Annotated in this window: 53 protein-coding genes and 1 pseudogene (2 of these 54 cut by a window edge); 21 read left to right on the forward strand and 33 right to left on the reverse strand. The window is 66.9% G+C overall.

The features are described from left to right. From GYM46_RS02225 to GYM46_RS02245, 5 genes are all read left to right on the forward strand, one after another. Window positions 1-296: the 3' portion of an MAPEG family protein gene (locus GYM46_RS02225; protein ID WP_153923203.1), read on the forward strand. It extends 52 nt beyond the left edge of the window; 296 of the gene's 348 nt are visible here — the last part of the coding sequence; the start codon falls outside the window, past its left edge; it ends in the stop codon at window positions 294-296. 48 nt (window positions 297-344) lie between these two features. Beyond that, a complete protein-coding gene (locus GYM46_RS02230) occupies window positions 345-779 on the forward strand; it encodes a MerR family transcriptional regulator (RefSeq protein WP_040349346.1) in 435 nt (144 codons plus the stop codon). A gap of 112 nt (window positions 780-891) precedes the next feature. Next, entirely contained in the window at window positions 892-2151 is a 1260-nt protein-coding gene (locus tag GYM46_RS02235) for a cytochrome P450 (RefSeq protein ID WP_008261169.1), read from the forward strand. Window positions 2152-2214: 63 nt separating this feature from the next. After that, the gene (lpdA, locus tag GYM46_RS02240) at window positions 2215-3627 is read left to right on the forward strand and encodes a dihydrolipoyl dehydrogenase (protein ID WP_008259848.1); all 1413 of its coding nucleotides are present in this window, start codon (window positions 2215-2217) and stop codon (window positions 3625-3627) included. 137 nt (window positions 3628-3764) lie between these two features. Further along, window positions 3765-5702 carry a cytochrome c/FTR1 family iron permease gene (locus GYM46_RS02245; RefSeq protein WP_040349345.1) on the forward strand — a complete coding sequence of 646 codons (1938 nt, stop codon included), beginning with the start codon at window positions 3765-3767 and terminating at the stop codon, window positions 5700-5702. A 114-nt stretch (window positions 5703-5816) separates the two neighbouring features. Here the strand turns inward: GYM46_RS02245 and GYM46_RS02250 are convergent, their stop codons facing one another. The 9 genes from GYM46_RS02250 to GYM46_RS02290 form a co-directional block, all read right to left on the reverse strand. Next, a complete protein-coding gene (locus tag GYM46_RS02250; RefSeq protein WP_040349344.1) occupies window positions 5817-7946 on the reverse strand; it encodes an NAD(+) synthase in 2130 nt (709 codons plus the stop codon). 242 nt (window positions 7947-8188) lie between these two features. Then, a complete protein-coding gene (gene arsH / locus GYM46_RS02255; protein WP_008259815.1) occupies window positions 8189-8944 on the reverse strand; it encodes an arsenical resistance protein ArsH in 756 nt (251 codons plus the stop codon). Then, complete coding sequence (locus GYM46_RS02260; protein ID WP_008264023.1) at window positions 8944-9360, reverse strand: GNAT family N-acetyltransferase; 417 nt, start codon at window positions 9358-9360, stop codon at window positions 8944-8946. Before GYM46_RS02260 ends, arsH begins: the two co-directional genes overlap by 1 nt. Further along, window positions 9360-10445, reverse strand: coding sequence for an ACR3 family arsenite efflux transporter (arsB, locus tag GYM46_RS02265; protein WP_008264093.1), 1086 nt, complete (start codon window positions 10443-10445; stop codon window positions 9360-9362). The genes GYM46_RS02260 and arsB overlap by 1 nt, the downstream gene beginning before the upstream one ends. Further along, window positions 10442-10867: an arsenate reductase (glutaredoxin) gene (gene arsC, locus GYM46_RS02270; RefSeq protein ID WP_008260675.1), complete on the reverse strand. Its 426-nt coding sequence runs from the start codon at window positions 10865-10867 to the stop codon at window positions 10442-10444. The genes arsB and arsC overlap by 4 nt, the downstream gene beginning before the upstream one ends. 7 nt (window positions 10868-10874) lie before the next feature. Then, a complete protein-coding gene (locus tag GYM46_RS02275) occupies window positions 10875-11210 on the reverse strand; it encodes an ArsR/SmtB family transcription factor (RefSeq protein WP_008264065.1) in 336 nt (111 codons plus the stop codon). Window positions 11211-11262: 52 nt separating this feature from the next. After that, window positions 11263-12231 carry an arsenic resistance protein gene (locus GYM46_RS02280; RefSeq protein WP_008260487.1) on the reverse strand — a complete coding sequence of 323 codons (969 nt, stop codon included), beginning with the start codon at window positions 12229-12231 and terminating at the stop codon, window positions 11263-11265. Between the two features lie 316 nt (window positions 12232-12547). Continuing rightward, window positions 12548-12955, reverse strand: a complete 408-nt coding sequence (locus GYM46_RS02285; protein ID WP_232216215.1) for a nuclear transport factor 2 family protein — start codon at window positions 12953-12955, stop codon at window positions 12548-12550. 73 nt (window positions 12956-13028) lie between these two features. Then, window positions 13029-13268, reverse strand: a complete 240-nt coding sequence (locus GYM46_RS02290) for a helix-turn-helix domain-containing protein (RefSeq protein WP_083793413.1) — start codon at window positions 13266-13268, stop codon at window positions 13029-13031. Window positions 13269-13778: 510 nt separating this feature from the next. Between GYM46_RS02290 and GYM46_RS02295 the strand changes: the two genes are divergently transcribed. From GYM46_RS02295 to GYM46_RS16745, 3 genes and pseudogenes are all read left to right on the forward strand, one after another. Then, on the forward strand, window positions 13779-14270 hold the full coding sequence (locus GYM46_RS02295; protein WP_008261235.1) for an RNA polymerase sigma factor: 492 nt from the start codon (window positions 13779-13781) through the stop codon (window positions 14268-14270). Continuing rightward, window positions 14239-15276 carry a FecR family protein gene (locus tag GYM46_RS02300; RefSeq protein WP_232216214.1) on the forward strand — a complete coding sequence of 346 codons (1038 nt, stop codon included), beginning with the start codon at window positions 14239-14241 and terminating at the stop codon, window positions 15274-15276. Before GYM46_RS02295 ends, GYM46_RS02300 begins: the two co-directional genes overlap by 32 nt. A gap of 125 nt (window positions 15277-15401) precedes the next feature. Then, window positions 15402-16085: pseudogene (locus tag GYM46_RS16745) on the forward strand (TonB-dependent receptor plug domain-containing protein); the annotation flags it as partial. 132 nt (window positions 16086-16217) lie between these two features. On the opposite strand, the gene GYM46_RS16750 reads toward GYM46_RS16745, so the two are convergent. Next, window positions 16218-17198: a HEPN domain-containing protein gene (locus GYM46_RS16750; RefSeq protein ID WP_232216213.1), complete on the reverse strand. Its 981-nt coding sequence runs from the start codon at window positions 17196-17198 to the stop codon at window positions 16218-16220. 22 nt (window positions 17199-17220) lie between these two features. Then, window positions 17221-19224, reverse strand: coding sequence for a ParB/RepB/Spo0J family partition protein (locus tag GYM46_RS02315; protein WP_008263418.1), 2004 nt, complete (start codon window positions 19222-19224; stop codon window positions 17221-17223). 550 nt (window positions 19225-19774) lie between these two features. On the opposite strand from GYM46_RS02315, the gene GYM46_RS02320 reads away from it, so the two are divergent. Beyond that, complete coding sequence (locus GYM46_RS02320) at window positions 19775-20059, forward strand: helix-turn-helix transcriptional regulator (RefSeq protein WP_008260373.1); 285 nt, start codon at window positions 19775-19777, stop codon at window positions 20057-20059. A 259-nt stretch (window positions 20060-20318) separates the two neighbouring features. On the opposite strand, the gene GYM46_RS02325 is transcribed toward GYM46_RS02320, so the two are convergent. From GYM46_RS02325 to guaB, 7 genes are all read right to left on the reverse strand, one after another. Beyond that, a complete protein-coding gene (locus tag GYM46_RS02325; protein WP_008260164.1) occupies window positions 20319-20858 on the reverse strand; it encodes a hypothetical protein in 540 nt (179 codons plus the stop codon). Window positions 20859-20994: 136 nt separating this feature from the next. Continuing rightward, window positions 20995-22248: a tyrosine-type recombinase/integrase gene (locus GYM46_RS02330; RefSeq protein ID WP_040349340.1), complete on the reverse strand. Its 1254-nt coding sequence runs from the start codon at window positions 22246-22248 to the stop codon at window positions 20995-20997. Between the two features lie 290 nt (window positions 22249-22538). After that, window positions 22539-24101 carry a glutamine-hydrolyzing GMP synthase gene (gene guaA / locus GYM46_RS02335; protein WP_008263989.1) on the reverse strand — a complete coding sequence of 521 codons (1563 nt, stop codon included), beginning with the start codon at window positions 24099-24101 and terminating at the stop codon, window positions 22539-22541. Continuing rightward, on the reverse strand, window positions 24098-24799 hold the full coding sequence (locus tag GYM46_RS02340; RefSeq protein WP_008262514.1) for a 5'-methylthioadenosine/S-adenosylhomocysteine nucleosidase: 702 nt from the start codon (window positions 24797-24799) through the stop codon (window positions 24098-24100). The genes guaA and GYM46_RS02340 overlap by 4 nt, the downstream gene beginning before the upstream one ends. Then, window positions 24799-26100, reverse strand: coding sequence for an RsmB/NOP family class I SAM-dependent RNA methyltransferase (locus tag GYM46_RS02345; RefSeq protein WP_008264363.1), 1302 nt, complete (start codon window positions 26098-26100; stop codon window positions 24799-24801). The genes GYM46_RS02340 and GYM46_RS02345 overlap by 1 nt, the downstream gene beginning before the upstream one ends. A gap of 16 nt (window positions 26101-26116) precedes the next feature. After that, window positions 26117-26509 (reverse strand): MAPEG family protein, encoded by a 393-nt coding sequence (locus GYM46_RS02350; protein ID WP_008263600.1) that lies wholly within the window; start codon window positions 26507-26509, stop codon window positions 26117-26119. A gap of 4 nt (window positions 26510-26513) precedes the next feature. Further along, complete coding sequence (guaB, locus tag GYM46_RS02355; protein ID WP_008259075.1) at window positions 26514-27971, reverse strand: IMP dehydrogenase; 1458 nt, start codon at window positions 27969-27971, stop codon at window positions 26514-26516. Window positions 27972-28098: 127 nt separating this feature from the next. Here guaB and GYM46_RS02360 point away from each other — a divergent pair, with 127 nt between their 5' ends. Then, complete coding sequence (locus GYM46_RS02360) at window positions 28099-28641, forward strand: DUF2061 domain-containing protein (protein ID WP_008259786.1); 543 nt, start codon at window positions 28099-28101, stop codon at window positions 28639-28641. Window positions 28642-28666: 25 nt separating this feature from the next. Here GYM46_RS02360 and GYM46_RS02365 read toward each other — a convergent pair whose 3' ends face one another. After that, window positions 28667-29377, reverse strand: coding sequence for an RlmE family RNA methyltransferase (locus GYM46_RS02365; protein ID WP_035305198.1), 711 nt, complete (start codon window positions 29375-29377; stop codon window positions 28667-28669). Window positions 29378-29449: 72 nt separating this feature from the next. Here GYM46_RS02365 and GYM46_RS02370 point away from each other — a divergent pair, with 72 nt between their 5' ends. Continuing rightward, window positions 29450-29911 (forward strand): peptidylprolyl isomerase, encoded by a 462-nt coding sequence (locus tag GYM46_RS02370; RefSeq protein ID WP_008263882.1) that lies wholly within the window; start codon window positions 29450-29452, stop codon window positions 29909-29911. Between the two features lie 59 nt (window positions 29912-29970). Here GYM46_RS02370 and GYM46_RS02375 read toward each other — a convergent pair whose 3' ends face one another. The 6 genes from GYM46_RS02375 to GYM46_RS02400 form a co-directional block, all read right to left on the reverse strand. Further along, complete coding sequence (locus GYM46_RS02375; RefSeq protein WP_008260380.1) at window positions 29971-30447, reverse strand: hypothetical protein; 477 nt, start codon at window positions 30445-30447, stop codon at window positions 29971-29973. 15 nt (window positions 30448-30462) lie between these two features. Further along, the gene (locus tag GYM46_RS02380) at window positions 30463-31866 is read right to left on the reverse strand and encodes an MBOAT family O-acyltransferase (protein ID WP_008264303.1); all 1404 of its coding nucleotides are present in this window, start codon (window positions 31864-31866) and stop codon (window positions 30463-30465) included. Further along, the gene (locus GYM46_RS02385; RefSeq protein ID WP_008262813.1) at window positions 31866-33113 is read right to left on the reverse strand and encodes a GDSL-type esterase/lipase family protein; all 1248 of its coding nucleotides are present in this window, start codon (window positions 33111-33113) and stop codon (window positions 31866-31868) included. The genes GYM46_RS02380 and GYM46_RS02385 overlap by 1 nt, the downstream gene beginning before the upstream one ends. A 2-nt stretch (window positions 33114-33115) precedes the next feature. Next, the gene (locus GYM46_RS02390; protein WP_008264232.1) at window positions 33116-34000 is read right to left on the reverse strand and encodes an SGNH/GDSL hydrolase family protein; all 885 of its coding nucleotides are present in this window, start codon (window positions 33998-34000) and stop codon (window positions 33116-33118) included. A gap of 90 nt (window positions 34001-34090) precedes the next feature. Continuing rightward, window positions 34091-34504 carry a DUF2177 family protein gene (locus GYM46_RS02395; protein WP_008260687.1) on the reverse strand — a complete coding sequence of 138 codons (414 nt, stop codon included), beginning with the start codon at window positions 34502-34504 and terminating at the stop codon, window positions 34091-34093. A 10-nt stretch (window positions 34505-34514) separates the two neighbouring features. Beyond that, window positions 34515-35540, reverse strand: a complete 1026-nt coding sequence (locus GYM46_RS02400; RefSeq protein WP_008263852.1) for an SAM-dependent methyltransferase — start codon at window positions 35538-35540, stop codon at window positions 34515-34517. 151 nt (window positions 35541-35691) lie between these two features. Here GYM46_RS02400 and GYM46_RS02405 point away from each other — a divergent pair, with 151 nt between their 5' ends. The 3 genes from GYM46_RS02405 to GYM46_RS02415 all read left to right on the forward strand — a co-directional run bounded on the left by GYM46_RS02405 (window position 35692) and on the right by GYM46_RS02415 (window position 38204). Further along, on the forward strand, window positions 35692-36432 hold the full coding sequence (locus GYM46_RS02405) for a CoA transferase subunit A (RefSeq protein ID WP_008259499.1): 741 nt from the start codon (window positions 35692-35694) through the stop codon (window positions 36430-36432). After that, window positions 36432-37088, forward strand: a complete 657-nt coding sequence (locus GYM46_RS02410) for a 3-oxoacid CoA-transferase subunit B (RefSeq protein ID WP_008263071.1) — start codon at window positions 36432-36434, stop codon at window positions 37086-37088. Before GYM46_RS02405 ends, GYM46_RS02410 begins: the two co-directional genes overlap by 1 nt. Before the next feature lie 162 nt (window positions 37089-37250). Beyond that, window positions 37251-38204 (forward strand): hypothetical protein, encoded by a 954-nt coding sequence (locus GYM46_RS02415; protein ID WP_008262848.1) that lies wholly within the window; start codon window positions 37251-37253, stop codon window positions 38202-38204. Window positions 38205-38219: 15 nt separating this feature from the next. Here the strand turns inward: GYM46_RS02415 and GYM46_RS02420 are convergent, their stop codons facing one another. The 6 genes from GYM46_RS02420 to flgK all read right to left on the reverse strand — a co-directional run bounded on the left by GYM46_RS02420 (window position 38220) and on the right by flgK (window position 45251). Continuing rightward, window positions 38220-38870, reverse strand: coding sequence for an ABC-type transport auxiliary lipoprotein family protein (locus tag GYM46_RS02420; RefSeq protein ID WP_008262808.1), 651 nt, complete (start codon window positions 38868-38870; stop codon window positions 38220-38222). Continuing rightward, a complete protein-coding gene (locus GYM46_RS02425) occupies window positions 38867-39805 on the reverse strand; it encodes an MlaD family protein (protein WP_008262102.1) in 939 nt (312 codons plus the stop codon). Before GYM46_RS02425 ends, GYM46_RS02420 begins: the two co-directional genes overlap by 4 nt. Window positions 39806-39817: 12 nt before the next feature. After that, complete coding sequence (locus GYM46_RS02430) at window positions 39818-40627, reverse strand: ABC transporter ATP-binding protein (RefSeq protein WP_008261119.1); 810 nt, start codon at window positions 40625-40627, stop codon at window positions 39818-39820. Further along, window positions 40624-41742, reverse strand: coding sequence for an MlaE family ABC transporter permease (locus tag GYM46_RS02435; protein ID WP_008258921.1), 1119 nt, complete (start codon window positions 41740-41742; stop codon window positions 40624-40626). Before GYM46_RS02435 ends, GYM46_RS02430 begins: the two co-directional genes overlap by 4 nt. Window positions 41743-42189: 447 nt before the next feature. Beyond that, window positions 42190-43155: a flagellin gene (locus GYM46_RS02440; protein WP_008261892.1), complete on the reverse strand. Its 966-nt coding sequence runs from the start codon at window positions 43153-43155 to the stop codon at window positions 42190-42192. Further along, a complete protein-coding gene (flgK, locus tag GYM46_RS02445) occupies window positions 43152-45251 on the reverse strand; it encodes a flagellar hook-associated protein FlgK (RefSeq protein WP_232216212.1) in 2100 nt (699 codons plus the stop codon). Before flgK ends, GYM46_RS02440 begins: the two co-directional genes overlap by 4 nt. Before the next feature lie 424 nt (window positions 45252-45675). On the opposite strand from flgK, the gene GYM46_RS16755 reads away from it, so the two are divergent. The 5 genes from GYM46_RS16755 (at window position 45676) to mnmA (ending at window position 51968) form a co-directional block, all read left to right on the forward strand. Beyond that, the gene (locus GYM46_RS16755) at window positions 45676-47655 is read left to right on the forward strand and encodes a flagellar hook-length control protein FliK (protein ID WP_232216211.1); all 1980 of its coding nucleotides are present in this window, start codon (window positions 45676-45678) and stop codon (window positions 47653-47655) included. A 4-nt stretch (window positions 47656-47659) separates the two neighbouring features. After that, complete coding sequence (locus GYM46_RS02455) at window positions 47660-48376, forward strand: flagellar hook assembly protein FlgD (protein ID WP_008263783.1); 717 nt, start codon at window positions 47660-47662, stop codon at window positions 48374-48376. 46 nt (window positions 48377-48422) lie between these two features. After that, window positions 48423-50207 carry a flagellar hook protein FlgE gene (gene flgE / locus GYM46_RS02460; protein WP_040349335.1) on the forward strand — a complete coding sequence of 595 codons (1785 nt, stop codon included), beginning with the start codon at window positions 48423-48425 and terminating at the stop codon, window positions 50205-50207. A gap of 172 nt (window positions 50208-50379) precedes the next feature. Further along, window positions 50380-50664, forward strand: a complete 285-nt coding sequence (locus GYM46_RS02465) for a DUF1153 domain-containing protein (protein WP_026108337.1) — start codon at window positions 50380-50382, stop codon at window positions 50662-50664. Window positions 50665-50756: 92 nt separating this feature from the next. Further along, on the forward strand, window positions 50757-51968 hold the full coding sequence (gene mnmA / locus GYM46_RS02470) for a tRNA 2-thiouridine(34) synthase MnmA (RefSeq protein WP_040349329.1): 1212 nt from the start codon (window positions 50757-50759) through the stop codon (window positions 51966-51968). Window positions 51969-51971: 3 nt separating this feature from the next. On the opposite strand, the gene GYM46_RS02475 is transcribed toward mnmA, so the two are convergent. Further along, window positions 51972-52736, reverse strand: coding sequence for an energy transducer TonB (locus GYM46_RS02475; RefSeq protein WP_083793336.1), 765 nt, complete (start codon window positions 52734-52736; stop codon window positions 51972-51974). A gap of 107 nt (window positions 52737-52843) precedes the next feature. Here GYM46_RS02475 and GYM46_RS02480 point away from each other — a divergent pair, with 107 nt between their 5' ends. After that, window positions 52844-55345: a TonB-dependent receptor plug domain-containing protein gene (locus tag GYM46_RS02480; RefSeq protein WP_156796406.1), complete on the forward strand. Its 2502-nt coding sequence runs from the start codon at window positions 52844-52846 to the stop codon at window positions 55343-55345. Window positions 55346-55350: 5 nt separating this feature from the next. After that, window positions 55351-56451 carry a cytochrome-c peroxidase gene (locus tag GYM46_RS02485; protein WP_008261609.1) on the forward strand — a complete coding sequence of 367 codons (1101 nt, stop codon included), beginning with the start codon at window positions 55351-55353 and terminating at the stop codon, window positions 56449-56451. Window positions 56452-56453: 2 nt separating this feature from the next. On the opposite strand, the gene GYM46_RS02490 is transcribed toward GYM46_RS02485, so the two are convergent. Continuing rightward, window positions 56454-56506: the final stretch of a VOC family protein gene (locus GYM46_RS02490; RefSeq protein ID WP_008263304.1), read on the reverse strand. Its footprint extends 295 nt past the window's final position; only the last 53 of its 348 coding nucleotides appear in the window; its start codon lies beyond the right edge, outside the window — the gene reads right to left on this strand; the stop codon is at window positions 56454-56456.

Raw genomic sequence — 56506 nt, forward strand, 5'->3', positions numbered from 1 at the left:
GGTCCGCCGATGCGGCGCCCGGCGCCAGGCTCGCCCTACCCGCCGCCGTGCTACAGAACTCGCTTGAACAGACCGTTCTGGCGGTGAGCGCCCACCTGGTGCTCGCCACCGTGCTGCGCGGCGAGGAGATGATCCTGCTGCCGGTGTTGGTCCCTCTTTATCTGGTTGGTCGGGGTTTCTTCGCCCTGGGTTACGCGCAGGGCGCGGCGGCCCCGGCCTTCGGCATGGCGCTCACCGGCGCCTCCACGATTGCCGCCTTCGGCATCGCCGTCGTCCTGATGGGGCTGGGCCGATGATCCCTCCCCGCCCCAGATGCCTTTCACCCGCCGTTACGAGCTGACGCGATGCCCCTCCCCTCTCCCGCCTCGTCCGGGTTGCGCCCCATCGGCAAACTGGCCGCCGCCACGGGCGTCAAGGTTCCGACCATCCGCTTCTATGAAGAAATCGGCTTGCTTCCGCCGCCGCCGCGCACCGCCAGCGACCGGCGCATGTATGACGACGCGGCGGAGCGCCGCCTGTCATTCATCCGGCATGCCCGCCAGCTGGGCTTCGATCTGGATTCGATCCGCTCCTTGCTTGATCTGTCGGATCACCCCGATCGGCCCTGCGCCGAGGCCAGCACCCTGGCCGAACGTCATCTCGCCGATGTGAAACAGAAGATCGCCCGGCTCCGCGCCCTCCAGCGCGAACTGTCGCGGATGACGACGGAATGCGCCGGGGGCCGGGTCTCCGCCTGCAAGGTGATCGAGGCGTTGCACGATCCATCCGCGCCGCTTTGACCCTGTGGAAGATCCGGAAGGCGCAAAGACCCCGGAGCCATTAGCCCACCGCGACGTTTGGAGGCGATTGGCGGCTCCCGTCGCGGACCGCCCGTCCTTCTGGAGGATTTCGATGACGCATCGGCCGACCTCGCGACACGGCGACCAGACCCTGGCCCTGCTGACAGACCCTTATCGGCGCCTTTCCCACCTGTTCGAGCAGGCCGGCGCCGACGTCGTCGAGACCCGCCTGGCGCTGAAGGAGACGACCTGTCTGAGAGGCCGCGAGGCGGCGCGGATCTTCTATGACGAGACCCGCATCGTGCGGGCGGGCGCCATGCCGGCGCCGGTCCGCCGCACGCTGCTCGGCGAGGGCGGCGTCCAGGGGCTGGACGGCGAGGCCCACCGCGCCCGCAAGGGCGTGTTCATGTCCCTGATGTCGCCAGCCCGTGTCGCGCGACTGGGCGAACTGTTCGAAGCGGAGTGGCGGCGCGCGGCCGTCGAATGGGCCGGCGAGGACGACATCGTGCTGTATGACGCCTTGCAGCCGGTGCTAACGCGGGCCGTCTGCGCCTGGGCCGGCGTGCCGCTCGAGCCGCACGAAGAGGCGAAACGGGTCCGTCACCTGAGGGCGCTGTTCGACGCGGCGGGATCGCGGGGCCCCCGGCATCTGTGGTCGAGGCACGCGCGTCGCCGCGTCGACGCCTGGCTGGGCTCGATCATTGAAGACATTCGCGCCGGCCGTCTGTCGCCGGATCCGGACACGGCCGCCCACGCCTGGGCCTGGACCCGCGCCGCGGACGGCGAACCGTTGCCGATCCACACGGCGGCGGTCGAACTGGCCAATGTATTGCGGCCGACTGTCGCGACCTCGGTCTACATCGTGTTTGTGGCGCACGCGATGCAGGCTCACCCGGATGCGGCCCGTCTGGCCGACGCCGACGCCGGACGTCGCCGCGCCTTCGTCCAGGAAGTCCGACGCTTCTATCCGTTCTTCCCGGCAGTGATCGGGCGTGTGCGCGCGCCGTTTCGCTGGCGCGACCTGGTCTTCCCGGAGGGCCGTCAGGTGGTCCTCGACCTCTATGGCTCCAATCACGATCCCGCACACTGGACTGATCCCGAGGCGTTCCGGCCGGAGCGGTTCAGCGACGGCTCCGGAGATCCGTTCGGTCTCATCCCCCAGGGCGGTGGGGATGCGGCGACCGGTCACCGTTGCCCTGGCGAAGGGATCGTCGTGGAGCTGATGGAGCGCGCCGTCGGCCTGCTCGCCGACCTGAACTACCGGCTGCCGGATCAGGATCTGGAGATCGACTTCCGCCGCCTGCCGGCCCTCCCCGGAAGCGGGTTCCGAATGGAGACGCGCGACGCGGCCCTCAATGAGGGGGGCGCCTGATGCCGCTTCCTCGGGCTGGCCGGGGCCCTTCTCTCCCATCCACTCGCAGCAAAGGCTGACGCCATGAGCCGTTCGACGACCTCCTACGACCTGGTGATCATCGGCGGCGGGCCGGGCGGATACCCGTGTGCGATCCGGGCGAGCCAGCTCGGCCTGTCGGTGGCGGTCATCGACGACCGCGAACTGCTCGGGGGGACCTGCCTGAACATCGGGTGCATTCCGTCCAAGGCGCTGCTCCAGGCCACCGAGCGGCTGGAGATGGCGCGCAATCTCGAAGCGTTCGGCGTCATGGTAGACAATGTGCGGGCCGATCTTGACGGTGTCATGCGGCACAAGGGCAAGGTGGTGACCGAGCTTGGCGAAGGGGTCGCCTACCTCCTGCGCAAGCACAAGGTCGCCCGCTTCCAGGGCCGCGGGCGGCTGCTGGCGCGCGACCGGGTGGAGGTGCGCGCCGCGGACGGCGCTTTCGAGGTGCAGGCCAGCAAGGCGGTGGTCATCGCCAGCGGATCGGAAGCGGCGACCTTGCCCGACCTGCCCATCGACGAGCGGCGAATCGTCACCTCCGCCGGCGCCCTGAGCCTGACGGCGGCGCCGCGCCATCTGGCGGTGATCGGCGGCGGCTACGTCGGACTGGAGCTGGGGTCGGTCTGGCGTCGGCTCGGCAGCGAGGTCACGGTCATCGAGGTGCTCGACCGGATCGCCTCCGGCGTCGACTCGGAGATGTCGGCGGCGCTGCACAAGGTGCTCGAGGCCCAGGGCTTCCAGTTCTGCCTTGGGCATAAGGTGGTCGGATCGCGGATGGAGGGCGACGACGTCGTCCTCGACGTCGAGCCCATGGGCGATGGCGCGCGAGGAACCATCAAGGCCGATGTCGTGCTGGTCTCCATCGGCCGACGGCCCGCAACCGCCAGGCTCGATCTGGAAACGGTCGGCATTGCGCCCGACCGCAGGGGCTTTATTCCGGTGGACGAAGGGTTCCGGACCAGCGCCGACGGGGTCTACGCCATCGGCGACGTCATCGGCGGCGCCATGCTGGCCCACAAGGCGGAGGAGGAAGGGATCGCCCTGGCCGAACGCCTGGCGGGGGGCGCGGGCCATGTGGACTACGGAACGATTCCGGCGGTCGTCTATACCTGGCCGGAACTGGCTTCGGTCGGCCGCACCGAGGACGACCTCAAGGCGGCCGGCGTGGCCTACCGCGTGGGGCGCTTCCCCTTCTCCGCCAACGCCATGGCCAAGGCGCGTCTGGAGAAGAACGGTCTGGTCAAGGTTCTGGCCGACGCCGCGACGGACAAGATCCTCGGCGTGCACATCCTGGGCCCTGAGGCCGGCGGGTTGATCCATGAAGCGGTCGCCGCCATGCAGTTCGGCGCGGCGGCCGAGGATCTGGCGCGGACAAGCCACGCCCATCCGACCCTGCCGGAAGCCCTGCGCGAAGCCTGCCTGGCGGTAGCCGAGCGCACGATCCACCTCTGACGGCCGCGCGTTACGAAGTCTGACCCGACGGCAGCCGCGATCGCGGCCGCCTCTGCGGGCCCGGGCGCGTCCGCAGTTTAGACGCGACAGCGGCGTCGCTTGAATGCTATTGCGAGCCGCTCACAACTAGGTCTCCCATGCGTCCTCTGCTCCGTCTGCTCACCCTGCTGTTCGCCCTAGGGTTGGCCGCCCCGGCCCTCGCCCAGGCGCCGTCCGCCTCGGAGGCCCAGGTCGCCTGGCGGCTGCTGGATTATGTGGCGGTCGACTACGCCGGCGCAGTGGCCGACGGCGAGATCGTCAATCCGGCCGAATACGGCGAGATGATCGAGTTCAGCACCCAGATCCGGACGCGTCTGGACGCCCTGCCGGCCAACCCGGCCAAGGCCGCCCTGATGCGCGACGCAGAGGGCCTGCAGGCGGCCATCCGGGACAAGGCGGATCCGGCCGTCGTCGGCGCCCGGGCCAAGGCCCTGGCCGGCGCGGTGCTGACGGCCTATCCGAGCCCGCTGGCGCCCTCGTTCCCGCCCGACCTGGCCCGCGGCGCCGCCCTCTACGCCGAGCAGTGCGCGGTCTGCCACGGCGTGACCGGGCGCGCCGACGGCCCCGGCGCCGAAGGGCTCGATCCGCCGGCGATCGCCTTCGCCGACGTGGAGCGCGCGCGCCAGCGCAGCGTCTTCGGGCTGTATCAGGTGATCGACCAGGGGCTGGAGGGCACGGCGATGGCCAGCTTCTCGCACCTGCCGGCCGAGGACCGCTGGGCGCTGGCCTTCTATGTCGGCCGCTTCGCCTTCACCGACGCCGAAGCCGCCGAGGGCAAGCGCCTGTGGGACGGCGATCCGGCGGTCCGCGCGGCCTTTCCCGACCTGGCCGCCCTCACCCAGACCACGCCGGCCGAGCTGGCCACCCGCCTCGGCGAACCCCGGGCGCGGGCCCTGACCGCCTATCTGCGACGTCATCCCGAGGCCGCGGCGCGCCCGGCCGGATCGACGCTGACCCTGGCGCGGACGCGCCTGGCGGAGAGCGAGGCCGCCTATCGACGGGGCGATCGCAAGGCCGCCACCGACGCGGCGCTGTCCGCCTACCTCGACGGCGTCGAGCCGATCGAGCCGGCCCTCGGCGCCCGGGACAGCGCCCTGCTGCGCCGGGTCGAGACCGCCATGACCGAGCTGCGCGTCTCTATCAGCCGGGGTGCGCCCGCCCAGGAGGTCGCCGGTCGGGTCGCTCGTGCGAACGCCCTGCTGGACACGGCCGAGCGGGCCCTCGCGCCCCAGGAGGCGGACAATCTCGCCAGCTTCCTCGGCGCCTTCACCATCCTGCTGCGCGAAGGCCTAGAGGCCCTGCTCATCGTGGTGGCGATGATCGCCTTCCTCAGGAAGGCCGAACGGCCCGAGGTGCTGCGCTACGTCCACGGCGGCTGGGTCGCCGCGCTGGTCGCCGGCGGGGCTACCTGGGCGGCCGCGACCTTCTTCATCTCCATCAGCGGCGCCAGCCGGGAACTGACCGAAGGGTTCGGTTCGCTTCTGGCCGCCGTCGTGCTCGTCTCGGTGGGCATCTGGATGCACGGTAAGTCGCACGCCGACGCCTGGCAGACCTATATCCGCGACAAGCTCTCCCATGCGCTGTCGAAACGGTCGGCCTGGTTCCTATTCCTGCTGTCCTTCGTGGTGGTCTACCGGGAGGTGTTCGAGACCATCCTGTTCTATGCGGCGATCTGGAGCCAGGGCGGCCACCTCGGCATGCTGGCCGGCGCCCTGACGGCGGTGGTCATCCTGGCCGTGGTTGCCTGGGCCCTGCTGGCCTACAGCAAGCGCCTGCCGATCGGCCGGTTCTTCTCCCTGAGCTCGATCCTTATGGCCATCCTGTCGGTTGTCCTCGTCGGGAAGGGGGTGGCGGCGCTGCAGGAGGTGGGCTGGCTCGACGTCCATCCGCTGGCCTGGATCCCCCGTATCGAGATCCTCGGCCTCTACCCGACGGTCGAAGGCGTCGCCGTTCAGCTGCTGACGATCGCTATCCTCGTGGTCGGCTTCTCCCGGCATGCGGCACCGAAGGGCGCGCGGCCGGCGGACATCGGCTAGGGCCGCCAGCCCTTCAGCGAACTTCCGCCCCGCCGGGGGCCGCATGGGCAGGCGCCGGCTTCCGGTTCTGAAACCGCCCTCCGCCCCCGGAGTCCGCAGGCCGGGGAGACGGTCTTATCGGACGATGGGTTTGCCTCCGGCGGGCAGCACATCGGGCTCTTTCGTTGGAATGTCGTCGCTTGCGGGATCAAGAACCTCCGGCACGTTGCGATGCAGCTCGTCGATCCAGACCTGGCCATGAGCGTCCGAGGGCATGCGCCAGTCGCCCCGCGGCGACAGAGAACCGCCTGTCGTGACCTTGGGTCCGTTCGGCAGGGCCGAGCGCTTGAACTGATTGGCGAAAAAGCGCTGCAGGAACACCTCCAGCCAGCTGCGAATAGACCCGATGGGGTAGGCCCGCTTTTGCTCGTCCGGAAAGCCCGGCGGCCAATTCCCGGCGGCGGCGTCCTGCCAGGCGTGCAAGGCCAGGAAGGCGATCTTGGAGGGCCGCAGCCCGAACCGGGTGAGATAGTAGATCCAGAAGTCGTGGAGCTCGTAGGGGCCGATCTTGCCTTCGGTGCTCTGCGACTCGCCCTCGGCCGTCTGCGGGATGAGCTCCGGCGAAATCGTTGTCGCCAGGATGTCGAGCAGGACGTCGGACACCGCGGGGTCGAACAGGCGGTTCGCCGCTGTCCAACGGACCAGGTGTTGAATGAGGGTTTTCGGGAGGGAGCCGTTGACGTTGTAGTGGCTCATCTGGTCGCCGACGCCGTAGGTGCACCAGCCGAGCGCGAGCTCGGACATGTTGCCGGTGCCGAGCACCATGCCGTTCCGCTGATTGGCGGCCCTGAACAGGAGGTCTGTCCGGAGCCCGGCCTGCACATTCTCGAACGTCGTGTCGTACACAGGTTCGCCCCTCGCGAACGGATGGCGCAAGTCCTGCAGCATCTGCTGGGCGAGCGGCTTGATGTCGATTTCCTCGACGGTCACGCCGAGCCCGTTCATCAAGGCGTAGGCGTTAGACTTGGTCCTCGCGCTCGTGCCGAAGCCGGGCATTGTGAACCCGAGAATGTCCGTGCGTGGACGCCCAAGCAGATCGAAGACCTTGGCCGCGACGATCAAGGCGTGCGCTGAATCCAGGCCTCCGGACACGCCGATGCAGATCTTGGCTGTTCCGGTCGCCTCAAGCCTCTTGGCCAGCCCGCTCACCTGTATGTTGAACGCCTCGTAGCAATCCTGGTCGAGACGGGAGGGATCGTTGGGCACAAAGGGAAAACGGTCGATGCGTCGTTGCAGGCCGAGGTTGCGAACTGGCGGATCAAGATGGAAGGTCACCCGGCGAAAGCGCCGGTCGGGCATCCCGTTGGCGATCGCGGCCTCGTTAAAGGTGCCGGTCCGCATACGTTCCAGCTGCAGCCGTTCCACGTCTATGTCCGCGACGGCCATCTGGGACCCCAGGCTGAAGCGCTCCGTCTCCGCGAGCTGCGCCCCCAGCTCGTAGATGCAGGCCTGTCCGTCCCAGGCCAGGTCGGTCGTCGATTCTCCATAGCCGGCCGCGGAGTAGATGTAGGCCGCCCAACAGCGGCCGGACTGCAGCTCGCAGAGTCTTCGCCGCGTGTCCGCCTTTCCGACAACGATATTGCTTGCGGACAGGTTCGTCAGAATCAGCGCGCCGGCGAGCGCGGCGAAGTCGCTGGGCGGCGCGGGCGCCCAAACATCCTCGCAAATTTCGACATGAAAGATCAGGCCGTCGACATCGTCGGCCTGGAACAGCAGATCCATTCCGAATGGAGCGGTCTCGCCCCCGATCGTAATCTCGCCTTCCACATCCCGCCCGGAGGCGAACCATCGCTTTTCATAGAACTCGCGGTAGTTGGGCAGATGGCCCTTTGGCACCACGCCAAGGACCCGCCCCCGGTGGATAGCCACCGCACAATTATAGAGCCGTCCCTCACGACGGAGGGGCGCGCCGACCAGAACGACCGGATGGAGATCGCGGCTTTCGGCCACGAGGTTCACGAGTTGCCGCTCGACCTCGTCGAGCAACGCCCGCTGCAGCAACAGGTCGTCGATCGAATAGCCCGAGAGGCCCAGCTCCGGGAAAACCATCAGCGCGATCCCTGCCTCGTCTCCCTCACGGGCGAGCCTCAGGGTCTGCTCCAGGTTGAACGCCGGATCCGCGATCCTGCAGACGGGACGGCACGCAGCGACCCTCACGAAGCCTTGCTGGTAAATCGACAGGAAATCGGCTGCGTTGCGAGGCACGTCTGCTCCTATTCCGCTTCAGGCATTACTGTTTTCGGCCGGACGGCCCGCGCCTGGTCCCCCTTGCTTAGCGCGGCAAGGGCCTGGAGGTTCGTTAGGATGAGGACGTCAACCGGAGACTGCCTTTCGCCACTTCTGGCGAGTTACGACCATCGCGATGCTCGGCGGCCGCCGCGGCCATGGGGTCAAGGTCCGTATTAAGGGGGAGGAATGCGAGGCGTGTTCGCGTTGTCGAGGAGAGGTCACGCCTGGCGCGCGATGGCGATCCCCGACAGATCGGAAGCGGCGTCGAGGGGAATCCTGGCCGCCTTGCGCTCGGAATAGCGGTCCACCAGCTGGGCCGCGTGCGGCCGGGTGAGGATGGTGAAACGCACCAATTCCTCCATCACATCAACAATCCGCTCATAGTAGGCCGAGGGCTTCATCCGGCCGGCCTCGTCGAACTCCTGGAAGGCCTTGGCCACGCTGGACTGGTTGGGGATGGTGATCATCCGCATCCAGCGGCCCAGCAGGCGCAGAGTGTTGACGGCGTTGAAGCTCTGCGACCCGCCCGACACCTGCATCACCGCCAGGGTGCGGCCCTGGGTCGGGCGCAGGCCGCCCAGGCTGAGCGGCAGATGGTCGATCTGCAGCTTCATCAGGCCGGAGACCTGGCCATGCCGTTCCGGACTGCACCAGACCATGCCCTCCGACCAGAAGGCGTGCTCGCGCAACTCGCGCACCGCCGGGTGGTCGTCGTCGCCGGGCGCGCCCGGCAGGGGCAGGTCGGAGGGGTCGAAGATGCGGGTCTCGCATCCCATCCGCTGCAGCAGACGGGCCGCCTCCTCGACGCAGAGCCGCGAATACGACCGCTCGCGCAGCGAGCCGTACAAGAGAAGGATCCGCGGCGCCGGGTCGGTCGGGCCCAATCCACGGGCGGGGTCGGCGGACAGATAGGCCGCGTCCAGAGCCGGCAGGTGATCCGGATCCGGCAGCGAACGCAAGCGGGCGAGGGTCATCAGAGGTCCTTGATCAGATAGGCGGCCGACGCCGGGCAGACGTCCGCGAACTCGCGGGTTCGCCGGATCGCGGGCGGTGCAGACGCCCGATCGGCGACGACGAAGCCGTGCCGGGCGAAGAAAAGCTCGGCCGTCGTGGTGAGCAGGTGAAGCCGTTCGCTACGCAGATCGCTCGCCATGGCCTCGACGGCGGTCAGTATGCGGCTCCCGATCCCTTGGGCCTTCAGGTCGGCGAGCACGACCAGGGAGCGCAGCAGGAGATCCTGCCCTTCCCCTTCCAGGCCGACATAGCCGGCGATGCCGCCGTGTTCGTGGGCGGCGAAGTATCGACCAGCGCCAGGCTCGGGCAGACCCGCGCCGCGCAGGGCCGCGATCAGGCCGACGTCATCCGCGTCCAAGAGATGCAGGACGACCATCAGGCCGCGTCCGCCGGCGGAGCCGTATCCGGGAACCAGCGTCGGCCCATCCACAGCGCAACTGACACCAGCAGGATCAGCACTGGCACCTCGACCAACGGGCCGATGACGGCCGCGAAGGCGACCGGCGAGGTCAGGCCGAAGGCCGCGATGGCGACGGCAATGGCCAGTTCGAAATTGTTCGAGGCCGCGGTGAAGGCCAGGGCGGTGGTGCGCGGATAGTCGGTCTCGATCAGCTTGCCCATCAGGAAACTGACCACGAACATCACAAGGAAGTAGATCGTCAGCGGAATGGCGATGCGCAGGGCGTCCAGCGGCAGGGCCACCACCTCCCCGCCCTTGAGGCTGAACATGACCACGATGGTGAACAGCAGGGCGATCAGGGTGATCGGTCCGATGCGCGGCAGAAAGCGCCGCTCGTACCAATCGGCGCCCCGGCGGGCGATCAGGCTGCGACGGGTCAGGAAGCCGGTCAGGAAGGGAAGACCAAGGTAGACGAGCACCGCCCCGGCGATGGTCCAGACGCTGACGTCCACCACACTGCCCTGCAGGCCGAACAGGGGCGGCAGGACGGTGAGGAAGATCCAGGCGTAGAGGCTGAAGAAAAGGATCTGGAAGATCGAGTTAAAGGCGACGAGGCCAGCGACATACTGGTTGTCGCCCCGCGCCAGCTGGTTCCACACCAGCACCATGGCGATGCAGCGCGCCAGGCCGATCAGGATGACGCCGGTCATGTATTCCGGCTGATCGCGCAGGAAGATCACCGCCAGCGCGAACATCAGCACCGGGCCCAACACCCAATTCTGGAACAGCGACAGGGCCAGCACCCGCTTGTCGGCGAAGACACGCGGCAGTTCCTCGTACCGAACCTTGGCCAGCGGCGGGTACATCATCAAGATGAGACCGATGGCGATTGGGATGTTGGTCGTGCCGATCGAGAAGCTATTGACCCAGGCGGGCAGGTCCGGCGCCAGCGTCCCCAGAGCCACGCCGAGACCCATGGCCACGAAGATCCACAGTGTCAGCCAGCGGTCGAGGAAGGACAGGCGACGCGGCGAGGCGTCCGCCACCGGGGTATCGATCATCGCTTCACCCGCTGGCCGGCGGCGTCGATGACGACCTCGCCGTCCTCCTTGGTGAAGGGCTTGAGATCATCGGCGGGCAGAAGATCTAGCACGGCCTCCGATGGCCGGCAGAGTCGAACGCCCATGGGACTGACGACGATCGGGCGGTTGAGAAGAATCGGATGGGCCTCGATCGCGTCGAGCAGTTGATCGTCCGTCAGGCCCGGGTCCCCGAGGCCCAGCTCGGCGAAGGGCGTGCCCTTTTCGCGTAACAGGTCGCGCAGCGGCGCGCTGGTGCGTTCGGCCAGCCAGGCGATCATGGCCCGCGACGGCGGGGTCTTCAGATACTCGACGACGTGCGGCTCCATGCCGACATGGCGGATCAGCTCAAGCGCGTTGCGCGACGTCCCGCAGGCGGGGTTGTGATAGATGACGACGTCCATGGGATCCTCAGGGGCGGCAGGGTGCGAGTTCGGCCAGTAAGGGCTGACACAGGTCCGCCCTCCCCTCGCAGCAGTCCTTAAGCAGGAACAGGACCAGCTCGCGGAACCGGTCCAGGTCGGCCCGGTAAATGATCGAGCGGCTGCGCCGCTCCGACCTGATCAGCCCCGCGCGGGTCAGAACGCCGAGATGGGACGACAGTGTATTGGCCGGGATGGCCAGATGGTTCGAGATCTCACCGGCCGGCAAACCGCCGGGTTCGTGGCGCACGAGGAGACGAAACGCCTCCAGCCGCGTAGACTGCGCCAAGGCGGCGAGAGCGAGAATCGAGGCTTCCGTTTCCATAGTTCCGAATTAGTCGAACTATGGAAGCGATCAAGCTCTCGCTTTCTTTTGATCAGGCTGACCGACGTCCCAGCCTGTGGATGCCACGGATGTAAACCAACTCCGCCAAGAGCTCGATCAGAGTCTGGGTGACGATAATGGCCGGGACCAGGGGGATGGCGCCGGGCACGACCAGGGCCAGCGGCAGGACCACGAGCGAGTTGCGGGTCCCAGCGCTAAAGGCGACGGCGCGGCCGGCTTCCGGCGTCAGCCGTGCGAGCCTCGAGACGGCCCATCCGATGAGCGGCGCCAGCACGGAGAAGGCGACATAGACCGGCACGACACTCAGGGTCCGGTCGAGGGTCTGTCCGAGTTGCGGCATGACCGCGGCGACGACGATGAAGAGCACCAAGGCCGTGGCCGGCACCGGCGCCAGGCCGAGACCAGACGAGACTCGCTCGCCCATTTTGCTGCGGGCCGCCCAGGTCTGGACCAGCGCCGCCAGAACGAACGGGATGGCGATCAGCCAGACGAAGGCGTGGATGAACGGACCTGGCTGCACATAGGCCGCCGCCTCGGCGCCGAGGAACAGACGCAGATAGATGGGCAAGAGCACCATCTGGGCGATCAGCAGCATCGGTGTCGAGGCTAGGAGCAACCGGGCGTCCGCACGACCCAGATGAGCGAAGGTCACGACATAGTCGATGCAGGGACAGAGCAGCACCATCAGCACGCCGAGACGGATCAGGGGATCGGCCGGCAGGAACTGCATCAGGCCCAGGACGAACAGGGGCACAGCGATGAAGTTCACCGCCAGCAAGGCGCCCAGGAACCGCAACTCCTGAAGCGCCCGGCCGAGGGCGGCGACCGGCACCTGCAGGAAGGTGACGAACAGCATCAAGGCCAGCGCCGGATTGATCGCTGATTCCAGCACTTCCGTGCGCGGTATCAGGAACCCGATGGCCGTCGCGACGATCACGGCGGCGAAATAGATCCAGACCTGTCGGGCTTCGAGGCCGTCGCGAAGTTCAGACGTGTTCATCCCGGATCCTGACTTCGCACTGCACCCCTAACGGGCGCGACCGCCCCGGCTGTCAAGCCTCGTCCTGCGTTCCGCGGCAAGAGGGTGGACCGAACAACTGGCGGCGTTCGAGCGGCGTCGGCGCACGCCCGTAAGCTCTGGCGCGCGCACCGCACTTGAGGGTTTGGCTTGGTTCCTACTCCGGCTAAGATGGGCCCCGGCGGGCCTTGACCGGATAGCCTTTGATCTTGAGCCAGGGGACGTTCTGCGTCGGCGGCGATCACGGGTGAAGACGTCGAGCTTCACACAGAAGTTCCCGGCCCGCCCCCTCCCCTCCTCACCAACGGGCGACGCTGAGGCGGCGCCATCGATCCTTCTCCGCCAGAGGCACCTCGGCCAGATCGGCGTGATCGCGCCACCGAGTGATCACGCCCTTCTCAACCTCGAAAACATTGATGGCGCGGACGTTCATGACGAGGCCACGGTTCGCGGCCAGCAGATAGAGGCTTTCGGCGATGACCAGCTCGCCCTGGGTGACGGACTTGAGAATGTGAAGTTCGAACAGCGAATAGCTTTGGAAGAGCCGACGCCAGAAGCCGAGAAGCGCTGTACGTCCGACGAGTTCGCCCGCGATGTCGAACTGGGCCGCGACCTGCTCCGACAGATAGGATTCGAGGCGACGCACATCGCGTGATGCGATCTCCCCGGCGAAAGCTTGGACGACGTCTCCGGGCATAAGCGACATGATCACCGTTCAGGCGCGCAATCATGATCCGATTCTCAGCGAAAAACTCGCGTATCGCGTGTGACCAACGATGTCACTCCGGTTCGATAACCCCGGCCCCCACCGCGACCGCGACGGCCTCTATCCGGGTGCGCACGCGCAGCTTCGAGCACACCTTCTCAAGGTAGCTGTCGACCGTGCGCGGCGACAATCCGAGGATGGCGCCGATATCTCCCGAACTCTTGCCGCGACTGACCCACAACAGGCACTCCAGCTCTCGCGGGCTCAAGGCGAAAACTCGAGAGCCGACATTCGGTTGGAGGTTCGGAGCCATGATTTCACTCGCGATTGACCGGTGAAGGCTGAACGGACCAGCAGCCACGAGCAACACAGGGGAGTTGCGCATTCTCCGCAAGAAAGTTGCGGAGAATCGACGTCGGACCCGCCGCCCCTTAGGATCAAAGCCAACGCCAGAGACTGATTGCCCCTGCTTTGGCGACCGCTTACACAGTCCGGCGTCGGGCGCCGTCAGATACGGGCGCAACTTGAGCCGGGGTCCGTCAGTGGCGGAGGCGGCGTTTCGCCCTGAAGTAGCGGGCCTCTTCGCAGAGGATTCCTCGCCCGACCCCTCCGCCTTGCACCGGGACTCGCTTTGATTCATTGTCGGCCGTCGGCGCTTGCGTCGACAGGGGCCGGGAATCCCCTGTGCGAAGCTCAATCTTTACGACCGCGCCTCGACGCGCGGCGTCCGTCCGCTGGTGACCGCGGCGCACCCCTGTGTGCGCCCGGTCGTGGCGGGCGCGCTCTCGGATTCCTGCCTCCTGAAAACCGGCTGGAGGCCGCCGTGAGCGATGTGAAGGAGATGAACCCGGACGCTGCGGCGAGCCTGAACGGGCTTTACCGACGCTATTCGGGGTGGCTTGGAAAGCGCCTGCGCGGACGTGTGGGCGTCGATGAAGCCGCCGATGTGGTGCAGGAAACCTACCTTCGCCTAGCTCCCTATCTCATCGAAGACATCCGTCACCCCAAGGCTCTGCTCCTTCGCGTGGCCCTCAACCTCGTTCGCGATGAACGGCGTCGGATGGCCCTCCGGGACCGGGCGATGCAGGGGGCGATTCCAATATGGGTCACAGCGGTCGACGCGCCTGTCGACCGGCTGCACCTCAAGCAGGTTCTCCTGACCATGCCGCCGCTGTATCGGGACGTCTTCGTCTTGAGCCGGTTTGACGGTATGACATATCCGGAGATTGCTCTGGCCCACGGGATCAGCCTGGCTACGGTTGAACGGCGGATGGCCAAGGCTGTTGAGCACTGCATGGCCCAACTGGACGTCTAAGGCACGAACGATGACTGCCGATAATGACCTGGACGTAAGACGACGCGAGGCCGCGTCGTGGTTCGCCACCCTCAACCAGAAGCGGGTGGCGGCTTCGGACATCACTGCTTTCAGTCAATGGCGCCGCACCCCTGCGAACGCGGAAGCCTATGCCCGGATCGAAACGATGTGGGAGGCGGCCGGGAGCCTCAAGGGCGACGCCGATATCGCCGCCTTGACTGCAGGGGCCCGCGCACGCGCCGACGCCTCGCGCAAACTGCAGGGCCGCCTCGCCAAAGGCCTTATACCGATCGGCGCCGTGGCGGCCGTCGCCGCAGTGGTTGTCGGCGTGACAATGTGGTCTGCCCGTCCTCTGTCCTATGAAACCGGGCTGGGCGAACGGCGGATCGTCGTCCTGGCCGATGGGTCAAAGGTTACCCTGGACACCGAGTCTCGCATCACCGTCAGGCTCACCGGCCGTCGCCGTGCTGTAGAGCTGGCGAGCGGCCAGGCCTTCTTCGATGTGGAGGGCGATCCCGCCCGCCCCTTCGTTGTTCGCGCCGGCGCGACCGACGTCACCGCCGTAGGAACCCGGTTTGACGTCCGCCGCGCGGGCGGCGGCGCGCAGGTGACGCTCGTCGAAGGCAAGGTCGATGTCGTAGACCGGGGGCAAGCCACGCCGCGGTGGTCCCTCGCCCCGGGCCAGCAGATTGTCACCGCCTCGCCTCGTCCAGCCGTCCGGTCGGTGGATGCGGCGTCGGAGACCAGCTGGACATCCGGCCGCCTCATCTTCGCCGGCGACACCGTCGAAGCCGCTGTGGCCGAGGTCAATCGCTACACCGCGTCCAAGGTCGTCCTGGATGCGCCCGCCATCGCCGATATCGCTGTCAGCGGCGCTTTCAACACGGGCGATGTCGAGGGCTTCGTGTCCGCGCTGACCGAGCTCTATCCGGTCGTCGCCGACCGCACGGCTTCCGGTCAGATCGTCATTCGTGACGCCCCCGCGAAAATTATGAGCGCGCGCTGAGGGGTTTTGCCGCGCCCCTTCGTCTCTTCCCCGAACCGCGTCTGTGCGGATATCCATTTCGGGGGATTATTATGCGTATCGGTCTCTGTTCGTCTGCTTTCGGAGCACTCGCTGTCGCGGCGGCAATGCCTGTCGTCGCCCAGGCGCAATCCCCTGCCGTCCAGTTCCGCGTCCCGGCCGGCCCGCTAGAAACCACTCTTCCGCTGTTCGCGGCGCAGAGCGGCGAGCAAATCCTCTATTCCACCGACCTCGTAGCCGGCCGTCAGTCTCCGGGCGTCAGCGGCGCGCTGCGGACCGATCAGGCGCTGACCGCGCTACTGCAGGGCACGGGCCTGAGGGCGCGGCGCACGAGCCCGAACACTCTGGTCGTCTTTGATCCTTCCGTCCGGGCGGAGGCAGCAGATGAGGCGATTGAGATCGACGAGGTGATCGTCACTGGCAGTTTGATCCGCGGCGTCGCTGACGGCCCGTCGCCAGTCATCACCGTGACCCGGGGCGATATCGACCGACAGGGGCATGGAACAGTTGCCCAAGCGCTTGCCGCCCTGCCCCAGAATTTTGGCGGCACCGGTAACGATGCCGCAATGAGCAACGGCGGCGACCGGACGGGTACGAACAGCTTTTACGCCTCGGGCGTCAATCTGCGCGGCTTGGGCAGCGATGCGACTCTCGTTCTGGTCAACGGCCGACGAATGGCGGGCACAGGAAACAAGGGCGACTTCGCCGATGTCTCCACAATACCGACCAGCGCCGTGGCCCGCATCGACGTGCTGCTCGATGGTGCGTCAGCGCTGTACGGAGCGGATGCCGTGGGCGGCGTGGTCAACATCATCCTGCGTGAGGACTATGACGGTGCCGAGACGCGGGTCCGGTACGGCGTCACCTCGGATGGGGCGAGCGATGAGCTCCAGATTGCCCACACCGTAGGGAGCCGGTGGTCGTCAGGCTCGGTCCTGGGCACCTATGAATACAATGACCGCAGCCGCCTGGCGGCATCCGAGCGGGACCGGGCGAACGACGCGGACTTGCGGCGGTTCGGAGGATCCGACCGGCGTCGCATCTTCAGCAACCCCGGCAACATCGTCGTCTTCGACGCCGCAGCCGGCGGCTAGGTTGTGAGCCTTGCCGCTGTAGAGCGTCACGACCAGAAGCACCGCATGATAAAGATGTTCAGCTGTCTGGTGAAAATTGAAGGCGGCTAGGTTCGGCTCATCGTCCGACATGCAAAAGGCCGCCACTTTTCGAAAGCTGGCTGCGCTCGTCATCCATTTCTCATAGTGCCGCTCCGCCTCCTCCAGCGCCACGCGCGCCTTGAGGTCCGCCGGCTTGTGCAGCTTGGCGCCCGGCGTGTCGTAGAGCAGCACGCCTTCGCGCACGATGTCGGCGAAGAAATAGCGACCGCGATCCAGTTGCTCGTTCACGTCGTCGAGCGAATGGACGATGAGGCTGACGGGCGTGCGGATGTCAGGCCCGATGGGCATGGTCCGGTTTTCGGCCTCGTACCAGAATTCGCCGTCGGTCAGGTCTTCATGATCGACGACGATCAGCAGGTCGAAATCCGAGAAGTAGCGCCCGACGGGGTCATGGACCCAGTCGCCGCGCGCATAGCTGCCGTAGAGGATGACCTTGAGAATCCTGCCGTCCTTGAGCCGCGCGGCGCGACGGGTCGAGATCGCCTCCTCGAACGCCGCGCGCACAGTCTCGACCACCTGACGGAGTTCGGCCTGTTTGCGCAGCGGTAGATGATCGAGGCTCTTCTTCATGGCTGGAGTCTCCGCGATACGGCCGCACACGGCAAGGCTGAATACGCCGTCTTCGACCTGTCCGCCTCGCCGAGCGAGCGTCGTACCCAACGATGGTCTTCGCCGCCGCACGGCGGCGCCGATGAAAAAGCCGCGCGCCCCTAAAAGGGCGCGCGGCAAGTTTTCAGTCTCTCAGCGACGGCTATTCCGCCGCGAACGCATAGGCGTCGTCATCGCGCGGTTCGCTCGCGCTTTCGTCCTCCGGCTCCGCCGCATCGGACACCGTCCGCAGGACCGGGGGCAACCACCCCTTGCCCTCCACCAGCCGTTCCGCCGCCTCGGCCATGTCGCCCTTTTTGAACCCGGCGATCCGGCCCGCCTCCTCCGCGTTGACGGCCTCCGTCACCGCCTCCAGCACCCGCGTCTTTGGGACGCGCGTGAAGTAGCTGGCCGCCGTCGCCGACCACGTCCCGGCCATGTCGAGGCCGACCACCGTCGCCAGCGTCTCGGCCTGCGCCAAGGCGCCGGGTCGCCGGTCGTGGGGGTCACGCACGGCGTAGAGGCCGACCCCGGCGCAGCAGGCCATCAGGTCCAACTGGTCCGATGGAGCCAACCCGAACACCACGCCCCACAGGTCCTCGGCCCGCTCGGGCAGTCGCGCGCCCCAAGCCTCGCACCGGTCCCGAACCCGCCGACCGGCAGGACCGTCGTCCACCCCCGGCGCCAGCCGCTCCAGACCGCTGACAGACAGTCGAAGCTGCAGCGGCGTCCAGAGGCCATATCCCGGATAGAAGACCTGCAGCGCCAAGGCATGAACCACGGTCGCCAGCGCCGCGCCCACATCCGCCTGCACCGCGTCGCGCAGGCCCATGGTCTTGTGGGCCGTGAGGTCGATGACCAGCCGGTCGGACAGGGCGCTCCCGACCTCTTCCGGCTCCGGCGCGCGCCCGCCTCTCTCGGCGTCGGCGTCGCCACCGCAGTCCTCGACCGCCTCCTCTTCCGGCGGCGGCGCGACCGCGTCCTCGGCGCGGACCAGTCCGCGCTCGAAACGGGCCAGACCGTCATGGCCGAGCATCACCACGACCCCCGCCCGGGCCTTGGCCTCGGCGGCGTAGTCGAAGTCCGGACCGAAGGCCTGCAAGCTCTTGTCGATCTCCTCCAGCCGCGCATCCTCTTCGGGCGACAGCCCCTCCGCGCCCGCCTCGGAGACGATCCGGTCATATTCCTCCGACAGGGCCGTGATCTCGGCGGCGTCCGCCTCCGACCGTTCGACGGCCACCGGATAGACCCGCCCGAAGGCCGAGACGTCCGGATAGTCCAGGGCGGGCTCCGCCCACTTCCAGCCCTCCCGTTCGCGCGCCTCGTCGGCCAACCCGGACAGCTTCTCGCCGACCAGCCGGTCCAGCAGGACCACGTCCTCCAGCCAGCCGCCGCCGTCCTCGGTGAACAAATCCCGGAGGATTCCGCCGCCTTCGGCCTTATAGGTTTCGACGCCGACGAAGCGGACGCGCCGGTCGCCGACGCTCACCTTGGCCTCGGTCATGGCGCGCCGGATGGCGTAGGCCGGGGTATGGGGGCCGACCTGCTCCAGCACCTGCCGCTGCCGGTCCTGATCCTCGCTGACGCAGAAGGCGCTCAACTGATCCAGCGCCAGCGTCCCGGCCCGGTAGGCCGCCATCAACTCCGGAGCCGCTGAGCCGAGCCGGAGACGCTGACGCACGACATGGGCGGACACACCGAACCGGGCGCCGATCTCTTCGGGGCCGTAGCCCTTCTCGACAGCCAGTCGCTGGAAGGCCTCGAACTGGTCGGCGGGATGCATGGCCTCGCGGGTCATGTTCTCATCGAGGCTGATCTCGTGGGCGTCGTTCTCGGCGTCCACGATGACCCGCACCGGATGGGTCCGCTTGATCGCCTTGCGCTTGGCCAGCAGCCGAAGCCCCTGACGGCGCCCCTCGCCGATGCTGACGAGGTAGCTCCCGGTCGGAACGCCTTCCCCGTCCCGCTCGATCTCGACCACGGGCGGCTGCAACACCCCCTTGGCCTTGATCGAGGCCGCGAAGGCCTCGATGGTCGCCGGGCTGTGGGGCGTCTTCCTCGCATTCTTCGGTGAAGCCTTGAGCCGGTTCAGCGGCACGGTGATCTCCGCGCCATGGGCGGGGGTGGTCGCCTCGGTCGCGACGGTTTCGATGGATTGAGCAGTCATGTCTCTGCCTCCTTTGGGCAAGGGTTGCAGGCACGCGAACTGCGCGCCTGAAACCCTGCCCGTCGGCGAGACCGGGGTAGCAAGGGCCAGGGCGGACCGGCCGGAGGGGGATCGCCCGACCTGCACAAGCCTGACGCCAATGCCAATCATGACGATCCTCGCCGGCGCGGAAGGTCGGGGAGACCGGCCGGTCCGGCGGCGCAGCCGCTTCACCCTGGCGCGCGCGAGGGCGGAGCCCTTAGCTCTGCAAGCCCGACGAACCGTGCATTCCGTCGTCAAAGTCGACCGCTAAGAACCGGAGCTTATCGGTCACTGGCCACGATACCCAGTTGCAGCGAGGAAGGAGCCTGAAGAAGGCGGCGCCCATCCTGCGGTGCGGGATGACCGCGGCGGAGTGACTGGGATCGGTGACCCGTCGACTAAGCGACCGGGCGTCATCAGACGACGTCTGCGCAGACGGTGCTGAGAACCGTAAGACCAACACCGCGGGCCTGCGTGTTTTCCCTGCGGCATCTTTCGGTTCGAATCGACCCGAACGAGGAGATGCATCATGGGACAGACCCATTCGCCCCTGCCACGGACGATCAAGAAACCGGAACTGCGCCAGATGGTGCCGCTCGCAGACAGCACCATCTGGGAGATGGAGCAGCGCGGGGAGTTCCCCAGACGCTTCCGGCTGACGCCGCGATGCGTGGTCTGGGATCTGTCGGAGGTGCAGACCTGGCTGGAGAAACGCCGCCGCACCCCCGTCACGCCGGCCAAGGCTCCGGATGTGCGCCTGCGCCGATCACGCCCCGTCCACGACGGGCCGGGCGCCTCCCGACCGCACCTGTAAGCCGCGCCTCGCTTTAGAAAACGGCGAGCGGATTATCGACTGCTTCAGCCGGGGATGGCGGAGGCAAGGGGGACGGGACACGGGCTTCCAGGGCCGATAATTGATTTCTTCACCCCCGCGAGCTATATGTCGTCCCGAGGCCAGATCGGTTGAAACAGCCTCACCCGCCTCTTCGGAGGTCCACGCGTGAGCGAGATAGGGATTTCGATCCCGGAAGCGGCTACCGAGTGACTTCTGATAAGGGCGCCTCCGGGCGCCCTTATCTTTTCCGGTGGAACTTCAGCTTTTCGCCCTTCAGCGTCTTGTCGATCAGAACGGCGAAGCGAACCTTGCTCATGTGCGCAATAGCGAGCGCCTGCGCCGGCTCCGGGCTGTAGGCGCTTTCCACGAAGAGCTTGAGATCGACGCCCGCGTCGGCGCCGCGCTTGACCCGGAAGAAAACCCTGTAGTCCCCTGCTCCGCCGTCGTTGCGCACACCGATCCGCAGGAAGTTCGCCTCCGGGGTCTGATAGACGTGCGCCGTCGGCAGACCCTTCAGGATATGCGGGAGCGCCTGCGACAGCCCATAGCGGATCGGACAGAAGACGCGCCGCCTCGGACCATCCCAGACCGCGACCGCAGTTTCGTCGTGCTGGGCGGCGTCGAAGGTTTCACTGAAGCAGTGGTTGCTAAACCGGACATCGATCTTCACGCCGTTCGGACGCGACTGGGTGGCCATCTCCAGCACGAAGGGCTCGAGATGGTCGAACGCGAGCGTCTGCCCCGCGACTTCCAGCGGCGGAAAATACGGCCCGGCCATGGCCTACAGTCCCAACAGGTCCGGCGACCGCTTGCGCAGTCCCGGCCGGACGGCCGTGCGCTTGGTGGCGGCAGCCTTATCCCGCGCGTCGATCATGTCCTTGTCCCTGCATTTTCTGCTGGCATCCCGACGCATTTCAAAATTTCGGATCAAAACGCGGTGCGCTGACCTCTGACACGGTCAGAACCGGCGTGTAGGCGCGGCCCGCTTCCCAGGCGTCCACGGCGTTCGACCATTCCTGCGCCATGTGGCGGCGCTGGGTCTCGAACTCCGCCTTGTTGTAGACGCCTCGCGAAGATCGCTCTTCGTGAGCGAGCCCTTTCTCGATCCAGTCCGAGTTGAAGCCCATCTCGTGCAGCAGGGTCGAGGCCGTCCGCCGCAGGTCGTGCACGGTGAAGGGCTCGAGCGGAAGGTTACCCTTTCCGGCCCTTTCAGCGATCGCACTGGTGACGCGGTTGAAAGTCGCCCGCGACATCGGCGCATCGGCGTCATAGCGCGACGGCAGGATGTATTTCGAGTTGCCGGCGCAGGTCTTCAGAGCGACCAGGATGTCGAGCATCTGGGTGGAGAGGTAGACGTTGTGAGGGCGTGAGCGCTTCATGCGCGCAGCCGGGATCGACCAGACCGCATTGTCGAAATCCACCTCGGTCCACACCCCGTCCTGAAGTTCGCTCTTCCGAACCATGCTGAGGAGGATGAACTTCAAGCCGAGCCTGATGGTCGGCAGGGTCGCGACCTCACCCAGGAGCATCAGCATGATCCGGATTTCGGCTGGGGTGAGTGAGCGATCGCGCGGCCGGAAGGTGGCGATCGAAGCCGGACCCACGTCATCCGCAGGATTGTCGATCTTCTCGCCGTGGAGGATGGCCCAGCCGTAGATTTGTTTGACGATATCCCGGACATGGATCGCCGTGGCGGGCGCCCCGCGATCCACAATCGCCTTGCAGTGGGCCCGCAGATCGTCGGGTGTGATCTCGCTCAGCAGGCGGTTCTTCCACTTCGGCAGGATGTCCCGATTGAAAATCGCCCGGCGCATGTCGCGGGTGCTGTCCGCCATCGGCGCGCGGTCCATCCAGCCCTGGGCGACCTGTGCGAAATCGTGAGCTTCCTTCAGGCGACGTTTGGCGCGCTGCTTTTCAACCGCGGGCGACACCCCGTCCGCGATCGCCTTCTTCACCTCGATCAGCCGCTCACGGGCTTGGGCCAGCGTCAATCCGGCGCTGCCGTAACGCCCGAGCGTCAAGGTCTCTCGACGGCCGTTGAACCGATAGTCGTAGCGGAATGAGATTGCGCCGCCCGTCGAGACATAGACGTACATGCCGTCCCTGTCGGTACTCTTGTAAGCCCTTGCTTTCGGTCGCAAATTCTTCAGCGCAGTGTCGGTAAGCACGGTATAATCGCCTCTCTCCGTCGGTCCTCGAAATCGGTCCCGCCAAGACGGCTTTTTCTCATTCATCTCAATGACTTGCTGGAAATGAATACCGTCAGACCGCGGCCCGATGTCAGGACGGTATGAGCCCGAGTCCGCCAGATCAATGCAGCGGCGTACCGTCGGCCAGTCCGACAAAACGAAAAAAGACCCTCCGAATGGCTCCGAAGGGTCTCGACAGAATTCACAATGTTGTCAGGCCTTTAGAGGCCGCTTCGGAAGCGATACCGAATGCTGCCGAAGGGTCGGGACTATTCCCACTCGATCGTCCCCGGCGGCTTCGACGTCACGTCGTAGACGACGCGGTTCACGCCCCGGACCTCGTTGATGATCCGTGTCGCGGTCTTGGCCAGGACGTCCCAGGGGAATTGGTAGAAGTCGGCGGTCATGCCGTCGGTGGAGGAGACGGCGCGGAGGGCCAGGACTTTTTCGTAGGTGCGGGCGTCGCCCATGACGCCGACGGTCTTGACCGGCAGAAGGACGGCGAAGGCCTGCCAGATGCTGTCATACAGCCCGGCCTTGCGGATCTCGTCCAGATAGATGGCGTCGGCCTGTTGCAGGGTCTCGACGGCTTCGGGCGTGATCTCGCCGGGAATGCGGATGGCCAGGCCCGGTCCGGGGAAGGGGTGGCGGCCCACGAAGGCGTCGCTCAGACCCAGTTCGCGGCCCAGGGCGCGGACCTCGTCCTTGAACAGTTCGCGCAGGGGTTCGACCAGTTTCAGCTTCATATAGTCGGGCAGGCCGCCGACATTGTGGTGGCTCTTGATGACGTGGGCCTTGCCGCTGGACGAGGAGACGCTCTCGATCACGTCGGGATAGAGGGTGCCCTGGGCCAGGAATTCGGCGCCCTCGACCTTGTTGGCCTCACGGTCGAAGATCTCGATGAAGACGCGGCCGATGATCTTGCGCTTGGTCTCAGGGTCCGACTGGCCCGCCAGTTCGCCCAGGAATTCCTTCGACGCATCAACATGCACCAGCGGGATGTTGTAGTGCTCGCGGAACAGGGTGGTCACCTGTTTCGCCTCGTCCTTCCGGAGCAGGCCGGTGTCGACGAAGACGCAGGTGAGCTGGTCGCCGATGGCCTCGTGGATCAGCACCGCGGCGACGGAACTGTCGACGCCGCCGGACAGGCCGCAGATCACCTTGGCGTCGCCGACCTGTTCGCGGATCTGGGCGATCTTCTCGTCGCGATAGGCGGCCATGGTCCAGTCGCCCTTCAGCCCGGCGATGCCATGGGTGAAGTTCTTCAACATCTGGTGGCCGCGCGGGGTGTGCATCACCTCGGGGTGGAACTGCACGCCGTAGAAGCGGCGCGTCTCGTCGGCGATCACCGCATAGGGCGAACCGGCCGAAGAGGCGACGACGTCGAAGCCCGCGGGGATGGCGACGATCTTGTCGCCGTGGCTCATCCAGACCGTCTCTTCCTCGCCGACCGGGGCCAGGTCGGCCAGCAGGGGCGAGGCTTTCTCGACGGTGATCTCGGCGCGGCCGAACTCGCGGGTGTGGCCGCCCTCGACCTTGCCGCCCAGCTGTTCGCACATGGTCATCTCGCCGTAGCAGATGCCCAGCACCGGCACGCCGGCTTCGAACACGGCCTGGGGCGCGCGGGGGCTGCCTTCCTCGTGCACGCTCTCGGGACCGCCCGACAGGATGATGGCGGCGGGGTTCATCCCCGCCAGAGCGGCCTCGGCCTTCTGGAACGGATGGATTTCGCAATAGACGCTGGCCTCGCGCAGGCGGCGCGCGATCAGCTGCGTCACCTGGCTGCCGAAGTCGACGATGAGGACCTTCTGGTGATCTTGAGGCGTGGTCATGGCGTAATCGAATCCGGGGAGAGTTGCGCGGGGTCTTGGCCTTGTGCGGCCGGGATTTCAAGGGCGGCGAGGCCGTCGGCCTCCAGCAGGGCGATCAGACGATCCAGGGCGGCGGCCAGGTTCTCGTCCACATGGTGCAGGGTGGAGGTCCAGTCCTCCAGCGCCTTCAGCTCGGCGCGGCCGTCCGACACGCCGCGCAGGGCGACCAGAGGCACGCCAGACGTCTGGGCCGACCGGACCAGGGCCCAGGTCTCCATGTCCACCATCTCGGCCTCGATGGCGTCATAGGCGGCGCCGGAGACGACGTTGGCGCCGGTGGACAAGGTGGCGGTCGGCACGCCGGGGATCGGGCACGGCAGGGGCAGGATCGCAGGCCGCTCCAGCAACGGGGTCACGCCCTTGGGGAAGCCCAAAGGGCTGGCGTCCATGTCGCGATAGGCCACCGAGGAGGCCTGATAGACGCAGGCGTGGTCCAGCACCCGGGACCCGCACGACCCCAGCGAGACGATCAGGTCCGGCAGGCCGCCCCCCGCTTCCAGCCGCGCCAGGGCGGCGGTCAGGACGACGGCGGCCTCCACCGGACCGACGCCGGTCATCAGGGGCTGGATGCGGGCGCGCAGATGGTCGCCGTATTCGGCAGGCGCAGCCATGACGTAGAGGACCGAAACCTCGCCGTGCCGAACCAGCCCACCCCCCATCAGGCGGCGCGCTGATAGACGGCGGCGAAGAAGCCGTCGGTGTCGGCCGAGGCCGGCGACAGTCGCAGACGCGCGCCGGACGCCAGTTCAGCGAACCTGGCCCGCGCGGCCTCGGTCAGTTGGGGCGCCGACAGGACGTCGGCGACGGCGACCGGGTGGAAGTCCGGATTGGCGGCCTCGAAGGCGTCGGCGCTGGCCTCGTTCTCGCGGGCCAGCATCGAACAGGTGACATAGACCAGACGCCCGCCCGGCTTCACCAGCTTGGTCGCCTGGCTCAGGATGCGGACCTGAAGCGCGTGCAGTTTCTCGACCTCTTCGGCCGTCAGACGCCAGGCGTCCTCGGGTCGACGCCGCCAGGTGCCGGATCCCGAACAGGGGGCGTCGACGAAGACCAGATCGGCCCGGCCGTTGACGGCTTCCAGCCCGCCGCCGTTCTGGCCGATCAGCACCAGCTCGGCCTCGACGCCCGCGCGTTGCAGGCGGGGGCGGATGTTCTCGAGCCGCTTGTTGACGACGTCGGAGGCGATCAACTTGCCCTGCCCCCCCATGGCCTGGGCCAGACCCAGGGTCTTGCCGCCGCCGCCGGCGCAATAGTCCACCACCGTCGCGCCGGGTTGCGCGCCGGCCAGCCAGCAGACGACCTGGCTGCCCTCGTCCTGGATCTCGAACTTGCCGGCCTTGAACCCGTCCAGGGCCTGGATATTGGGCGGCGGCTCGGACGGCACGCGCAGCCCCAGGGCGGACCAGGGCGTGCGGGCGACCGACAGACCGGCGTTACGCAACTCGACCTCGACCGCATCCACCGTGGCCGCCGCGTCATTGACGCGCAGGTCGATGGGCGCGCGGGGGGCCATCAGGGCGTGGGCCTCTTCGGCCCAGCGGTCGCCGAAGGTGGCCTTGAAATCCTCGACCACGAACTCGGGCAGACCGGCCGCGACCCAGCCCGGCAGTTTCCCCTGCCCCGCCGTGATCCGGCTGCGCTCCTGTTTCGACAGCGGTCGCGGGCCATAGCCGTCGCCCGAGTGCAGCGCCTCGATCTCTTCCACCGACAGGCCGTCGATGGCGTGCAGCGAACCGATCACCAGGGCCCGGCCGTCCTCGCGCCCGCCCATGATCCACGACAGGCGGCCGCGCGCCCGCAGCACCTTGTAGACATGATCGGCGATGGCCCGCCGATCCTTGGACCCGGCGTAGCGGTTGGCGGTCCCCCAGGCCTTCAGGACGGTTTCCGCCGGTTGGTTGCCCTGGGCGATGGAGTCCAGGACGGCGGCGGCGGCGGCGAGACGGGCGGCTGGGGTCAATGCGGACTTTCAGAGATCAAAGGAACAGGAAGGTCAGGACCATGACCAGTCCCGCAAGCGAGACCAGCCAGACCAGCGACCGGATATAGGGAATACCGAGGGCGTAGAGCGGCACATAGACGACGCGCGCCCAGAAATAGAGAGCCGAACCCCACACGGTCAGGGCGCTGGACGCCTCGATCACATGGGCGATCAGCACCGCGCCGATGAACAGCGGCAGGGTTTCATACAGGTTGGCCTGGGCGCGCTCCAGACGACCGGTCAGCGGCTTCTTCGCCGCCGGCGTCTCGTCGCGCGGACCCGCATTCCACTTCGAACCGAACTCGACCGTCCTCGCCCCGGCCGGCAGGAAGACCTGCACCAGGGCCAGGATCAGCGTCAGGGCCAGATAGGTCAGTTCGGTCGTCATGGCCTTATCCCTGTCTGTAGTTCGGCGCCTCGCGCGTGATCATCACGTCGTGGACGTGGCTCTCCCGCAGGCCCGCGCCGGTGATGCGCACGAAGCGAGCGCGCTCCTGGAAGTCGGCGATGGTGCCGGCCCCTACATAGCCCATGGAGGCGCGCAAGCCCCCGACCAGTTGGTGCAGCACCGGGGTGATCGGCCCCTTGTACGGCGTCTGGCCCTCGATGCCCTCGGGCACCAGCTTCTCGGACGAGACTTCCTTCTGGAAGTAGCGGTCGGCCGAGCCGCGCGCCATGGCGCCGACCGAACCCATGCCGCGGTACGACTTGTAGGACCGGCCCTGGTACAGGAAGACCTCGCCGGGGCTTTCGTCGGTGCCGGCGAACATCGAACCCATCATGGCCACATTGGCGCCGGCCGCGATGGCCTTGGCTAGGTCGCCCGAATATTTAATCCCGCCGTCGGCGATGACCGAAGCGCCCGTGCCCCTGGCGGCCCGCGCTGAGTCCATCACGGCCGTCAGCTGCGGCACGCCCACGCCCGCCACGATCCGGGTGGTGCAGATGGAGCCGGGACCGATGCCGACCTTGACCGCATCCGCGCCCGCGTCGATCAGGGCCCGCGTCGCATCATAGGTGGCGACGTTTCCGGCGATGACCTGCAGACGGTTCGACTCGCGCTTGATCCGCTCGACCACCTGGGCGACCGAGGCCGAGTGGCCGTGGGCGGTGTCGATCACCACCACGTCCACGCCCGCATCAGCCAGGGCCATGGCCCGCTCATAGCCCGCATCGCCCACGGTCGAGGCGGCGCCGACCAGCAGACGACCCTGGTCGTCCTTGGCCGCATGGGGGAAGGCCTGGGCCTTCTCGATGTCCTTCATGGTGATCAGGCCGACGGCCCGATAATCCTCGTCCACCACGATGACCCGTTCGATCTTGCGGGTTTTCAGCAGGTCGCGCGCCTCTTCACGGCTCGCGCCCTCACGCACCGTGATCAGGTCGCCGGTCGTCATCAGCGAGGCGGCCGTCAGGTTCAGGTCGTTCTCGAACCGCATGTCGCGGTGGGTCAGCATGCCGACCAGCTTGCCCGTGGCCGGATCGACCACCGGGAAGCCGGTGATCTTCTTGCGGGCCACGATCTCACGCACTTCGCCCAGGGTCGTCTGCGGGCCGACGGTGACCGGATTGACCACCATGCCGCTTTCATAACGCTTCACGGCGCGGACCTGATCGGCCTGCTCCTCGATGGTCATGTTCCGATGCAGCACGCCCAGGCCGCCGGACTGGGCCATGGCGATGGCCAGGCGGCTTTCCGTCACCGTGTCCATGGCGGACGACAGCAGCGGGATGTTCAGTTTGATGTCGCGTGTCAGCTGGGTCGAGACATCGACCATCGCCGGCATGAACTCGGACGGGCCGGGTTCGAGCAAAACATCGTCGAAGGTCAGTCCTTCGCGTATCTCCATAGGGAGTCTCCGTTTTGCGGGCCGCGTATAACGGTGCGGAGGGGGCCACGGCAAGGGTCTTGCGGCTTATGGGCCCGATAGATTTTATTGGTTTGCAACCGAGGGGGCCAATGACCATTCTTGCAACATGGTCGGCGTCCTCCTCAGCACCGCGCGCAAACTGGCTCTGAAGATCGCCAGCTATGGCGTCATGCACCTTGTGGTGGCCATTCTGGTGGCCTTCGCCATCACGCGCGACTGGCGTATCGCCCTGGCCGTCGGCATGGTCGAACCCTTCTTCCAGACCATCGCCTATTCGATCCACGACCGGGTCTGGCACCGGGTCGAACGCCGCCGCATGGCCTCCAACATCGAAGAGGCGGCCGAGGCCTTCACCGCCCGGCTCGACATCATGTCGCCGGACGAACAGACCCGCGTCCACGACCACCATGGCCACAGCCACGCCCTGCCCCGCTCGCTGAAACAGGTGGCGGTCAAGACCGTGACCTATGGCGTCATGCATTTCGCTGTCGCCGTGGCCGTGGCCTACGCCCTGACCCAGGACATCCGCACAGCCCTGGCCATCGGCACCATCGAACCCCTGGTCCAGACGGTCTTCTTCACCGTCCACGACCGCATCTGGTCGCGCATCGAACAGCGCCGCGCCGGCCGGCAGCCGGCGACGGCCTGAGCCTCGGCGGCGCGGATTCCGCCGCCTACCGCTTGTTCAACGCCACCAGAAACACCTCGGCGCTGTCCTTCCGGCTGGAGGCCGGCTTGACGTATTTGACCGTCTCGAACTCCTCGCGCAGTCGCGCCAGAACCCCTCCGGCGTCGCCGCCCTGGAAGTTCTTGGACACGAAATTCCCGCCCGGCCGAAGGGTGCGGATGGCGAAGTCGGCGGCGATCTCGATCAGGGCGATGATCTTCAGGTGGTCGGTCTGGCGGTGGCCGACCGTATTGTGCGCCATGTCCGACAGCACCAGGTCCGGCGCCCCGCCGATGGCGTCGATCAGTTGCTGGTCCACGCCCGGGTGGGTGAAGTCGGCCTGCAACAGGGTCGAACCCGGAATCGGCTCGATCATCAGCAGGTCCACGCCCGCCACCGCGCCGGCCCCGCGATTGACCGCCACCTGGATCCAGCCGCCCGGCGCCGCGCCCAGGTCGATGACCTTACTGCCGCGCTTGATCAGGTGGAATTTGTCGTCGATCTCGATCAGCTTGAAGGCCGCGCGCGAACGCCAGCCCTCGGCCCGCGCCTTCTCGGACCATTTGTCGGCCAGCTGGCGTTTGATCCATTGCTGGCTCGACATCGACTTGGTGTCGGCCGTCTTCATTTTGGTGCCCATGCCGCGCCCGGCGGCGGTGCCGCCCGTGGGCGGTTTGACCATCCGGCGGCGTTCTTGGGGCTTTTCGTCTTCACTCATCGTTCCCACATAGCCCCGACCGGCGTTGCGGGCTATGTCCCGCCTCAAATCAACCCCAAGAGGACGACCGAAATGGCCGACACCCTGACCTTCACCCTGGACACCGGCGACGGCGAAGCCCGCGACGTGGTCATCAAGCTGCGCCCCGATCTGGCTCCCGGCCACGTGGAACGCATCACCGAACTGGCCTCGGAAGGCTTCTACGACGGCGTGGTCTTCCACCGCGTGATCGCCGGCTTCATGGCCCAGGGCGGCGACCCCACCGGCACCGGCACCTCCGGCTCCAAGAAGCCGAACCTGAAGGCCGAGTTCTCGGCCGAGCCGCACGTGCGCGGCGTCTGCTCGATGGCGCGCACCGCCGATCCCAACAGCGCCAACTCGCAGTTCTTCATCTGCCTGGACGACGCCACCTTCCTGGACCGCCAGTACACGGTCTGGGGTGAAGTCGAATCCGGCATGGAACACGTCGACGCCCTGCCCAAGGGCGAGCCGCCCCGCGCGCCCGGCAAGATCGTCAAGGCGACGGTCAACTAAGACTCGTCCCACCCTCGAAACCGTATCGGCTCGGCCGATGCGGTTTCGAGGCCTGCGGTCTAGGAGCGGTCCTCGGCCGCGCCGTCGAACTGAACCGCCTGGGCGTCGCGCCAAGCGTCACGCAAGCCGTCCACCGGCAGGTTCGCGCCCAGCAGGGCCAGTTGATCGACCCACACCGTCGCCAGTTTGTCGACTGTGGACTGGCCCCAGCCCGGCGGCTGCTGACGCGCCCAGTTCTGCAAAGACTCCGCATTGAAGATCATCAGGAAGGCGCAGGCCACGAACAGGGTCTGGCTGGTCCACCGCCGCGCCCGCGACGCCTCGCCTTCTTCGTCCAAAGCCGGCGCCGGGGGAAAGGCGAACCGGCCCAGGGCGACCAGGGCGTTCTCGCGCGTCGGCAGGTCGTGGGCGTCGGCGGCGCCGATCCAGTCGCTGGACGGATCAGCCGCCACCGGTTCGTCCAGCGGCGGAAACGGCGACACCGGCGGATGCGACTGTGTCGGGAAGGGATCGACCGGGTCCGTGGGATCGCTCATCGTCGGATCAACGCCTCAGAACTGGAAATAGATGAAGGGCGCCACGCCCTCGGGGCGCATCGCCTCGACCAGCAGGATGGCCGCCCCGATCAACACACCGAGCGTCGGTGACGGCGCCGTCTTCAGCCGTTCGGCCAGCCCCTCGACCGCGCGCGGCGGCAGCCCATGCATGGCCAACCCGCCGACGATCAGCACCAGCACGAAGGGCGTCACCAGGCTGAAACCCTCGAACCGCCCCAGCCCGGCCAGCATCTGCATCGCCAGGTCAAAGGTCTCGGCCCGGAACAGGATCCATCCCAGACAGACGACGTGGAAGGTGATCAGGACCCCCAGCCAGGTCGGAATGACCTTGCGGTCCTTCACCACCGCACGACCGAGGCGCTCGACCACCTGCGCCCCGCCGTGCAGCGCGCCCCAGGCCACGAAGGTCCAGGCCGCCCCGTGCCACAGCCCGCCCAGCAGCATGGTGATCATCACATTGAGGCATGACGACCACAGCCCCTTCCGCCCCCCGCCCAGCGGCACGTACAGATAGTCGCGCAGCCAGCTGGACAGGCTGATATGCCACCGCCGCCAGAAGGCCTGCATCGAGGCCGCCCGATAAGGCTGATCGAAATTGCGCGGGAAGGAATAGCCCAGCAGGGCCGCGATCCCGATGGCCATGTCCGAATAGGCCGAGAAGTCGCAATAGATCTGAACCGCATAGGCATAGACCGCCGCCGCTATGTCGATCGCCCCATAGGCCGAGGGATCGAAGAAGACCGGATCCACCAGCCGCGTCGCCAGCTCGGACGCGATCACCGTCTTCTTGAACAGGCCCCAGACGATCAGCAACAGCCCATGGGTCGCCATCTCACGTGTCAGCCGCGGCACCCGCGCGAACTGGGGCAACAGGTCCGACGCCCGCACGATGGGCCCCGCCACCAGATGGGGGAAGAAGCTCATCAGCAGCATGACGTCCAGCAGGCTCTCGGCCGGCGCCGTCTTGCCGCGATAGACGTCGACCACATAGCTGACGCCCTGGAAGGTGAAGAAGCTGATCCCGACCGGCAGCACCACCTGCAACAGCGGCAGGTCCCGCTCCCAACCGAATTGGGCCAGCAGATCAACAGCCTGCTCGACGAAGAAGCCGTAATACTTGAAGAAGCCCAGGATGGTCAGATTGGCCGCGACGCCCAGGCCGACCCACAGTTTGCGCCGACCCGCCTGGTCGCTGCGCACGATCAGGGCCGCCACGCCCCAGTTCAGCACGGCCGAGGCGATCAGCAGCCCCACGAACCGCCAGTCCCACTGGGCGTAGAAGAACCAGCTGGCCAGCAGCAGGAACAGCTTCCGCCGTCCGTTCTCCCGATCCAGGCTCCAGCTGACCAGATAGACGAACAGGAAGAAGACCGCGAAGGCCAGGGTCGGAAACAGCATCAGTCCGCCTCCCCCTTGGCCGCCTTCCAGCGTTCATAGGCCCGCATCAAATCGTCGCTCAGCACCCCGCCGATCCACTCCGCCCCTTGGGAAGTGAAGTGCACCCGGTCGGGACGCATATAGGGCTCAGGGCTGGTCGCCAGCCGCTCCGCTGAACAGTCGCCCCCCATTCGTCCGTACCAGTCCCAGAAGGCGACGCCCGTCTCGCCCGCGACTCGCCGCTGCACATCCCGGACCACCGCCAGAGCCTCCGGCGCTGATCGCCCGCCGCACGGTCCGCCGGTTCCGGGCTTCAATCCCTCGGGCGCGCCGAGGATCAATACAGGCGCATCCATGGATCGGACTACCATCAGGGCCTGTCTGAGCCAGAGTTCATATTCGCGGGGGTCGAGGTTCGGTGCGAACCCCTCGTTCACTCCAAAGGCCAAGATGATCAGATCCGGCATCCAAGCCGCGAGTTCTAGCCAGGCGATACTGCTGTCGCGCAAGGCGAGGTCCTGCATCGTCGCACCCACGACGCCCAGGTTCGACACCTGTACGCCCGCAGCCCGTCGCGTCAGTCGCAGGTCGTAGAGCTTCAGACGCCCTGTCGGCCGGATATCGATTTGCGTCTGCGGCTTGTCGAATGTCGCCGTCTGGCATTCAGGTTGCCACACCTCGTCTTCGCGGACCGCGAAACCCATCGTCTGCGTTTCGGCGCCAGCGGTAAGGGTCAGTTCGCCGTCCGCCTGCCATGCCTCGCCGCAGATCTGGACCTGATCAAAAGCTCCGTTCGACTCGGCGGTGATCGTCATTGTTGCGCCGTCTCTGACATCGGCTTCGCCGCCGCTCAGGCCGACGCCTATCGGCATGACTCCTCTGGCCAGCACATCCGTCCGCATCGGCCAGTCGCGCGCCGTCACCTCGACCTGCATCGGTCCATAGCCGGCATAGGGCACGCCCGGCGGCAACACCCCGCGCCCACCCGCCCCGAACCGGGCCTGCATCCGCGCGCGCAGGGCGCCCGTGATCCGGTCCCCCGCCGTATGGCTGTCGCCGATTTGCAGGATATGGACGGGCCGGTCCCGCGTCCCCGCCTCGGTCGCCGCCAAGGCCTCGAACACCCCCTCCAGCGCCTCGACGCCGCAGATGCCTTCAGGACAGACCGACGCCCCCGGCCCCGGCGCGGGCATGGGCGCATAGGGAACCTCGGTCCCGCTCTGCATCCCCAGCATCAGCACCGCCGCCCCCACGGCCCCCAGGCTCATGGTCAGCCGGTCGTCTGCGGCCGGGCCGCCGCCGCATCCAGACCCGCGTCGCGCTTCAGCCGCTCCGCCACCGGCGCGCCCAGGCGGCGATAGCCGGCCATGGTCATGTGGATTCCGTCATTGGCCCGCATCAGCTGCGGCCGCCCGCTCGCGCCGGGGAGATAGGCCGCGTATTCGCCCGCCGCATCGGCCGTGACGCCGGTCGTCTCGATCAGGGGCACGCCCAGGGCCGTCATCCGTTCGCGCACCACGGTGTTGATCACCGCCATCTTGGCGTCGAACCCGGCCCGTTTCATCTTCGGCAGCCCAACCCAATAGACGGCCACGTCCCTGGACCGCATCAGGCCGACCAGATCGTCGATCCGCTTCCCATAGGCCGCTTTCCAGCCGGGCGTGCCGAAATCATGGATCACCCCGTCCAGACTGATGCCCTGGGCGTCATTGGTCCCGAACATCACCACGGCCGCATCGACGGGCGTCTCGCTCAACTGCCGCGCCGTCTTGGCCTGGATGTCCACATAGTCATAGCGCGACAGGCCGGTGGAGACCGCGCTGAACTGGGTCACAGTGACCCCCTTCTCGCCATGCAGATCACGGTACAGGGCGGCCCAGAGGCCGTCCGCCATCGAATCGCCGAACACGCCGATCCTCAGTTCGCCCTGCGCGAGCCGCGCCTTCAACGGCGTCACTGCGGCCTTCGCGACCGGCGCCGGCGCCGGGCTCTCGACCGGACTGGCGACCGCCGGCGGACTGGCCGAGGCGTTGGCGGTTCCGCCCAGCATCAGGGTCGGATGGCGCAGCCAACCGCGCCCGTCCGGCGTCAGCATCAGGCCGATCACGACCCCGACGACCAGGGCCGCCGTCAATCCGTTGATGCCTGCGCGCAAGACCGCCCCCGTCGAAAACAGGGTTAGCTATAGCTTAACGACCCCGCCCTGCGCCATGCCGGTCCCGTGTCAGGCGAAACGACAGCGACATCAGCCGAACCGCCCCTCGGCCCAGCGCGCGGCGAAATAGCCGCCGGTGGCCGAGATCGTGGTCAGAACCGTCCCCCAGATCAGGTCGATCACCGTCAGCTTGGTCTGCCAGATCTCCAGCGTCGCCTGGTTGGTCAGGTCGTAGGTGGCGTAGGCGACGAAGCCCAGCGCCGCCCCGTTGATCGCCGCCCGCGTCCAGCTTCCGTCCTTCAGGGCCGGGGCGATAGCCAGGAAGACCGTCCCGGCGATGGAGATCAGATAGAACAGCACCGCCGCCCTCATGTCCGGCTTATCCGCCAGGATCGGCCCCAGCACCGGCTTGTAGAACCGGTCGGTCATGGTGGTCAGCCAGACGGCGTCGATCACCGCAAAGGTGATCCCGGCGCCCAGATAGGCGAAGACATATTTGATCACGACAAGCTCCTCAGGCGGGTTTCAGGCGATAGTGGCTGACCGCCCAGGTGCGGCCCCCGTCGTTGCCGAACAGACCGGCGGTCGCCAGGTAGAAGCGCCGCCAGCGCCGGGTCCAAAGCCTGGCGTCGTCGCCATAGGTCTCGCGCATCAGCACAGCGATCCGCGCGGCGTTGCGATCCATATTGGACAGCCAGTCGTTGGCGGTGCGGGCGTAGTGGCCGCCGTTCCAGGTCCACTCCTGCTCGACCGCGAACAGGTCGGGAAACTGCCGGATCAACCCGTGGCTGGGCATGATGCCGCCGGTGAAGAAATGCTGGGCGATGAAGTCGCCGCTGTCGGTGTGATCGAACCGATAGGGGGCGTCGCGGTGGGTGAAGACGTGAATGAACATTCGCCCTTCCGGCTTCAGCCAGGACCGGGCCTTGGTCAGCAGGGCCCGCCAGTTGGCCATATGCTCGAACATCTCGACCGAGACGATCCGGTCGAACCTCTGGTCGGTGTCGAACAGGTTCATATCCTGGGTCACGACCGTCAGATTGCTCAGCCCCCGCGCCCGGGCCTGGGCCTCGATATGGTCCCTCTGGCCGTGGCTGTTCGACACGGCCGTGATCCGCGCCCGGGGATAGGTCTCGGCCATCCACAGCGACAGCGAACCCCAGCCGCAGCCCATTTCCAGAATGGCCTGACCGTCCGCCAGATCGGCGTGGGCGCAGGTCTCCAGCAGGGCCGCGACCTCGGCCTGGTCCAGCGTCTCCGTCCCCGTCGGATACAGGCAGCATGAATATTTCAGCCGCTCGCCCAGGCACAGGCGGAAGAACTCGGGCGGCAGTTCGTAGTGCTGACGGTTCGCCGCATCCGCATGTTCGGCGATGACCCGCTCGGCCATCTCGCGCGCAAACGCCGCCTCGTCATGCGGCCTGTCGCGATCCAGCCGCCGACGCGCCTCCGTCACCAGACTGTCGATCGCCGGGCGGGTGACGAAGTCCGGAAAGGGCGTGTCCTGCAGCTGGCGAATGGCGACATTGGTCAGGTTCATGCAGGCGCTCCCGTCAGATCACGAGGGATACGCTTTGGGACGACATTCGGATGCGACGCGATTGCCGCCGCGACCGCTTGCCCGCAAGATCGCTTCCGGACTATGAGCGGAAGACGCCGCGATATTCATCAGACGGTGAAAAGGGAGAGCGATGGGAAAGATCTATGCTGACGTCACGTCCGCGCTGGAGGGCCTGACCTTCGACGGCATGACGGTCATGTCCGGCGGCTTCGGCCTGTGCGGCATCCCCGAGAACCTGATCGCCGCCCTGCGCGACAGCGGCGTCAAGGGGCTGACGGTCATCTCCAACAACGCCGGGGTCGACGGCTTCGGCCTGGGCCAGCTGCTCGGCACCCGCCAGATCGCCAAGATGATCTCGTCCTACGTCGGCGAGAACAAGGAGTTCGAGCGCCAGTATCTGGCCGGCGAACTGGAGCTGGAGTTCAACCCGCAAGGGACCTTGGCCGAACGCATCCGCGCCGGCGGCGCCGGCATCCCCGCCTTCTTCACCGCCACCGGCGTCGGCACCCTCGTCGCCGAGGGCAAGGAGGTCCGCAACTTCAACGGCCGCGACTACGTCATGGAGACCGGCCTGATCGCCGACCTGTCCATCGTCAAGGCGTGGAAGGCCGACGAGCGCGGCAACCTGGTGTTCCGCAAGACCGCCCGCAACTTCAACCCGATGATGGCCACCGCCGGCAAGGTCACCGTCGTCGAGGTCGAGGAGATCGTCCCCGTCGGCTCGCTCGATCCCGACCACATCCACACGCCGGGCATCTATGTCGACCGCCTGATCCAGACCGTGTCCGAGAAGCGCATCGAACAGCGGACGGTGCGTCAGAGGGAGCCGGGCTCAAGTAGCGAAGCGGTAGCCCAAGGAGGGAATGTCTGATGCCCCGTACCCGCGAACAACTGGCCGAACGCGCCGCCCAGGAGCTTCAGGACGGCTTCTACGTCAACCTGGGCATCGGCATCCCGACCCTGGTGGCCAACTACATCCCCGCCGGCATGACCGTGACCCTGCAATCCGAGAACGGCATGCTGGGCATGGGCCCCTTCCCCTATGAGGGCGACGAGGATCCCGACCTGATCAACGCCGGGAAACAGACGATCACCGAGATCCCCGAGTCCTCCTACTTCAGCAGCGCCGACAGCTTCGCCATGATCCGCGGCGGCCACATCAACCTGTCCATCCTCGGCGCCATGGAGGTGGCCCAGAACGGCGATATCGCCAACTGGATGATCCCCGGCAAGCTGGTGAAGGGCATGGGCGGCGCCATGGACCTGGTCGCCGGCGTCAAGCGCGTGGTCGTGGTCATGGAACACGCCAACAAGCACGGCCAATCCAAGGTGCTGAAGGCTTGCACCCTGCCCCTGACCGGCACGGGCGTGGTCAGCCGCATCATCACCGACCTGGCCACCTTCGACGTCAAGCCGGACGGCGCAGGCCTGGAGCTGATCGAACTCGCCGACGGCGTCACCCTGGACGAGGTCGCCGCCAAGACCGAGGCCGCCTACACGGTGTCGCAGGGACTGAAGGCGGCCTGATCTTCGGCCGTTCCGGGGTCGCCCAATCGAACCTTGTTGGGTGATGACACGCCCGCTAGTGTCGATGACCCGCAGGTCCTTCGTGACCTCCGGGTGCGACCCCGGGCGCCCGCTCCCCGGCATCCGACGCCTCCAGGGGCGAGAACAGGCGACCTCCGTCCCATGGCGACTTCGCTCCAGGCGCGGCCCGCAGCCTCCGACGGCCCCGCCTTGCAGGAAGCGGCCGATCTCGACGCCCGTCTGATCGCGCGCCAGGCGGGCGACCGCCGCTTCGGCGCCCCGATCCACGCCTGGTACCCCGTGCGCGCCGCTCGGACCCGCACCGCCACGCGGGCTCAGCTCCACGGCGAATGGATCGACCTGCCGGCCACGGTGGCCCCGGACGCCGTCCAGACGACCGCCTGCGGCGGTTGGCGACTGATCAACCGCCTGGGACTGATCTGGGCCTGCCCCGCCGGCGCCGTCGCCCCGCCCGACCTGCCGTCACCGCCCGAGGCGCCCCTGGCTCTGATCGCCTACTCCAAGGCGCCTGCGCGTGCGGACTATGACCAGGCGGTCCTGGGTCTGCTGGACCCGGCCCATGTGCCGATGATCCATAACGCCTGGTGGTGGCGCAGCCAGGCGCGACGCACCAAGACCAAGAGCTACAGCCCCTCGCCCTTCGGCTTCACCGCCGTCGCGGCGGACGCCTTCGCCTCCACCCCCGCCTATGATCTGGTGTCCGAGGACCGCAAGGTCAGTATCGAGTTCCGCCTGCCATCGATCCGGCTTGAGCGCGTCACGGCCCGCGGGTTCGAACTGATCAACCTGACCACCGTCACCCCCCAGGCGGAAGGCGACGTCGTGATCCGCAACCTGATCCTCTGCTCGGTCGCCGCCCTGCGGTTCGGCAGCCCGCTGCTGTCGGCCTGGGGTCGGACCTTCCTGCGTCAGGACGTGGCCGTACTGGAGCGGCTGGAAGGCCGCAGCCCGCACCTGCCCCTGGTCTTCGCCGGCGACCCGGATCGCCCGTCCGCCTTCTACTTCGCCTCCAAGGCCGCCCTGCTCCGCGCCCAGCGCGACGACGCCCCCTACCGGAACCCGGTCGAAGCCGTGTCCCTCCAGTGGGTCACCTGAGCCGGGCCCCAGCCCTCACTTCGCCGACTGAATCGTCCAGTCGGCGATCTGGGTGTTGATGTCCCGCGTCGCCGTGTCGAAGGCGGCGACGATGGCCGAGATCCGGTTCTCACCCGCCGGCTGGGTCACAGTGAAGACCCGCTCCACCGACCGCCCCTGTTCGGGACGGATCGCCGCATCCCCGCCGGTGCGCCGCTCGGGCGTCGAACGCAGCTGGGCGCGAGCGGTGATCACCACGTCCGGCGTCGGCCCCGGCGCGGCGTAGCGCGCCTCGAACGTCGTCACCGTGACCTGCAGCACCAGCGGCGGCGTGCCGGGTTCGCGTCGGCCCAGGACGCGAATCTGGTCGGCCCGATTGGCGAAGGCCGCCTTCAGGCTGTCGTCGAACAGGGTCGCGGCGGGCGACACCCAGCGCGCGCCGCCGATATAGGCGGTTTCGGTCCCCGTGACGCCCAGGATCCGGTCGTCGCCGGTCGCTTCCGGGAACTCGATCCGGCGGATCGACACCGACAGGGAGGCGGGCGTGTCGCCCTCTGCCGAAGGGGCGTCCAGCGGCAGGCCGAACCGGTAGTTCTGCACCGGGTCCGGCGTGGACAGCAGCGAACAGCCGCCCAGCGAGACAACGACGCCGGCGACGGCGCCCAGTTGCACCAGGGAACGGATCACGGCTGCACCTCCAGCTCTTTCGATTGCGGTTTCCCGATGAAGTCGCGCGGGCTGGCGCGGACGTCGTCGATCAGGGCCTGCAGCGACCGGGTCGCCTCCTGCAGTTCCTCGATGGTTCCACTCAGTTGCGGCAGGCTGGACGTCGCGAAGTCGCCCAGCGGTCGCTCCAGCCCGGTGATCGAGCGGTTGGCCGAGGCGATGGCCGTGCGGGCCTCCGCCGTCGCCTGGTTGATGTTGGCGATGGCTTCGCGGCCGTCGGTATTGACGACGGCGCGCATGTCGGCCGCCAGCCCCTGATACTCAAGGATGGTGGCGTTGGCGTTCTTCACCGCCGCCTCCAGCTCGGCGAAGATGGCCTTGCGGGCCTCCAGCTCGGTCGTCAGGGCCTCGACGTTCTTCACGCTGGTCGAGAAGCTGCGGATATTGTCGTCGGACATGACGCGGTTGATGCGGTTCAGCGCATCCACCGTCTGGGCAAGCACCGTGCCCGAGCCGCTCAGAAGCTCGGCGATCGGCGACGGCTGGCTTTGCAGCACCGGCACCACATTGTCCGGATACTGGTCCTTCAGCAGGGCGCTGTTGGGCGAGCCGGCGGTGATCTGGATATAGTTCAGGCCTGTGATGCCCTGCGGCTCCAGCTGGGCGCGCGAGGTCACGCGCACCGGCGTCGTACCGTCCACGCGAACCCGGGCGATGACCTGGTCGCCGCGCTTGGTGTCGATGTTCAGGTCGGTCACCTCGCCGACGCGGATGCCGTTGAAATGCACCTCGCCGCCTTCCGACAGGCCATTGACCGGCCCATAGAAGACGATGTCGTACAGGTCATAGTCGCTGTTGAACTGCAGTCGGGCCAGCCAGATGGTGAACACCGCCAGCGCCGCCATAAGGCAGACGGTGGCGATTCCGACGGCGGCGTAGTGTGCGTCTCGTTCCATACTCGGCTCTCCTCAGGCCGCGGTCTTGGTAGCTGCGCGACCGCGCGGCCCCAGGAAGTATTCCTTGATCCACGGATGGTCGGAGCGTTCCAGCTCCTGCACCGTGGCCTTTTCGACGACCCGTTTGTCCGCCAGCACCGCCACCTCGTCGCAGATGGCGTACAGGCTATCGAGGTCGTGTGTGATCATGAAGACGGACAGGCCCAGATCGTCGGCCAACTGCCGGATCAATTCGTCGAAGGCCGCCGCCCCGATGGGGTCCAGGCCCGCCGTCGGTTCGTCCAGGAAGACCAGTTCGGGATCCAGCGCCAGGGCCCGCGCCAGACCGGCCCGTTTCTTCATCCCGCCCGACAGCTCCGCCGGCTTCAGATGATGATGCTCCGGTTTCAGACCGACCATGGCGATCTTCAGCTCGGCCAGTTCGTACATCACCGACTTGGGCAGTTTGGTATGTTCGACCAGGGGCGCCGCCACGTTCTCGAGAACGGTCAGGGATGAGAACAGCGCCCCCTGCTGGAACAGGATGCCGGTGCGCTTCTCGATATCCGCCGCCTGATCGTCCGTCAGGGTGGCGCGGTCGTAGCCCAGCACCTTGACCGACCCGCCCTCGGGCTCCTTCAGGCCGATGATGGTGTTCAGCAGCACGGTCTTGCCCGCGCCAGATCCCCCGACCACCCCCAGGACCTCGCCCCGTTTCAGGTCCAGGTCCAGGTTCTCGTGAATGGTCCGGTCGCCGAACTGGCTCAGCAGGCCGCGCACCTCGATCAGGTTCTCGGCCGGCTTGTCTTCCGGCGCGGCGGCCGCCGCCGTCGCATCGGTCATATGTCCAGCTCCAGGAACATCAGGGCGAAGACCGCGTCCAGCAGGATGATGGCGAAGATCGCCTGCACCACCGCCGCCGTCACCCGCCGGCCCAGGCTCTCGACATCCCCGGCCACCGACATCCCCTGACGACAGCCGATGGCGGCGATCACCAGGGCGAAGACCGGCGCCTTCACCAGGCCGACCATCATGTGCTGGGCCATGCTCCCGTCTTCGACCAACCGCTGGAAGAAGAAGGCCGGCCCCAGGTTCAGGGAGCTCCAGCACACGATCAGACCGCCCAGCAGGCCGCCGATCATGCCCATGAAGGTCAACAACGGCAGCATCAGCACCAGGGCCGCCAAGCGCGGCACCACCAGGGCCTGGAACGGATTGACGCCCATCACCTGCATGGCGTCGACCTCCTGGTTCATCCGCATGGACCCGATCTCTGCCGCAAAGGCCGAGGCCGACCGCCCCGCCAGCAGGACCGAGGCGATCACCACCGCGAACTCGCGGAACATGGCCACGCCGATCAGCTGGACCGCGAAGACCTGGGCGCCGAAGTCGGTCAGCAGGTCCACGCCGATGAAGGCCACGACCGCGCCGATGAAGAAGTTCGTCACCATCACGATGGGGATGGCGTCCAGACCCGCCCGCTCGGCCTGGCTGACCCAGGCGGGCCAGCGGATGCCGCCTGGATTTTTGGCGGCCTCGACCACGGCCTCCATCAGACGTCCCAGGAAGGCCAGGGACAGCATGGCCTCGGCCCCGAAATCATAGACGCCCCGCCCGATCTTGGCGAAGGCGCTGGTAAAGGCGCCTGGCTGCTTCGGCGGAGGCGAGCTCTTGCGCTCCAGGGCCTCGATCATCGTGTAGATGCGGCCCGCCTCAGGCCGCTCCGTCCACGCCGACTTGGGCACGCCGCAATGCGACGCCTGCACCAGGGCCAGGGCGCCGGCCGTGTCGAAACGGCCCAGGTCGCGGGTGTCCACGCTTTCGATCTTGCGGCCGTCAAGATCCTTGCCGAGCCGTTGCGGCAAACGGCCCAGGGCCGTCGTCGTCCAGTCGCCGACCAGGCGCAGCTTCGCCGTCCCGTCGCCGGCGTCCGTGATTTCGTAATCGGTCTGGCTCATCGCGCCCCGGAAGTCAGAACGGGAATCAAGCGACTTCCCAACCTATGAAGGGGACCGCCGAAAACCCGACACGCCTCATGGTCAAGCCCAAGAGGGAAGTCAACGCGCGATGACATTTGCACGGCGCTTTCCTTTCGCACTGTGTCGGACCTGCGTCCCCCATAGGATATTCCCCACCGCCACGCTGGCGCTACAACGGCAACGCCGCCAGACCGGATTCGTTCGTTCTTCAACCGATAAGGCGTCGCGCGGCGGTCAGATCCTCGACCAAGGTCCGCCGCGCCCCGGCCTGGGCGGCCCTGTCCGGCAGTCGCAGCAGATAGGCCGGGTGGACCGTCAGCATTCCGACTGATCCTTCGTCCAGGCCAGGGCCTGCCCCCTTTCCCTGGTCACCGCCGGCTCATGCAGAATGGGACGCCTCGGAAATCAGGGAGGCTGGAGCTCGGACTATCGCAGCAGATCCAGCAGCGACGTGCTGCGCAGCGAATTGATCACCTGCGCCGAGGCCTGGATCGCCACCTGCGCCATCTGCAGGTCGGTCACGGCCTGGGCCGGGTCATAGCCCGTCTTTTTCAGCATCATCTTGTCGAGCGCGATCTTCTGGGATTCGTGCGCTTCGAGGGCGGATTCGACGTGGTTCTGCACCAGACCATTCTTGGCGTTCTGGTTGGTCACGCCCTGATTGGCCTTGTCGAGTTGGGTCATCTGGGCGTTCAGGAAGGCCGTGACGCCCGCCCCCGGCTGGCCCGTCAGGGTGCCGACGCCCGTGGGCGTATAGGTCACGCCGTCGATGATCACCGGCGTGCCGTTCTGATAGGCCTGCATATTGCGGAACACCTCGGTCAGGGGGCCGCCGATTTCGTCCGCGAGGAAGCCGGTCTCGACCATGGTGTTCTCGTCGATGCGCGACTTCTGCTTCAGGCTGTCGTTCGCAAAGGTCGAGGCGGTCGAGGGGGCGGCGGCCAGATCGGCCATGGTCTTGGCCGTCGCCGGCGCGACGTCGCCACGCCCGCCGGAGAACAGATAGGAGCCCTGATGCTCGGCGTTCAACCCGCCCTGGACGTTCTGATAGTGCAGACCCAGTTCGGTCATCAGATTGGTGATGCTGCCGGCGGCCAGCCCATTGGCGATGGCCTCGCGGGCGCCCGTGCCGGCTTCGTAGATCCGGCCCATGGCCAGGTCCTGGGCGCTCAGTCGCGCCGCCGCGCTCTCGCCGGCGCCGATGAACCCTTCCAGCCGGGCCTGGGTCGAGGTCAGACTGGTCAGCTGTTCCGCCCCCCGGCCATAGCCGGCCATGTCGGTGGCGATCTTTTCGCTGCCCATTCGCTCCTGCGCCAATTCGGCGCGGCTCTGGGCCGTCATCAGATTCAGGAGGGCGGACTGATAGTTTCCGGCGGTGGCGACACGCGTCATTTCAGCATCCCGATCAGGGTGTCGTACATGTCCTTGCTCGCCTGGATCAGGCGGGCAGAGGCGTTATAAGCTTGCTGGAAGGTGGTCATATTGACCAGTTCCTCGTCCATGTTGACGCCTTCGGCCGAGGCGCGACGACTGTCGGCCTCCTGTGACAGGGCCGTCGCCGTCTCGCTGCGCGTCTTGGCCGCCGAGGCCTTGCCGCCGATGTCGCCGGCGAAGTCCGCCGCATAGGACGACAGGGTCTTGGTTCCGCCGCTGTTGCCGCCGGCGGAGGCGAAATTGACGTTCTTCTTGCCCGCGTCCGCCAGCAGAAGTCCGCCCCGACCGTCGTTCTTGCTCAAGGCCGGCGTTCCGGCGGCGGCCGACAGGTTCAACTGGGCCAGCGCCAGCTTGGCCGGGTCCTGCTGGATGTCGCTGCGGACGCTGTAGGCCCCCGCCCGCGTCGCGCCCGTACCGCCCAGACCGAACAGCTGCGACATGGACACGCCGGACGGATCCTGGGTCGTGCCGTCCTTGACCACGCTCATGGTGGTGGCGCTGGCGTCATAGGCCTTGAAACTCAATGCGCCCGAGGCGTTCAGGCTGAAGGCGCCGAACCGCCCCACGCCCGCGACCGGATCGTTCAGCGCGGACAGCAGTTCGCCCATGGTCCCGGTCCCGGCGGGAACCGCCACCGTGACGTCCCGCAGTCTCGCGCCGGACTCGCTGCCGATGCGGAAGGTCAGACTCTCGCCCGCATCGAAGCCGTGCTGCGACGTCAGGCTCAGACCGGTTTCATAGAAGGTCGGCGTCTTGGTGCTGACTAGGTCGTTCAGCCCGAACCAGTGCGAGAAGCCTCGACCGCCCTTGCTGCTCGGCGTCGTCGCATCGTCGGCGATGGCGATTCCGTTTCCGGCCTGGCCCTCGATCCGCAATTGTCCATTGAAGAAGCCGACCGTCGCCGTCCCCCCCAGTTGGGCGTTGACCGTCGCCAGGAAGGTCGTCGGATCGGCGGCCACCCCGTTGACCGTCATGGTCGCGCCGGAGAAGACGATCTCGGCCGAACCCTGGATCACGCCTGCGCTGTTCACCGTCGTGATCGTGGTCTTGCCGGTAAAGCCGGTCAGGGCGTTCGTCAGCGACTGGCCGGTGTTTCGTCCGGTCAGACTGGTCGGCGCGGGCACGGCGCTGTTGGCGTTGTGGGCCCGGTTCAGTTCGTCGGCCATCTTGGCCGTCAGTTCGCCCAGACGGGCGGCGGCGGCCGGGGCGTCGATGTCGCGCAGTTCGACCAGCCCGCGGATCTCGCCCGACGACACCCCGTCCAGCAGCGGCCAGCGCGTGCCGTTCGGTTCGGTGATCATGATGTCGGAGAAGGCCGTCGTCGCGTCCACCGTCCCCGCCGCCTTGTACGACAGGGTCGCATTCCCTTCGCCGACCAGGGTCGTGCCCGTCCCGGTCCGCAAGGTGACGCCCCCATTGGCCCGGGCCTCCACCTTGACGTCCATATATTTGGACAGTTGGTCGATCAGCGTCTGTTGGGCGTTCTGTGCGCCCGTCACGTCCTGGTTGATGACCGTTCCGGCGGCGATCGTCTTGTTGAGCTTGGCGATCTGTTCCAGCAGCGGATTGATCGTCTCGACCGCGTTCTGAAGCCGCCCGTCCGCTTCCTGGCGCGCCGCCTGGATCTGGGTGGCGATGCCTGCGGCCTCATTGAACAAGGCCTGGGTCTTGTAGATCGTGTCCTGGCGCGCGGCTGAAGATGTGGGGCTTTCGCCCAGGGTCGCATAGCTGGCGAACAGCTTGTCTATGTCCGCGAAGAAACCGCCGTCGCCGCTGGGATCGCCGAACCGGGTCTGGATCTGGTCGTACAGTTCATACCGCACGGTCTCGCGCGCCGCGTCCGCATTGGCGCTCATCCCCGCAGCCTGCAGGAACCGATCGGTCGCCAGCCGAACCCGCGCGATATCGACGCCGGCGCCATAGCCCTGGGTTACGGCCGCCGTCTGATCGACGGTCTTGCGCACATAGCCCGGCGTATGGACGTTGGCGATATTGTCCGACGTCACGCGCAACTGGGCCTGGGCCGTCTGGAGGCCCGAGGTCGCGATATTCATGATCGACGTCAACGACATGGACCGGCTCCCCTCGCCCCACCCGGCAAGCCCTGCCCTGCCATGCGCAGATCTTGCCCGGCCACGCGCCGCCGCCGCTCAACCAGAGCGTTGTTTTTAAACGACATCGCGGATCGCGCAGTCTTCATGGTCCGCGAGGTGCGCAAGCGTCGGGCCAACATGTCCGTCGCGACATGACGGAGGCCTGAGGACGTCGATTTCGATCCAGACGCGACGCCTTCCAAGCCGGGCAAAAAAGGGGCGAACGCACGGCAAGAAAGGCCCACGCCCGATGGCCGGCTTTCGGCAGGATCTGATTTTTCCCTTTTAGATCAATGAATATGCAACTGGCCCGCCCCTTGCGACGGGCTGTTGGAAGAACCAGGCGCAGCAGGCGCCGCCCAGCCCTGAAGGTCGCCTGCCTCTCATGCCGTCCGCATTCGCCATGTTCGCCTCCGCGCCTCCGGCCTCCGCCGGATCGGCCGCTGCTGCACCGGGCGCCACGGACAGCGAGACCGCCAGCCTGTTCTCCTCGAACCTGGCCGACGCCATCCAGGGCGTAAAAGCAGACGCCGCAAAGGCCGAAGCTGCACATCGGACGCCGGGCCGCCTCTCGCTCCCGGTGATCTCCAACCCGGAGATGGAAGCGGCCGAGACGTCCGACGCCTCTCCCGCCCTGGCGGAAGCGGTGGACGTCGCACCTGACGCCTTGATCGCCGTTGAAGCGCCGACCTCAGACGCCGCCCCCGACGCCGCGCCCGACACCGAACAGACGGATACGCCCGTCGCACCTTCCGACCTCGCGGCTGCGCCTCAACCTCCTCTCCCGCATTCGGCTCCTGTGGCCGCCCCCATTGTTGCGCCGACCACAACGTCCGAACCGTCGCTTGAAACAGCGGCTGCCGAGGACGCAAGCGTTGGCCAGACGACAGCGGCCCTTGAACAGGGCGCTGCGGCAGGCGTGACCGTTGAGCCCTCCGCTCAGCAGAACGCGACGGCCGCGACCGAAACCGCGTTGGTCGAGGCGACGCCTGCGCCATCGCCGATCCCGGACGCCCCCGCGCAGACCGCGATCAACAGCTCGGCAGAGACCTCCGCGCACGAACAGAGCCTCGCCCAGAATCACGAAGCGGCTGCGGCGGCGCCCGTCGCCCCTGATGTCGACCAGACACTCGCCGCTCTGGCCGCGCAGCAAGTCCACGCCGCTGCGTCATCTCCGCCCACCGCCAAGGACGGCGTGACGACGCAGACGTCTTTGCCGGAATCGGGGATGACGGGACAGGCTTCGGCTGACGTAAAGAACGCTTCAGCCTCGGCCCCCGACAAATCGGCCGTGGCGGCCGACGCCTCTATCGTGAAGCCGGCCGAAAAGGCGGCGACAAAGCCGGTCTCGGAACCCGTTCAATCCGCCGGCGCCAGCGCCGTTTCTCCCAAAGTCGAGACCGCCGCGCCGAAGATGGACGTAAAGGTCTCGATCCAGTCGGCCAACCTCGTGGCGCAGCCCGTCCAGACGGTCGCGGTAATCTCGAGCCTGGCGGTCGCCGAAGCGGTTAAGGCCATAGACGCCAAAGTCGAGGTCCCGACGGAACCGTCCGACACAGGGTCCGCGCCGGTCATCGCGACATCGCAACCGGCTGAAAGCGCGCCCGCCAAGGCGGCGACGACGCCCGTGACGAACGCCGCCCAACCCAACCCGACCTCGACCAAGCCCGCGCCCGCCGAGGCGAGCCAAGGTCAGAACGTGGCGCAACCCGCGCTCGGCGACCACATCGCCATGGCGGACGCAACGCCGCCCCCGGCCCAGAACGCCGCCTCGACCGAAGCCGCGCCGACCGGGACCGTTCCGGTCCTCGATGCGGCCATGACGTCGCTTGACCCGGCCACGCCTGTCGATGGCGCCACGGAAGCCCGCGCGCTCGATGCGGCGACGACCACGACCCAGACGACCAGCGCCTCGTCCCTGTCGCGCGCCACCGTCGAGACGACGGCCCATCTCGCCGCCCAGATCGCCCGCAAGCTTGAGGGACGCTCCACCCGCTTCGACATGGTGCTGACGCCAGAGGATCTGGGTCGGGTGGACGTAAGCCTGGAGATCGGCGCCGACGGCCGGCTCGCCGCACGCCTGGCCTTCGACAATCCGGCCGCCGCCGCCGAATTGCGCGGCCGCGCCGACGAACTGCGTCGCCAGCTTCAGGACGCCGGTTTCCAACTCGCCAGCGACTCGCTCGACTTCACCCAACGCGACACCTCGTCCGGCGGCGGTTTCGACCGCCAGCAGCAGCAGCACCAGAGCCTGTTCGCACGCGGCGCGCGCCTGACCGCCCAGGCCGATCTTTCCATTGCGCCGCCCCAGGGCGCCTGGACCAACCATTCCCAGACGCGCGACCGCGTCGATGTGAGGGTCTGACCCCATGGCCACCGCCGTTTCCTCCGTCGACGCCTCCGGCCGCCTGAACAGCGGCACGACGATGCTGGCCTCGAACTTCGAGACCTTCCTGACCCTGCTGACCACGCAGATGAAGAACCAGGATCCGTTGTCGCCGCTCGATTCCAACGAGTTCACCGCCCAACTGACCCAGATGGCCGGTGTGGAGCAGCAACTGCTGACCAACGACCTGCTGACCAGCCTGGTCGCGGCTCAGTCGGGCAATCTGAACAACGCCGCCGCCTATATCGGCAAGGAAGTGACCGCGGCCTGGTCCGCCACGACACTGAAGGACGGCAAGGCGGACTGGAACTACGAACTGGCGTCCGACGCCGCCGCCGCCACGCTGAAGGTCCTGGACAGCAAGGGCAAGGTCGTCTGGGAAGGTCCGGCGCCCGACAAATCCCAAGGACTTCACTCCTTCACCTGGGACGGCAAGACGAGTGGCGGCGAAGTCCTGACGGAAGGCGTCTATACGCTGAAGGTCTCGGCGATGGACTCCAAGAACGCCAACGTCGCCAGCCAGGCTCTGACCCAGGGCCGGGTCAAGGGCGTCGAAATGTATAATGGCGAACCGTACCTGGTGGTCGGCGAGACCATACTCCCCCTCTCGACCGTGATCTCGCTGAACGAGATCGCCGACAAACCGAGCAACGACGATACGGAGAATCCGGACGTCCCGACCGAGGAGGCGGCCGCATGATGCGCTCCGCCGCCTTCCCGATGAATTCCATTCAAGGAGCGTCTTCATGAGCTTGAACAGCGCAATGCTGGCCGGCGTGTCCGGCCTGGCCGCCAACTCCGCCGCCCTGGCGGCGATCTCGCAGAACATCGCCAACGTCAACACCGTCGGCTACAAACGCTCGCAGGGCGAGTTCCAGACCCTGGTCAACAGCCAGACCCGCGCCGGCGGTTCCTATTCGGCGGGCGGCGTGATGGCCAACACCCGGGCCTTCGTCAGCCAGGAAGGCCAGCTCCAGCGCACGACCGCCAGCACGGATCTCGCCGTCAGTGGACAGGGCTTTTTCGTCACCACGACCCAGGCCGAAAACGTCGGCGCCACGGACACCCGCCTGTTCACCCGCGCAGGCGCCTTCCGCGTCGACAACCTGGGCTATTTGAAGAACAGCGCCGGCCTTTACCTGCAGGGCTGGCCGGTGGATTCCAACGGGGAGATCGCGACCGACCCGTCCGACCTGTCGCGCTTGCGCTCGGTGAATATCGGCTCGGTCGGCGGCACGGCCGAGCCGACCACCCGCGTCCAGATCAACGCCAATCTGCGCTCGACCCAGGCCGTATCCAGCCCCGCTGCTCCCACCAACTACAACGGCGTCGAAGACGCCGCTGTTCCGCCAGTCAAGCACGACATCACTGTCGGCTATAAGCGAACCGGGGCCAATACGTTTGAAGTCACTTTGAAGTCAGGCATCACCAAGATCGTCGGCACGGCCACCTACGACGCGACCGGCGCCCTGACTGGCTTCGTTCCCAGCGCCGCTTCCAGCGCCAATGGATCGGCGACGGCGAACGCCACCACCCTGACCATCACCCCGACCAGCGGCACGCCGCCCGTCAACGGCACGCCCTATGCGATCGACTTCGCGGAAATCGGCATGGCGACGAACGGCGTCGCCCAGACCAAATACGACCCCTCCGTCAACTCCATGGCGATGTACAACGCCGACGACGACACGCCGGCGGGCGTCAAGCCGGACTTCAAGATGAACATCCCGGTGTCTGACTCCAAGGGCGGCCAGCGCAATCTTGAGATTCGTTTCCTGAAAAGCGCCGAACCGAACCAGTGGTATGCTGAAATCGTCTCGGCGCCGGCCGATGACGTAGTGACCGGCGCCCCCTACTCGAACGGCCAGATCAAGACCGGCCTGATCGCCTTCACACCCTCGGGCCGCCTCGATGTCGAGACCATGCAGAGCTGGCCCGCCGGCACGGGTCTGTTCGACGACCCGACCCAGGCGACCCTCTCCTTCCTGGAGTCAGACCCCAATAACACGATCGATCCCGCCGACCCGCTGGACAACGGCAAGGTCAAATGGGCCGACGGCCTGGGCATCGCCGCCCAGACGGTGATGCTGGACCTCAACACCTCCGCCGGCGGGCTCAGCCAGCTGAACACCGCGTCCGTGGTGCAGTCGACCGTCACCAACGGCACGGCCTTCGGCAATCTGAGCGAGATCACCATTGATGAAAGCGGCTTCGTCACCGCGATCTTCGACAACGGCGTCATGCGCCGCATCGCCCAGGTCGCCATCGCCACCTTCCCGAGCCCCGACAGCCTGAAAGAGGTGTCCGGCAACGCCTACGCCGTCAGCCTGGAGAGCGGCACCTTCAACCTGAAGGCGGCCGGAACCGGCGGCGCCGGCACGATCGCAGCCCAACAGCTGGAATCGTCCACCGTCGATCTGTCGGCCGAATTCACCGGCCTGATCACCACCCAGCGGGCCTATTCCGCCTCGTCAAAGATCATCACCACGGCGGACGAAATGCTCGCCGAACTGATCAACATCAAACGCTGATCGGCGAGTAAGTAAGCGTTAGTCTCAATGAATCGTCGTTCAAGCAAGGTTTACAAAATGGTTTGGGGAGGGACGGGTTTTATCAGTTCCTTCACCACGACCCTTAAACCGACCTTAGCGGGGGTGGCCTACATTCATGACACTACGGTGTTGGTGAAAGAGGCATAAGCCCATGTTGCAAGAGCGACGCCTGAATAGCAAAGGCGAACAATACGTGGTCGGACCGACTGGCACGCCCCTGACCCTGAACGATCTGCCGCCGTCCAATACGGACCGGTGGGTGATCCGCCGCAAGGCCGAGGTCGTCGCCGCCGTTCGCGGCGGTCTGCTGAGTCTTGACGACGCCCTGGCGAAGTACCGCCTGACGGCGGAAGAATTCCTCGCCTGGCAGAAGGCCATCGACAAATGGGGCATGCAGGGTCTGCGCACGACGCGGATCCAGAGCTACCGCTCCTAAGGGTTCCCCCCGAAGACGACGAGGGCCGCATCCGGCGACGGGTGCGGCCCTTTTCGTTGGCCGGCCTCGAAATCGCGCCGGTTCCGCACTAAATGGCGGCAATGACCCTGGTCGAAGACATCTGCCCCGTTCCTGACATTCGCCGCACCGACATGGATGCGGCGGTCGAGAGCGCGCGGGCGGCGGTCGGCCTGCCGGTCGGGGCGCGCGTCGTCGCGGCCATGTCGGGCGGGGTGGACTCCACCGTCGTCGCCGCCCTGCTGCACAAGGCGGGCTATGACGTCGTCGGCGTCACGCTGCAGCTCTACGACCACGGCGCGGCGCTGAAGAAGAAGGGCGCCTGCTGCGCGGGCCAGGACATCCACGACGCCCGCCTGGCGGCCGAGATGATCGGCATTCCCCACTATGTCCTGGACTATGAAAGCCGGTTCAAGGACGCGGTGATCGATCAGTTCGCCGACTCCTATCTGAAGGGCCAGACCCCGGTCCCCTGCATCCGCTGCAATCAGACGGTCAAGTTCCGCGACCTGCTGGACGTCGCCCGCGACCTCGGCGCCGAGGCCATGGCGACGGGCCACTATGTCCGCCGCGCCGCGGTCGGCAATCGCTCGCAGATGCGCAAGGCGATCGACCATTCGCGCGACCAGTCCTATTTCCTGTTCGCCACCACCCAGGACCAGCTTGACTATCTGCGCTTCCCCCTGGCCGATCTGGAAAAGCCCCAGGTGCGCGGCGTCGCCGCCGAACTGGGGCTGAAGATCGCCGCCAAGCCGGACAGCCAGGACATCTGTTTCGTGCCGTCCGGCGACTACCGCACCCTGATCGACCGGCTGCGTCCTCAGGGGCGCGAGGCCGGCGAGATCGTGCACATGGACGGGCGCGTGCTGGGAACCCACGCCGGCATCACCGACTACACCATCGGCCAGCGCCGGGGCCTGAACGTCGCCGTGGGCGAGCCCCTGTTCGTCGTCAAGCTGGAGCCCGAAACCCGCCGCGTCATCGTCGGCCCGCGCGAAGCCCTGCTGACCGCGTCCCTGACGCTGGAAGAAACCAACTGGCTGGGCGACGAAGCCACCATCATGGAGGCGGCCCAGGCGAACCTGCCGGTCCTGGCCCGCGTCCGCTCGACCCGCCCGCCCTCGCCCGCCCGCCTGATCCTGATCGACGATCAGGTTTGCGTCGTCTTCGACGAAGGCGAGGAAGGTGTCGCCCCCGGCCAGGCCTGCGCCCTGTACGACCCGGACGACCCCGACCGCGTTCTGGGCGGCGGCTTCATCCGCGACACGACGGCGGTCGCGGTCTGAGCCTCAACGGGCGTCGCGCCCGCCCTCGCGCGGGCGATAGTCCAGCCGCACGCGGAACTCGCGCGTCCGCCAGGCCGTGCCGGCAGGGGGCGGGGGAAAGGGCTCGGCGGCCCTGATCTGGCTCAGGGTCGCGGCGTCCAGCGCCGCTCGACCGCTGCTCGACAAGATGCGCGCGTCGCTGACACGCCCCCGGCGATCCAGGGTGAAGGCCACCGTCACCAGGCCCGTGACGCCCCCGGGGTGCCGCTTGTGCGTCTCCACCCAGCGCAGAACCTGGGCGTAATAGTCGTCGACCTGGGCGCCCCCGTTGGCGCCGGACGTAGCCGCCGCACCGCCCCCGGTCAGGCCCCGCCGCAGGTCCTGCGCCCCATCGGGTCCCGGTTCAGCTTCCGATCCGCCCTCCGCCTGAAACGAAACCAGCGGCTCCGAAACGGCGGACGTCAGGGCTATGGGCGTCGTTTGAAATGTTGGAAACAGGGTCAGCGACGGCCTGGGCGCCGGTCGGACGGGCGCGGTCTGGACCTCGGGTTCATGCGCAGCCTTGGGATGGTCGCCCCCCTTGGAAGCCGCCGCCTCTGTCGATCCATCGACACTGTCGAAGGCCGCGCGCGGCGACAGCGTCAGTTCGATCACCGGCGCCCCGCCCTGATCGGGCGTCGGCGGGTGAACAGACCCGACCGCCAGCATCGACAACAGACCCAATTGGACGACCGCAACGACCACCCCGGTCGCTGCCTTGGCGAGCGGAGATACATACTCAGGCGGCATGAGGGGCGCATAAAACCGGATTGCTGAGAACGCAACTGATAATGAGTTGCAATTCAATTTAGCCAGGCGTACCCCGCCTCCGCTCAGTGGGTTTGGGGATCATCACCATGCGTATCGCACTCGTTTCATCCGCCAGCGCAGCGGCTTTGCTGCTTGCAGGCGCTGCACAGGCTCAGGCGCCGGGCCAAACGCAGAGCCGGACAGACCAGGCCGACGCCGCCATACCCACCGTCGTCGTCACGGACGAATCCCGCGCCTCCACCGCCTACAGTTACGGCGCCGCGATCAACTCCGGCGAGACCACCTTCAGCGCTGAATCGGTTCGCGACCGCGCGCCCGGCTCCGGCGACGGAAATCAGCTGCTGAAGCTGGCTCCAACGGTGCAGTTCAGCAACGACGAGGGCATGGCGACACGCGAAGGCGTCCAGGACATCCGTCCGGCGCAGATATCAATCGCTGGCGCCAGTCCCTTGGACAACCAGTTCATTCTGGACGGGATCAGCGTGAACTCGCGCCTGTATAACGCCGGCAATCCTCTGGCTATCGATGAAGTCGCCGGGGGCTCGCCTCAGGGCGCTTGGGTCGATTCCAGCCTGATCGGAAAGATCACCCTGCTCGATTCTAACATCTCAGCCGAGTATGGCGGCTTCCTCGGCGGAGTGGTCGATGTAGAGACCCGCGCGCCGGCCGCAGTCTTCGGCGTCACCGCCTATTACGGCATGACCCGGACCGACATGGCCAGCTTCCGAATGCCGGATTCGGTCCGCCGCGAACTTGGCGACGACACGCCGGAAGCGCCTGATTACGAGAAGAGCCGTTACGGCTTTACCGTCGATCTCCCCGTCAGCGAACGGCTGCGTCTGCTCGCCGCCTACAGCTATTCCGACTCCGATGTCACCTATTATCGAAACGCTAAATACGTGGACCGAACCTTCGGCCAGTCCAGCAAGGCGGAGAATTTCCTGCTGAAGGCGGAGTACGACATCGCCGACGATCTGACCTTCGACGGCCAGATCAACTGGAGCCCTTATGAAAGCACCAATGCCTCTCTCGTCGCGATCAACGCCCTGATGTATCAACAGGGTGGCGGACTGACCACCAAGGGGCGGTTGCGCGGTCGGCGCGGCGACGCCGACTGGAGCGTCCAGCTCAGCTATGCCGATCTGGACAGCGGCCGCGAAGCCCCTGATGTCCAGTACAGCCTGCCGAGCAAGGCTAAGGAGATCGATTGGTGCACCAACCCCGCCTGCACGACCGGCGGCTTGGGCGACATCGACCAAAACCAGAAGGATTACGGGCTGAAGGCGGACTGGCGTCAGCCGTTGGGCGGCGGCGAGCTGAAGCTGGGCCTGGATTTCGCCCAAACCGAGGTGATGAAGAATCGCCCGCAGACCAATCACAACTGGCAAACTGGCGTCGTATCCTCTGACATTGTCTGCGCCGATCCTAACGAGGATTCGCTGACCTGTGTGACCGGTTCGTATGTCCTGACCCGTCATCAAGTCTATCAGGCCTATCGCAGCGAAACCGCAGTGCAAACCTACGGACTATGGAGCGAGTATGCCTTCGATTGGTCGGGCTTCCAGGTCCGGGCCGGCCTGAGGTACGATTATGAAACCTATCTCGAGAACCACAACATAGCGCCGCGCTTGTCGGTCGCCCGCGACCTGCCCTGGTGGGGCATGACGGCGACAATCGGGGCGAACCGCTACTATCGCCAATCCTTCCTGGGCTATGCGGTGCGCGAGAACGGCCTGCAGACCCTGCAGTATGAACGTGAAGCCGTCGACGGCGTCTGGGGCGACACATGGTTTCAGACTGGCGACACCACAGCGACCCGCTTTTCCCAATATGATCTCGCCACCCCGTATTCCGACGAACTGACTGCAGCCATCCAGGGCGATCTTCTGGGAGGTCGCTATCGGATCAAGGGCATACTCCGCGACGGCAAGGATCAGTTCTCCACGACGGCCGTCCGTGAGAACTATGTCAACGAACTGGGCCAAACCCGCTCACGGTTGGTGACCACGCCGAACAATGACGGGCACTCCGACTATCGCGGCCTTTCGCTAGAATGGAACCGAGACTTCGGACGTCATAGCCTTGCGTTGAACACCAACTTCTCGCGCGCCCAATCGACCAACCTGACTTTCTTCGAAGAAAGCGACGATCTCGAAGGCGCTGAGCTGGTCTATTACAACGGCCGGATCGTCTCCTTGTTCGAAGCCTTGTCCGACAACCAGCGCGAGGATTTCGCCTCGCCGATCGTCATCAATGCAGACTGGGGTTCGTCCTGGATGGGCGGGCGGGTCCAGACCAATCTCAATGCCCGCTTCCGCGACGAGTTTTCACGCGTCGAGGCGACCGGCGAGACCATGACCGTCGATGGCGCCCGCTACGCCGTCTATGGCCCGATCACTTACGACGCCTCCATCGACGCCAATCTGTCGCTTCAGGCCGAGATCGCCCGCACCCAGTTCGGCACGACGACCCTGGACCTGCGGGTCAACAACCTCTTCGACACGATCCGGAACAACAACTCGACCTCGACCAGCCAGCCCTACCAGCTGGGCCGCAACCTCTGGGTCTCGCTGAAATACAAGTACTGAAGACCTTGAAACCCGCCCGCGACATCACCGCCCTCGTCGTCGCCGTCCTCGCGCTTCATCTGGGCGTGGGGGCGGCGGTCTCGCGCGTCCAGACGCCGTCCAGCGACGCCGAGCTTCGCCTCGCCTACGCCGGCGGCCCCGAGACCTGGCCTCGCCCGCTCCTGCAAGAGGGCGCGACCTTCGCCGAGTTCGCCCCCCTGCCCCCGGCGCCCGAGCCGGCCGACAATCCGACCACGCCGGAAAAGGCCGCCCTGGGCCAGCGCCTGTTCGACGATCCGAAACTGTCCGCCTCGGGCCAGATCGCCTGCGCCTCCTGCCATGCGCGGGAACTGGGCTTCGCCGACGGCCTCCGCACCTCCTTCGGTCATGACCGCCAGAGGGGACGGCGCAACGCCCCCTCGGTCGCGACCGCCGCCTGGGCGACCAGCCTGTTCTGGAACGGCCGGGTCAGGACGCTGGAGGAGCAGAGCCTGCACCCCATCGTCGACGCCAGGGAGATGGCCGCCGACCTGCCGGCGGTCACGGCCCGCATCGCCGCCGACCCGACCTACGCCGCCCCCTTCGCCCAGGCCTTCGGCTCGCCCGAGGTCACGACCGACCGGATCGCCAAGGCCCTGGCCGCCTTCCAGCGCACCCTGAAGCCCCGCCCCAGCCCCTACGCCCGCTTCCTGGCCGGCCGGAGCGACGCCCTGAACGATCAACAGCTGCGCGGCCTGCACCTGTTCCGCACCAAGGCCGGCTGCGCCAACTGCCACTCCGGCCCCCTGCTCAGCGACCAGAAGTTCCACAATCTGGGCCTCAGCTTCTACGGCCGCGCCCGCCAGGATCTGGGCCGCTACGAGGTCACCCGCGACCCCGCCGACGTCGGCGCCTTCCGGACCCCGTCCCTGTTGAACGTGAACCGCACCGGCCCCTGGATGCACAACGGCCTGTTCCCGACGCTGGAGGGCGTGGTCGCCTTCTACGACGCCGGCGGCGCCCGCCCCCGTCCCGCCCTGGACCAGAAGGATGATCCCCTATTCCCGACCACCGATCCCTTACTGGTCAAACGGAACCTGGCGCCACAGGAGCGCGCCGACCTCGTCGCTTTCCTGGAAGCGCTTTAGCCTCAGACGGCGTAGACCCTCAGCCGATGCCCGTCCGGGTCGCGCGCCACGAAGC

It is taken from the genome of Brevundimonas mediterranea (assembly GCF_011064825.1).
In the GTDB taxonomy this organism is placed as follows: domain Bacteria; phylum Pseudomonadota; class Alphaproteobacteria; order Caulobacterales; family Caulobacteraceae; genus Brevundimonas; species Brevundimonas mediterranea_A.

Coding starts and splice junctions, on each gene's coding strand:
- GYM46_RS02230 (WP_040349346.1), top strand. CDS start 345: ATGCCCCTCCCCTCTCCCGCCTCGTCCGGGTTGCGCCCCATCGGCAAA.
- GYM46_RS02235 (WP_008261169.1), top strand. CDS start 892: ATGACGCATCGGCCGACCTCGCGACACGGCGACCAGACCCTGGCCCTG.
- lpdA (WP_008259848.1), top strand. CDS start 2,215: ATGAGCCGTTCGACGACCTCCTACGACCTGGTGATCATCGGCGGCGGG.
- GYM46_RS02245 (WP_040349345.1), top strand. CDS start 3,765: ATGCGTCCTCTGCTCCGTCTGCTCACCCTGCTGTTCGCCCTAGGGTTG.
- arsH (WP_008259815.1), bottom strand. CDS start 8,944: ATGACCCTCGCCCGCTTGCGTTCGCTGCCGGATCCGGATCACCTGCCG.
- GYM46_RS02260 (WP_008264023.1), bottom strand. CDS start 9,360: ATGGTCGTCCTGCATCTCTTGGACGCGGATGACGTCGGCCTGATCGCG.
- arsB (WP_008264093.1), bottom strand. CDS start 10,445: ATGATCGATACCCCGGTGGCGGACGCCTCGCCGCGTCGCCTGTCCTTC.
- arsC (WP_008260675.1), bottom strand. CDS start 10,867: ATGGACGTCGTCATCTATCACAACCCCGCCTGCGGGACGTCGCGCAAC.
- GYM46_RS02275 (WP_008264065.1), bottom strand. CDS start 11,210: ATGGAAACGGAAGCCTCGATTCTCGCTCTCGCCGCCTTGGCGCAGTCT.
- GYM46_RS02280 (WP_008260487.1), bottom strand. CDS start 12,231: ATGAACACGTCTGAACTTCGCGACGGCCTCGAAGCCCGACAGGTCTGG.
- GYM46_RS02285 (WP_232216215.1), bottom strand. CDS start 12,955: ATGTCGCTTATGCCCGGAGACGTCGTCCAAGCTTTCGCCGGGGAGATC.
- GYM46_RS02290 (WP_083793413.1), bottom strand. CDS start 13,268: ATGGCTCCGAACCTCCAACCGAATGTCGGCTCTCGAGTTTTCGCCTTG.
- GYM46_RS02315 (WP_008263418.1), bottom strand. CDS start 19,224: ATGACTGCTCAATCCATCGAAACCGTCGCGACCGAGGCGACCACCCCC.
- GYM46_RS02320 (WP_008260373.1), top strand. CDS start 19,775: ATGGGACAGACCCATTCGCCCCTGCCACGGACGATCAAGAAACCGGAA.
- GYM46_RS02325 (WP_008260164.1), bottom strand. CDS start 20,858: ATGGCCGGGCCGTATTTTCCGCCGCTGGAAGTCGCGGGGCAGACGCTC.
- guaA (WP_008263989.1), bottom strand. CDS start 24,101: ATGACCACGCCTCAAGATCACCAGAAGGTCCTCATCGTCGACTTCGGC.
- GYM46_RS02340 (WP_008262514.1), bottom strand. CDS start 24,799: ATGGGGGGTGGGCTGGTTCGGCACGGCGAGGTTTCGGTCCTCTACGTC.
- GYM46_RS02350 (WP_008263600.1), bottom strand. CDS start 26,509: ATGACGACCGAACTGACCTATCTGGCCCTGACGCTGATCCTGGCCCTG.
- guaB (WP_008259075.1), bottom strand. CDS start 27,971: ATGGAGATACGCGAAGGACTGACCTTCGACGATGTTTTGCTCGAACCC.
- GYM46_RS02360 (WP_008259786.1), top strand. CDS start 28,099: ATGGTCGGCGTCCTCCTCAGCACCGCGCGCAAACTGGCTCTGAAGATC.
- GYM46_RS02365 (WP_035305198.1), bottom strand. CDS start 29,377: ATGAGTGAAGACGAAAAGCCCCAAGAACGCCGCCGGATGGTCAAACCG.
- GYM46_RS02370 (WP_008263882.1), top strand. CDS start 29,450: ATGGCCGACACCCTGACCTTCACCCTGGACACCGGCGACGGCGAAGCC.
- GYM46_RS02375 (WP_008260380.1), bottom strand. CDS start 30,447: ATGAGCGATCCCACGGACCCGGTCGATCCCTTCCCGACACAGTCGCAT.
- GYM46_RS02380 (WP_008264303.1), bottom strand. CDS start 31,866: ATGCTGTTTCCGACCCTGGCCTTCGCGGTCTTCTTCCTGTTCGTCTAT.
- GYM46_RS02385 (WP_008262813.1), bottom strand. CDS start 33,113: ATGAGCCTGGGGGCCGTGGGGGCGGCGGTGCTGATGCTGGGGATGCAG.
- GYM46_RS02400 (WP_008263852.1), bottom strand. CDS start 35,540: ATGAACCTGACCAATGTCGCCATTCGCCAGCTGCAGGACACGCCCTTT.
- GYM46_RS02405 (WP_008259499.1), top strand. CDS start 35,692: ATGGGAAAGATCTATGCTGACGTCACGTCCGCGCTGGAGGGCCTGACC.
- GYM46_RS02410 (WP_008263071.1), top strand. CDS start 36,432: ATGCCCCGTACCCGCGAACAACTGGCCGAACGCGCCGCCCAGGAGCTT.
- GYM46_RS02415 (WP_008262848.1), top strand. CDS start 37,251: ATGGCGACTTCGCTCCAGGCGCGGCCCGCAGCCTCCGACGGCCCCGCC.
- GYM46_RS02425 (WP_008262102.1), bottom strand. CDS start 39,805: ATGGAACGAGACGCACACTACGCCGCCGTCGGAATCGCCACCGTCTGC.
- GYM46_RS02430 (WP_008261119.1), bottom strand. CDS start 40,627: ATGACCGATGCGACGGCGGCGGCCGCCGCGCCGGAAGACAAGCCGGCC.
- GYM46_RS02435 (WP_008258921.1), bottom strand. CDS start 41,742: ATGAGCCAGACCGATTACGAAATCACGGACGCCGGCGACGGGACGGCG.
- GYM46_RS02440 (WP_008261892.1), bottom strand. CDS start 43,155: ATGACGCGTGTCGCCACCGCCGGAAACTATCAGTCCGCCCTCCTGAAT.
- flgK (WP_232216212.1), bottom strand. CDS start 45,251: ATGAATATCGCGACCTCGGGCCTCCAGACGGCCCAGGCCCAGTTGCGC.
- GYM46_RS16755 (WP_232216211.1), top strand. CDS start 45,676: ATGCCGTCCGCATTCGCCATGTTCGCCTCCGCGCCTCCGGCCTCCGCC.
- GYM46_RS02455 (WP_008263783.1), top strand. CDS start 47,660: ATGGCCACCGCCGTTTCCTCCGTCGACGCCTCCGGCCGCCTGAACAGC.
- flgE (WP_040349335.1), top strand. CDS start 48,423: ATGAGCTTGAACAGCGCAATGCTGGCCGGCGTGTCCGGCCTGGCCGCC.
- GYM46_RS02465 (WP_026108337.1), top strand. CDS start 50,380: ATGTTGCAAGAGCGACGCCTGAATAGCAAAGGCGAACAATACGTGGTC.
- mnmA (WP_040349329.1), top strand. CDS start 50,757: ATGGCGGCAATGACCCTGGTCGAAGACATCTGCCCCGTTCCTGACATT.
- GYM46_RS02475 (WP_083793336.1), bottom strand. CDS start 52,736: ATGCCGCCTGAGTATGTATCTCCGCTCGCCAAGGCAGCGACCGGGGTG.
- GYM46_RS02480 (WP_156796406.1), top strand. CDS start 52,844: ATGCGTATCGCACTCGTTTCATCCGCCAGCGCAGCGGCTTTGCTGCTT.